Here is a 41,308-nt window from a genome sequence, read left to right as displayed (position 1 = left end):
TTCTCCCGCCGGGCTTTTTCTTCCGGCGTGCGATTCTTTCTGGCCATATGTATAACCTCCTGTGTGATGCTTCTATTTTACACCACTCAGGAGGTTTACACATAATTTGAAGAAGTCTCCTGATTGGAATCTCGAGCCTGTTTCACTGTACCATTTGTTCCATAAAAATGCCGTTGAGGATATTATAAAATCCTGCAACGGCATTTTTGTTTCTACCTTTTGAGGCCCATACTGAAGTAAGTTGCCATACCTGATTCGTCTTGGGTCTCCTTAAGGAAGTCGGTGCAGCCTCCACCAGCTTGCCAAGAAAAATAAAAAAATACACATTTGGAAATGAGCTTGATAGAAAGTCAGTAATGATATGTAACCGGATCTTCTCCCTCGTATCGTTGAGGTATACGGTTGAGCTTGCAATAATACCGATAAAACAGATCTGCACACTCTTTGAGTTCGTCACACAGCGGTAATTCTTTTATATCAAACAGAATCTCTTCGCCCAGTTTGTTGGACATATATTTCAATGCAACTCTGCCCCAGATGCGTCTTTCTGAAGTCGGAGCTACATAGGGCCAAAAGAGATTTTGGTGTTCAGGAGGAAGCTGTAAACGGTGCTCTGGATGTGCTCTTATGATTCCGTTATGGCAATAGTCGCCCAGAAAATCTTCTTCAACCATGAACGCCCCAATAATGTGCCGTTCCATTTCTGGCTGTCCGGCAGGGCGTGTGGTCAGCAGACACATAGAGTGAGGCTTCATGCGTTCTGGAATACGCACTTCTCCTTGGGAGGAGCCGCTTAGATAGCTGCCGGTTGATACAGACCAGGTGGAGAAGACTTCTTCCACTTGATCGGGCTTGATGTCAAAAACCGCCTGCCCCTGTGTTGAGATTTTGAAATTATTTAAGAGCGCTTTCCGCTCCTGCATCTTTTTTAGCGCTTGAAATTTTGCCTCTTTAAGTGCTCTGTGTTCATCGAGCAATTTATTGATTTGCTTTTGGGCAGTCTTGTCCTTTAAGGTGAGAAAGTTTGTAAACGCGTCCGGATAAATAAAGTGCTTTTCCCCTTCCGGGAAGCAGATAGTAATTTTGGTTTCGTTCCATCCCGTCACAATCCCACGTCCCAATACGTTATGCTGGATTGCTTTGCCGATCAGCTGCATATGCTCCTCCTTTCGAACACGGAAAGAGCCTCTATGCCGTCGTGCTGACAAGCAATGGAGGCTCTTCCGACTATGGAACGGTAATCTTCTGGATTATCCGGCGTATGGTGCGAGCAGCCGCTTCTTTTCGCGAATGCGCAGGACCATGGTATTCTTTGGAATTTGTAGAGTAATCCCTTCGTGTTGGAATTCAGGAATGTCTTGGAGGGTCAAATTTGTCCCGGCAGGCATTCCTTCCAGATCAATGGTCACAGTATCGATCATATTTTCCGGCAAGGACGAGAAGGGAACTTCAAAGAGGAGCTGCTCCAGATTACCGGGAACAACATCTGCATTTCGCAAGAAAATATGTGCAACGCTATTGACTTTTTGTCCATCTGTAAGGGCCTGGAAGCTGAAATGCTCCACTTCATTGTTCAGCATATTCCTCTTTTTCTCTTTGATTTGGGTCTGAATTAACAGCCCGTTGAAGTCAAGCGTCACCTTGCTTCCCTGACGCTTTGTACGGAACAGCAGATTGGCGTCTTGACGGTCCATCTGGATGGAAACCGATTGCGTCAGAGTTCCTCCGTAGACACAGCAGGGAACGAGATTTTTTTGGCGCAGCTGTCTGGGCTTTAACGCCTCATTCCGTTTCTCAACTTTAATGATTGCCATTGTGATCCTCCTTTTATATTGGATTATGTTCTATACCGCGCGTTGCGTTGATATAGCGTAAAAGTGTAAAAAAAGAAAGACTTTTGGATCATGCCCAACGGCAAAAAACAAAAGCCTTTCTTTACAGACGGTTCTTTTTGGATTTGATTCTTAAAAATATAAAAAAAGAAGAGCTTCTCATATACGCCTTTCAGCGCAATGTCAAAAGCCCTTCTTATAATAGACGGTTCTTTTTATATTTCTGTAAGTATACCACAAGTAACACTTAAAAGCAACCCTTTTATCTTGTTCACGACAGTCTTTTGGGCATCATTCATAGAGTACCTATAAGAAATCCAACGTACGCCCATAGTTCATGTTTTTATTAGATAGGCAATGTATCCGGGCAACCGTGCCATTCTACATACGCTGCCGCAGGCGTCTGGGTTCCAAGCTCTTGCAGATTTGCTATTGCGCTTAGGATGAATTGACAGTTTTCATTACATGACGATACCAAAGTGAGGCAGTATGATTATGGAGGTGCTCGCTCATATATGATTTTCCACTATCAGGCTAATGGCGAAAGAGAAGATATCCTTACCCTGTTTGCTTGGGATATACAGATTCCAGAAGACAGAGTACTCTAATTTGTATAAAAAAGTCGGAGCAAGCCGTTCAGCTTGCTCCGACGATGGTGCGCGAGGCGGGACTTGAACCCGCACGTGCGTAATGCACACTAGAACCTGAATCTAGCGAGTCTGCCAATTCCACCACTCGCGCATGTGGTCCGGGTGACAGGACTTGAACCTGCGGTCTCGTGGTCCCAAACCACGCGCGATACCAAACTTCGCTACACCCGGATCGGTCCTGCTCATCATGCACCGCTTCAAGAACCGATGCAACGAAAGATATTATAAACCATTTCGCTAAGGATTGCAAGAGAAAATTTCGTGTGTTATGATATGGGCTGAGAGGTGACAAGATCAAATGAGAATGCGGAAAAAACCGAACCTTGCAAATCGGATGGAGCGGTGCGCCGGACTGCTGATCCAGAATCCGATGGAGCTGAGAGGAAATTGGAGAAGCCTTTTCCCCCAGGCCAGAGAACTGCGCCTGGAGGTGGGTTGCGGGAAGGGACGCTTTACGGTGGAGACGGCGGCCCAGAACCCGGAGTGCCTGTTTGTGGCCATCGAGCGGGTGGCTGACGCCATGATCATCGCCATGGAGCGGGCCGAGAAGATGGATCTGCACAATGTGTATTTCATCGATGCCGATGCCGCCCGGCTGCGGGAGTATTTTGCACCCGGGGAAGTGGACCTGATTTATTTGAACTTTAGCGATCCCTGGCCCTCCAACCGGCACAGCAAACGCCGCCTGACCCACACGGATTTCCTGATGCGGTATCGCCAGGTACTGAAGGAGGGCGGCCAGATCCACTTCAAGACCGATAACCGGGATCTGTATGAGTGGTCCCTCTTCCAGTTCCCGAAGGCGGGGTTTGCCCTGTCTGAGGTGACGCGGGATCTGCACGGCAATGGGATCTGCGGCGTGATGACGGACTATGAGGAGAAATTCCACGCCATGGGCACGCCCATCAACCGCTGCGTGGGCACCATGGGGGAGCTGCCCGCCGAGATGGCCGGGTGGATCGACCCGCTGGACAAGCCCCGCGGACAGGAGGAAGGGGAAGAAGAGGAGTCCCCGGAAGAATTGCAGGTTCCTTCTGAGCGTGAGGAGCCTTAATTAATCCAGAAAAAGAAAGGCTGCCTGAGAAGCTGGCGCTGGTCGGTTCCGAGAAAGACCATCTTCGGAACGGATCTGCGCGGCGTCTCAGGCAGCTCTTTTTTATCATCTGGAAAGAAAAGGGGCCGGAACGGACATAATGGATTTATACAGATATAGAAAATACTGGATGATATGAGGGCATACTTGCCGATAAAACGCGGAAAAAAAGGCTGTATTGTAAATAACGTGTAAAAAATATGTAATAGATCGAGTATGCTCTTGAAGGATTCTGAATTTTTTGTCATAATATTGTCTGCAATGTAAAAAATCTATGAACAGCACGGCGCAGGCCGTGGACAAAGGAGAAAATGAAATGCAACTGGAAGACATTTTTATGCTCTTCGGCGGACTTGCCCTGTTTTTGTACGGCATGCACATTATGTGCGCGGGTCTGGAAATCGCGGCAGGTGACCGCCTGAAGTCCATTCTGGAAATGCTCACTTCCAAGCGGATCCTGGGCGTCCTGGTGGGCGCCGGTATTACGGCAATCATTCAGAGCTCCTCGGCAACCACTGTCATGGTGGTGGGATTCGTCAACTCCGGCCTGATGACCCTTCAGCAGGCGGTTGGCGTGATCATGGGTGCCAACGTGGGTACCACCATGACCAGCCTTCTCATTGCGCTGGACGTGGGCCTCATCGCGCCGTTGCTGGCCTTCTTCGGCGTGGTGCTCATCACCATGTTCAAGAAGCAGAAGATCAACTGCATCGGCCAGATCGTTGCCGGTCTGGGCATCCTCTTCCTGGGCATGGAGCTGATGAGCTCCTCCATGGCTCCTCTGCGGGACTATGAGCCCTTTGTCAATCTCCTCACTTCCTTCTCCAATCCCATCCTGGGCATTCTGGCCGGCACGCTCTTCACCGCGGTGGTCCAGAGCTCCTCGGCCAGCATCGGTATCCTTCAGGCGCTGGCCCTGAGCGGTGTGGTGGGACTGGATAACGCGGTCTTTGTGCTCTTTGGCCAGAACATCGGTACCTGTATCACCGCTCTTCTGGCCAGCCTGGGCGGAAACCGCAACGCCAAGCGCACCACCCTCATCCACCTGATGTTCAATGTGATCGGTACCGTGATCTTTACCATCATCTGCCTGACCACGGACTTTACGGGCCTGATCCAGAGCTATCTGCCCGGCAATGTGCCTGGCCAGATTGCCGCCACCCACATCATCTTCAACGTGGTGACCACCATTGTGCTCTTCCCCTTCGGCAATGTGCTGGCCAAGGTGGCCTGCCGGATCCTGCCCGACCACACCAGCGAGGAGGGCTATCACCCCGTCAACGAGCACGGCATCGGCTCCACCGCCATTGCCCTGTCTGAGCTGCAGAAGCAGGAGGCGGAGATGTTTGCCCTGGCCCGGGAGAATGTGGAACTGGCCTTCGACACCCTGCTGCTGCGGGATGAGAGCAAGCTCAGCCGCGTGGCCGAGCAGGAGGACCGGATCGACGTCTACAACGCGGAGATCACCCGCACCATCGGCCGCACCTCCACCCACGAGATGTCGGAGGCCGACTCCGACCGCTTCAACCGCATGCTGATCGTCTGCGGCAACATTGAGCGTATCGGCGACCACGCCATGAACATGGCCGAGTATCTGGAGCCTCTGAAGAAGCGCCATATCCACATGGACGATGAGACCATGAAGGAGCTGACTAACCTGCGCACCCTGGCCACCCATGCATTGCTGGCCATTGACTTCGAGGACGACAGCAACCGGAAGCGCGCGCTGGATACCGTGGCCATTCTGGAGGCGGACAGCGATGAAAAGAATCGCCAGTACCGCGCCGCGCAGATCCGCCGTATGCGGGAGGGTCACGTGGACCCCGAGCTGAGCATCCTGTACAGCGAGATCCTCACCGACATCGAGCGTATGCTGGACCACATGCTCAACATTGCCGAGGCTCTCTGCCCCAAGCAGGCTGCCTAAGCGGAATGTTATGAAAGAAAAAAGCCCCGGAATCCATGTTTGGATTCCGGGGCTTTGCTGCTGTCTGGACGATTACAAGCAAACGTCTGTCATTTGGAAGGTGCGGCAGTCCACCAGCCCGCGGTTGGTGAGACGCAGCTCCGGGATGCAGGCCAGGGAGAGAAGGGCCATGGTCATGAAGGGGGCGGGCAAGATACAGCCGATCTCCTTCCAAGCCAGACCCAGCTGATGGGCCAGATCGGCCATCTCGGCGGGGGAGCGTTCACCCATCACGCCGGCCAGGGGCAGGGGGATGTGGCCCAGGACCTTCCCGTCCCGCACCACGCACATGCCGCCCTGGGACTCGATGAGGGTATTGGCGGCGAAGGCCATATCCGCGTCGTTGGTGCCCAGCACCAGCAGGTTGTGGGCATCGTGGGCCACGGTGGAGGCCATGGCGCCGCTGGTGATGCCAAAGCCGTGTACAAAGCCCCGGCCGCAGGTCCCGGTGCGGTTGTGCCGCTCAAAGACCACGGCCTTGAGGACATCCTGGACCGGATCGGATTCCAGATAACCGTTGCGGGGGGTCAGGGCGGCGATATACTCCCGGGTCAGGGCCTTGCCGGGAACAACACCGATGGCGCGGACCTTCTGGATGGTCTGGGAGGGGGCGGGGTAGAGGAAATCTTCCGCCTGGATGGGGTCCAGATGGATGGTGGAGTGGACAAAGTCCGGATAGGACGCCTCCGGGATGTCGATGGTCAGATGGCCGTCCTCGGCCACCAGATTCCCGTCGATAAAGACCTTCTGGACGACAAAATCCTTCAGATCGGTGAACAGGACCAGATCGGCGCATTTTCCGGGGGTGACCGAGCCCAGGTCATGGTCCATCTGGAAGCACTGGGCGCAGTTGATGGTGACCATCTGAACGGCGGACACCGGGTCGATCCCCTCGGCCACGGCCCGGCGGAGCAGCCGGTCCACATGGCCCTCCGCCCGGAGGGTCTGGGGATGGGCGTCGTCGGTGACCAGCAGGGCAAAGCGGCTGTCTACCTGGTGCTCGGTGACCGCTCGGGCCACCTCGTGGAGATCCCGCCAGCCGGAGCCCTCCCGGAGCATGGCGTACATGCCCAGGCGCATTTTGGCCAGGGCCTCCTCCGGACGGGTAGACTCATGGCAGGAGCGCACACCGGAGGCGATGTAGCCATTGAGACCCCGGTCCAGATCGGCCATGGCATAGTGGCCGGTGATGGTCCGTCCGGCTTTACCGGTCTCGGCCAGGATGGCGTGGGCGCCGTCCGCGCCCGAGAGGACGCCGGGGTCGTTCATCATCTCGCCCAGGGCCACGGTGCGCCCGTCCTCCATGAACTGGCGCACATCCTCCGGCCCCACAAAGCCGCAGGTGTCCTCAAAGCCGGGGACGGCGGGCACGCAGGAGGGCATGGTGAGCATGGCCTTGAGGGGGGTGGCGGCGGCGTCCTCCATCATGAAGGAGACGCCTTTGGGCCCCAGTATATTGCAGATCTCGTGGGGGTCGTAGTACACGCCCACGGTGCCCCGGGGGAGCACGGCACGGGCAAAGTTCCGGGGCGGCATCATGGAGGACTCGATGTGAATGTGGCCGTCCAGAAGGCCGGGGGAGAGGTAGGCTTCCCCGGCGTCCACCACCTGGGTCTCAGGACCGATGCAGTGGGAGGCGTCCGGGCCCACATAGGCGATGCGTCCGGCGGCGCAGGCCACATCGGTATGGGGCTGGAGTTCGCCGGTGCAGACGTTGATGAGGGTGGCATTCTTCACCACCAGCTCCGCGGGCGTGAGTCCCTGGGCCACGGCCGCCAAAGTCTTGGAGGCTTCCCACAGGGGGGTGCGGCAAAAGACATTTTTCATACAGACGCTCCTTTCTGAGTCCAAATGGTTGAATACGGGGGACCGGAAGGTCCCCCGTATTTCGAATCAATTGAGTTTTTGCTGGCGGGCCAGATTTTCAGCCACGATGCGCTCCATGGCGTTGAGGATGTTCTCATAGCCGGTGCAGCGGCACAGGTGGCCGGAGATCAGCTTGCGCAGCTCATCCCGGTTGTACTGCTTGTTGGTGCCCACGATCTCCACGGCGGTCATGATGAGGCCGGGGGTGCAGAAGCCGCACTGGACAGCGGCCTCCTCGATAAAGGCGGTCTGGATGGGGGAGAGCTCTCCGTTGGGGCCCTTGATGCCCTCCACGGTGAGGACGCTGTGGCCGTCGGCCCACACGCTGAGGTAGCAGCAGGAGTTGACGGCCTTTCCGTCAATGAGGACGGTACAGGCACCGCACTCGCCCACTTCACAGCCCTTCTTGACGCTGGTCAGGCCCAGACGGTCCCGCAGGGTATCGGTCAGACACTCCCGCACGTCTACGGCAAGCTCTTCCTCCTTGCCGTTCACTTTCACATGGATGATTTTAAGCATGGATTTCACCTCCGGCAAAGGCCACAGCCTGCCGGAAGGCCCGGCGGCAGATTTCCTTGGCGATCTGGAGCCGGAAGGCCTTGGAGGCCCGCCAGCTGTCTCTGGGATTGATTTCGGTGAGGACGCTCTGGCCCAGCTCCTTGACCAGGGCCTCGTCCACGGTGCGGCCCACGGCCATGGCCTCGGTCTTGGGGCAGCGCACGGGGGTGGGAGCGGCCACGCCGAAGGCGATGCGCAGATCCTCTACGGTGCGCTTGTCGGCCGAGAGCTTGACCTGCACGGCACAGCCCAGGGTGGAGATCTCCATGGCCTCGCGCTTGCCGTACTTGATGTAATGTCCGCCGAAGCCCTCGTAGTTTTCCCGGGCGATGCGCACGGCGGTGAGGACCTCGTCATGCTGCCGGACGGTCTTGCCGGGGCCGGCGTACCACTCCCCGATGGGGATGAGACGCTTGCCGTTGGGGCCCTGGACCTCCAGCACGGCGTTGAGGGCCATGAGGGAGGGGGCGCTGTCGGCGCTGGTCACACCGTTGCAGACGTTGCCGCCGATGGTGCCCATGTTGCGGATCTGGGGGCTGCCCACCTGATCCACCGCCTGGCAGAGCATATTGATGTGGGGGCGCAGCAGGGGGGAGTTGGTGATCTCAGAGAAGGTACACCCGGAGCCGATGACCAGGGTGCCGTCCTCCTCCTCCCGGATGGCGCTCAGCTCGCTGAGGCCGTGGAGGCTGACCAGATGGCAGCCGGCGTGGCGGCCCTCCCGGGTCTGGATGAGCACGTCGGTGCCCCCGGCGATGGGCATGGCCGCCGGGTCCGCCCCCAGGGCGGCGATGGCGTCGGCCACACTGGTGGCCTGGTAGTATTGTTCCATATCATACATGGCGCGAAACCCTCCTTAGTCGTCGATGAGTCCGGCCTCGGTAAAGGCGGTGATGAGCTTCTGGGGATCCAGAGGCAGGGAGTCGATGGCCACGCCGGTGGCGTGGAGCACCGCGTTGCGGATGGCGGGCGCGCCGGGGATGGCGGGAGGCTCGCCCAGGGCCTTGTTGCCATAGGGGCCGGTGGGATCGGGGACCTCCACAAAAGCGGCCTGCAGGTCGGGGGTATCCATGGCGGTGGGCAGCTTGTAGTCCAGGAGGTTGCCGTTGAGAGGACGGGCCTTGGCGTCGAAGAGGAGCTGCTCGCTCAGGGCGTAGCCCAGACCCATGCTCATGCCGCCGTGGACCTGCGCCGCGGCCAGCTGAGGATTGATGAGGGTGCCCGAGTCATGGACGTTGACGATGTTGAGGACCTTCACCTTGCCCAGGGGGATGTCCACCTCGACCTCGGCAAAGCAGCAGCCGCTGGCAAAGGTGTTGACCTTGCAGTGAGAGGTGGCCTCCGCCGTGATGTGCTGGGAGCGGTCCAGGCTGTAGAAAGCCTCCACCGCAATGTCGGCCACGGAGCGGAGAGTCTCACCGGTGACGGTGTCCACGATCTGGTCATCCCGGATGTCCAGATTTTCCACCGGGTAGCGCAGGGCGTAGCCGGCGTACTCCAGGATCTTCTGCTTGAAGAGGGCGCCGGTCTTCTTCACGGCCATGCCGCTGACATAGGTCTGGCGGGAGGCGTAGGCGCCGGTATCGAAGGGCGTGGTATCGGTATCCTGGAAGGAGGAGATATGGACCTTCTTCACCGAGATACCGGTGACCTCCGAGGCCATCTGAGTAAAGACGGTGTCAGCGCCCTGGCCGATCTCGGTGGCGCCCATCTGGACCTGGACCGAGCCGTCCTGGTGGAGGACCATGCGGCAGGAGGCGGTCTCCAGCGAGATGGGATGTACGCCGGTCTTGTAGCAGAAGATGGCCATGCCCACGCCGCGGCGGATGGGGCCGGTCTGGTTCTGATACTTGGCACGCAGCTCATCCCAGTGGATCAGCTCCCGGCCCTTCTGGATGGCGTCCTGGAGGCCGTAGCTGCGGAACTGAACGTGGGTGTGGGGGTCCTCATAGCCGGCCTGCATGCAGTTTTTCAGGCGGAACTCCAGGGGGTCCATGCCGATGGCGTGGGCCATATCCTCGGCCAGACACTCGGTGGCGAAGCAGGACTGGGGGATGCCGTAGCCGCGCATGGCGCCGCCCACGGCGATGTTGGTGTAGACCGTATTGGCCTCGCACTCCAGGGCCTTCTCGTCCCGGTAGAGCTGCTTGAAGCCGTTGATGGCGTTGGCCACGATGGAGTGTCCGTGGGAGGCGTAGCCGCCCTGGTTGGAGTTGGCCAGACACTTGCGGGCCACGATAGTGCCGTCCCGCCGCACGGCGCCGGCAACGTGGAAGTCGATGGCATGGCGGACGCGGGTGGAGGCAAAGGTTTCCTCCCGGGTGATGTCCAGCTTGACGGCCCGGCCGCCGACCTGCGTGCACAGCCAGGCGTTGAGGGGCTCATAGAGCACGTCCTGCTTGTTGCCGAAGCCGCCGCCGATGTAGGGCTTGATGACCCGGATGTTGCCCCAGGGAATACCGGTGGCCTGGCCGATGACCCGGCGAACGATGTGGGGGATCTGGGTGGAGGAGATCACGGTGATCTTATCTCCCTCCTGATAGGCAAAGGAGGTGGGGGGCTCAATGTGGCAGTGCTGGACGGTCTGGGTCCGATAAGTACGCTGGACGGTGACCAGATCATCCTCTCCGGCGACGGCCTCGTCATAGGTCATCTCGCCCACCTGGAAACCGGAGTGGACCAGGACATTGTTGGGCTTTTCGTCGTGGACGGGACGCGCACCGGGGGCCATGGCCTGATCCACGGTGACATAGGGCTCGAACTCCTCATATTCCACGCGGATGAGGCGGGCTGCCCGGTCGGCGGCTACATTGTCCTCGGCGATGATGGCGGCGATGTCGTCGCCATAGAACCGCACCCGGCGGTTGAGCAGCTTCCGGTCGGCCACGTCCTGATGGGCCTTTTCCACCGACCAGGGATGGCCGGGGGTGGGGAAGGGGACGTCGGGGACATCGAAGCAGGTGAGGATCTTGACCACACCGGGGACGGCAAGGGCCTCCTCCAGATGGAAGGCCTTGACCTCGCCGAAGGCGATGGTGCTGTGGACGACTTTTGCCACCAGATAATCGCGGGGCTCCAGGTCTGAGGTATACTTGGCGGTGCCGGTTACTTTGTCATGGGCATCCACACGAAGCATGGACTGACCAATTGCCATATCGTATCGCTCCTTTCAGGCTCGTTGGGGGCTTGGAATGGGGGCTTGCGCTTTCTCCGGCGGTCGGGGCCCCGGCCGCCGGAGAAAGCGGGCCGGAAGGGGAAGCCGGCCCGCCCGAGGGGGGAAACGGGAAAAATCAGATGATGAAGTACTTCACCGCGAAGAGAATGGCCAGAACATACATCAGGGGGCTGATGGTCTTGCGCTTCTCGCCGCCGGCGAAGAGGTTGATGACCACGTAGGTGATGACGCCCATGGAGATACCCTCGGAGATGGAGTACATAAAGGGCATGCAGATCATGCAGATAAAGGCGGGGATGGACTGGGTGGGATCGTTGAAGTCCACCTTCAGGATGGAGCTGACCATCAGGAAGCCCACCACGATCAGAGCGGGGGCGGTAGCAAAGGAGGGGATGGCCAGGAAGATGGGAGAGAGGAAGAGGGCGATGCCGAAGAGAGCAGCGGAGACCAGACCGGTCAGACCGGTACGGCCGCCCTCGGCCACGCCGGAGGCGCTCTCCACGAAGGTGGTGATGGTGGAGGTACCCAGAAGGGCACCGGCGGTGGTACCCACGGCATCCGCCATCAGAGCGCCGCAGATGCGGGGAAGCTTGCCGTCCTTATCCAGCATATTGGCCTTGGAGGCCACGCCGATAAGGGTGCCCAGGGTATCGAACACATCCACGAAGAGGAAGGCGAAAATGACCACCAGGAAGTCCAGCGAAAAGACGTTGGAGAAGTCGATCTGGAACAGGGTGGGGGCCACGCTGGGAATGGCGATGCCGTTGGAAAAATCGGGCAACAGGCTGAAGAAGGTGGTGTTGTCCGGCACATAGAGCCCCGTCAGCTGGCAGAGGATGCCGAGGATCCAGGTGGCCAGGATACCGATGAGGATGTTGCCCTTGACCTTCTTGACGATGAGCAGAGCGGTGATGAGCACACCGATGATGGTGAGCAGGACCGTGATGCCCTGGGTGTGGAAGGTGTTCTGGGCCAGGGCGTCCTTCATGGAGAAGACCGAGAGCAGTGTGGACGGATCGTCCACCACCAGCTTGGCGTTCTGCATGCCGATAAAGGCGATGAAGAGACCGATACCGGCGGACACCGCGTGCTTGAGGGGGGTGGGAATGGCGTTGAAAATGGCCTCACGCACGTTGGTCAGGGAGAGCAGGATGAAAATGATACCCTCCAGGAAGACGGCGGTCAGGGCCGTCTGCCAGGAATACCCCATCTGTCCGACCACGGTGTAGGCGAAATAGGCGTTGAGGCCCATGCCGGCCGAGAGTACAAAGGGGTAGTTGGACATGGTGGCCATCAGCACTGTGGCCAGCAGAGAGGCCAAGCATGTGGCGGTAAAGACGGCGCCCGAGTCCATACCGGCGGCGGATAGAATGCTGGGGTTGACAGCCAGGATGTAAGCCATGGTCATGAAGGTGGTGATACCGGCCATGACCTCGGTTTTGACATCGGTGCCGTGCTCTGTCAGGTGAAACAATCGATCCAGTGTTTGATTCATGAAGATCCCTCTCTTTCTTTCCATTTAACATAGGCGGAAGGAACAAACCGGGAACCATTCCCGGAAGGGCACAAGAATGAAACAAAACAAGATACGTGAATGAACTTAGAAGAGCTGGCTGCCCCGGACAAATTTGTGGACGATGTCCCGGTCCTCGGAGAGATAGATGGTGCGCTCCAGACGCTGCTGCACGCTGTGGGCTTCCGGCGGGTTGTACCGGCGGTCGTCCAGAACCAGGATGTCGCACTCATAGCCGGGGAGGAAGGAGCCTACCTGGCCGAAGAAGGAGCCGCCGCCCATGGTGCCCAGCCAGAAGGCCTCGGTGGCCGACAGGGGGGCGAGGGTGGAATCCACCAGACGCCAGCGAAGCTTGGAGACCTGCACGGCGTCGGCCATGGCCCGGAAAATGGAACAGTGGGTGCCGCCGGCCACATCGCTGCCCAGACCCATGGGGATGCCCTCCTCCAGATAGCGGCGGGCGGGGGCGATGCCGGAGGCCAGGTTGGTATTGGAGGCGGGACAGTGGGCCACGTAGACCTGCCGTTCCCGCATCAGAGCGATTTCATCGTCGTCAGAGAGGACGCAGTGGGCCATGATGGTGGGGCAATTTTCTCCGCCGAACAGCCCGAAGGAGTCATAGGCGTCGCCATATCCGTGGGAGGAGGGGCACAGCTCCTTCACCCACTCCACCTCGCTGCGGTTCTCCGAGAGGTGGGACTGCACCGGGAGATTGCGCTCCCGCTGGAGTTTGCCCAGGGCCTCCATCAGAGGATCGGAGCAGGAGGGGATGAACCGGGGGGTGAGAATGGGGGAGACCCGCTGGTAGCGGCCGGCGCTCTCCTCCAGCCAGGACACCGTGGCTGCCAGGGAAGCCTCCGCGCTCTCCTCCTGCAGGTCGGGAGAGGCGTTGCGGTCCATGTTGACCTTGCCCACCATGGCCACCAGGCCGGATTCCTCCAAAAGGTCCATCAGCAGCCGGGTCGCGTCCGGATGCACGGTAGCGAAGGCGCACAGGCGGGTGTTGGGGCCCCGGCGGACATCCTCCACAAAGCGGGGATAGGCCTGCTTTGCATAGGAGAGGTCCCGGAACCGGGCCTCCTCAGGGAAGGTATAGGTGTTGAGCCAATCCAGCAGCTCCAGATCCATGCCGAGGCCCCGGTAGGTGTACTGGGGGGCGTGGACATGGAGATCGGTGAGGCCGGGCAGAATCAAATGGCCGGTATAATCCAACAGGGGAAGGGACGCATAGGACTCTGGTATGGTATCAAAGACACCGGCGCAGCGTCCGTCCACGCAGAGCAGATAGCCGTTGGGGACGGAGCGGAGGGTGTTGGGGTCGACACTATAACAGAGATCGCCCTTCAAGAGAAAAGAGGTAGCGTTCATGGTCGTACTCCTTTGTCGTTGAAGTGTGATTTCCACCTCTTCACAGCAGCGGGAAGAGGTCCCGGATCAGGGAAACTTATAGCGCGGCTGTTTGCGGCAGCCGGTAGAGACACCCAACCGATTTTGGGCCTATATAAGTCTCTGGAAACGAAATAGATTGGAAGTGGGCCGGATACAAAAAAACCACCGTTCCTGCCGCACAATAAATTCCCGATCATCTCCTCTCGGGAACTTATAGCGCGGCTATTTACGGTAGCCAGTAGAGACGCCCAACCATATTATGGGCTTATATAAGTTCATTCACTTGGATAGAAAACCTTATGGTTTTCCTTGTGCTTTTAGTATACTTCCTGAAAATTTTTTTGTCAACCTATCAAGCTATTATGGAATTGTACAAAAAGATGGAAAGCCCTCTGTGAAAGAGGGAGAAAATATAGCGTAATGTCAATAAAAATGAGAAAAACAGGGCAAAAAAGGACTGAATGGGAGAAAATGGTGATGGGAAAAAGAAGCGCTCCGAAAACGTCTGAAAAAAAGAAAAATATGACTTGACAAACGAGGGATAGGTCAGTATAATATGACCTGCACTTGTGAGTGCGCAAGAGATAGCGGGTTTGTGTAAGGGTAGCACAGCAGACTCTGACTCTGTATGTGAGGGTTCGAATCCTTCACCCGCTGCCAAAAAGAGATGCAACGTTGGTTGCATCTCTTTTTTTGTCCTGGAGGAGGATTCCGGGCGCTTGAAACGAAAATTGAGCTGGTTCGGCAAAAGGAGGCGGAGACTCACAAGAGTCTCCGCCTCGGTGATTTTCGCTATGATGAAGTTGCCCGTCCGGTCATCAGTTGCCGGGATAGAGGGGGTACTTCTCGGTGATGGAAGCCACGGCGTCCCGGATGGACTGGGCCTTGGCCTCGAAGTCGGTGGCCGCCTGCCAGATCAGCTGGCCGATGAGGGTCATATCCTCTTCCTTCAGGCCGCGGGTGGTGGCGGCGGGAGTGCCGATGCGCACGCCGCTGGTGACGAAGGGCTTCTCGGGGTCGTTGGGGATGGCATTCTTGTTGACGGTGATATGTACCTCGTCCAGACGGTGCTCCATCTCCTTGCCGGTGACGCCGGCCTTGCGCAGGTCCACCAGCATCATGTGGTTGTCCGTACCGCCGGAGACCAGATCAAAGCCCTCCTTCATCAGAGAGGCCGCCAGCGCCTTGGCGTTTTTGATCACCTGCTCCTGATAGGCCTTGAACTCGGGCTTGAGGGCCTCGCCCAGGGCCACGGCCTTGGCCGCGATGATGTGCTCCAGGGGGCCGCCCTGGCTGCCGGGGAAGATGCCGGAGTCGATCTTCTTGGCCAGCTCCTCCTTGCACAGGATCATGCCGCCGCGGGGACCGCGCAGGGTCTTGTGGGTGGTGGTGGTGACCACGTCAGCATAGGGCACGGGGTTGGGATGCAGACCGGTGGCCACCAGGCCGGCCACGTGGGCCATGTCCACGAAGAGATAGGCGCCCACCTCATGGGCGATGTCGGCAAAGGCCGCGTAGTCGATGAAGCGGGGATAGGCGGAGGCGCCGGCAATGATCATCTTGGGATGATGCTTGCGGGCCATGTCCCGGACGTTGTCGTAGTCGATGAATCCCTCTTCATTCAGGCCGTAAGAGACCATGTTATAGTTCTTGCCGGAGAAATTGACCGGGCTGCCATGGGTCAGATGTCCGCCGTTGGCTAGATCCATACCCAGCACGGTGTCGCCCACGTTGCACAGCGCCTGATACACGGCATAGTTGGCGTTGGCGCCGCTGTGAGGCTGGACATTGGCATGGTCCGCGCCGAAGAGCTTACAGGCACGATCCCGGGCCAGATTCTCCACCACGTCCACGCACTGGCACCCGCCATAGTAACGCTTGCTGGGATAACCCTCCGCGTACTTGTTGGTCAGCACGGAACCGGCCGCGGCGAGCACCGTCTCGCTGACAAAGTTTTCAGATGCGATCAGCTCGATATTCCGGCGCTGACGGTCAAACTCGTGTTTGATCGCCTCACCCACCTCAGGATCCTGCGCGAGGATAAAGTCCATCATGTCCTTGACCATTTTGATTCCTCCCATGGCATTATACTAAACAGTATAGTTTTGGGTACTCTACGTTGATTATAGCTGAGCTTGTCCCAAATTACAACCATGATTTGTAAATAATGTCTCGTTTTTTTTCATCCCCCATGTTATAATGGCACAATCAAAGAACCGGTGCTCCATCTGCCGCAAGCACCTTGACCGGTATATGAGGTGATCCCCTTGAAATCCCAAGACGATATTCTGGCCATTGTGGCCGCGCTGAAAAGCGCCTATCCGGAGGCCATCTGCTCTCTGGACTATCAGAAAGATTATGAGCTGCTCTTCTCCACCCGCCTGGCCGCACAGTGTACGGACGAGCGGGTCAATCAGGTCACGCCCACGCTGTTTTCCCGGTTTCCCACGCTGGAGGCCCTGGCCCAGGCCGATGTGAGCGAGGTGGAGGAGATCATCCACTCCACCGGCTTTTTCCGGGCAAAGGCCCGGGACATCGTGGCCGCCTCCCAGATGCTGCTGGAGGTCTATGGCGGAAAGGTGCCCTCCACCATGGAGGAGCTGCTGAAGCTCCCCGGGGTGGGGCGGAAGACCGCCAATCTGATCCTGGGCGACATCTTCCACGCCCCCGGCGCCGTGGTGGCCGACACGCACTGCATCCGCATTTCGGGCCGCCTGGGGCTGACCGACGGCACCAAGGAGCCCCCCAAGGTGGAGCAGCAGCTGCGCGCCCAGCTCCCGCCCGAGGAATCCAATGACTTCTGCCACCGCCTGGTGCTCCACGGGCGGGCCGTGTGTATGGCCCGCAAGCCGGACTGCGCCAACTGCACCCTGCGGCCCTGGTGTGATTTTTATCAGCCCCAGGACTGAACCATCCAGAAAAGGAGGAACATACCATGCTTCCGATCGGTACTCTAGCCCCTGATTTCACCCTTCCCGATCAGGACGGGAACCTTGTGACCCTCTCCCAGTTCCGGGGAAAGAAAGTGGCCCTCTACTTCTACCCGCGGGACAATACCCCCGGCTGCACCCGGCAGGCCTGCGCCTTCGGTGAGGCCTGGAGCGCTTTCCAGGACCACAATACCGTCGTCCTGGGGATCAGCAAGGACAGCACAGCCTCCCACGCGAAATTTGCCCAGAAATACGCCCTGCCTTTTCCCATTCTCTCCGACCCGGAGCTGATTGCCATTCAGGCCTATGATGTCTGGAAGGAGAAAAAGCTCTACGGAAAAATCAGCATGGGCGTGGTGCGCTCCAGCTATCTCATCGACGAGAACGGCGTGATCCTGGACGCCCGGGAAAAAGTGAAGCCCGACACCAATGCCGCCGATCTGCTGGCCCGGCTGGAGGAGGGTTAAGGGCACCTTTGCGCCCGCCTTTGAAACATTCCGAGCAGGTCCTGTCCCGAGAAGGGGACAGGGCCTGTTTTTTGTGCCTCCGGTGTGACATAAGGGCACGCACCTGCATAGGATGTCAGGGGGAATTCCCCAGAAGGAGGCCGCAACCCATGGGTGTTACCAATTCCAACAAAGTCATCAATCAGGACCGGATCGACTGTGACGGTTCTCTCCGCGTCACGCTGGCCATCACCGCCGCGCCGGATATCATCTCAAATCCCACTGATATCGTCCTGGTGCTGGACCGCTCCGGCAGCATGGCCGGAGAACCCCTCTCCACCATGAAAATAGGCGCAAAGACCTTTATTGATATTATTGACGAGGCCACCGACAGCAGCAAGGACGGACAGATCGGCTCCGGCAGCCGGATGGGCGTGGTGAGCTTTTCCAGCACGGCAGTGGCCGACACACAGCTCATCACCTCGGTGGATGCGCTCAAAAATGCCGTAGACGGACTGAGCGCCGGCGGAAGCACCAACCACGCAGACGCCTTCACCAAGGCCATGGAGCTCTTTGAGCCCGCCTCCAGCAATGCCAAGGTGATCGTCCTCTTCACCGACGGCAACACCACCGCCGGCGCGCCGCCCGCCCCGGTGGCCGCCGCCGCCCGGGCCCAGGGAATCACCATTTACTGCATCGGCCTCATCGGGTCGGACGGACTGGATATCGATGCGCTGAACAACTGGGCCACCGATCCGGACACCTCCCACGTGGCGGTGACCCCGGATCTGGCCGACCTGGAGGAACTGTTTGCAGAGCTGGCCGCCAACATTTCCAAGGCGGGGGCCACCAACATCCAGATCAAGGAGATGGTCACCTCCGATTTTGTCATCACCAGCATTTTGCCCCCCGCCAAAGGGACAGCCGAGCAGCTGGATGACCACACCCTGCGCTGGAAGATCCAGGAACTGGGCGTGACGCTCAGCGAGAGCGCCGTGCTGGAATTTTTCGTCCGCCATGTGGGGCAGGAGCCGGGGATCAAGCTGGTCAACGAGTCCATCACCTATTCCGACAATGAGGGGAACGTGGTCACCTTCCCCGAGCCCAAGGTAGAGGTGGACTGTGATGTGGTGGTCCACCCGGAGGAGTGCCCCGTGCCCATCCAGTTCACGGTGGAGGGCTGTGAGGATTCCCTGCTGGTGGATCTGGGCGACACGTATCTGGAATCCCAGGGTCGGATCATCCAAGTGGACGCAACGGTCAAGCAGGTCTGCCCCCATACCCGGGTGGCCCTGGCCGTGATCCTCACTGAAGTGGACACGGACGGCATGGAGTACCAGCGCGGCATGAAGGCCGTGACCCTCCCGGCCCACGATTTCCCGGGCTGCCGGGACATTCAGGTCAAGTGCATCAAGTTTGTGGTGCCGGAGGATCTGAGTGTATCGGGCGGCTCCCTGTGCAGCCCCCGCAATTTCAAAGCGCGCCTGATCGCCCACAGCATCGACACCGATTATCGCTGCTGTGAGGCGGTTATTTCCCCCTGATTCATTTCACTGAAGTCAGATGGAAAATGGGCGGCCGGGACACCATGGTGTCCCGGCCGCCCGTAGTGTTTATTTTTCCCGGATGAGCTTGTCCAGCTCGTCCATAAAGGAACTGATGTCTTTGAATTCCCGGTAGACCGAGGCAAAGCGGACATAGGCCACCTCGTCCACCCCGCGCAGCCGCTCCATCACCATCTCGCCGATGTGGGTGGAGGAGACCTCCCGGTCCAGCGCGTTCTGGAGGGTCTGCTCGATCTCGTTGGCAATGGCCTCCAGAGTATCAAAGGAGACCGGGCGCTTCTCACAGGCCCGGAGCATCCCGTTGAGGAGCTTGCTCTTATCAAAAGTCTGTCGGCTTCCATCCTTTTTGATCACGACCAGTGGAAGGCTCTCCATGGTCTCATAGGTGGTAAACCGTTTATGGCACACCAAGCACTCGCGGCGGCGGCGGATACTCGCACCCTCATCCGAGGGGCGCGAATCCACGACCTTGCTCTCCGGGTTGGCACAATACGGACATCTCATGGCGGAATCCCTCCCTGACGATACGCGGCGTTTTTGCTGAAATGTGGGGCTCTTCCCGAGAGCACCGTTTCACGTTACGTTATTATATCATGTCCTGCGTCAATTTTGTATCCTTTCTTTTTGCGGGAATGAAATCTTGCCGGAGCGGTTAAACTATGCTCGCCGAAAGGAAGGTGAATGTTATGCAGAACAACTATAACGACGAGATCCGCAAGGCCAACCGCAGCAGCCACAGCAAGTCCTCTTCCTCCAGCGCCCAGAGCAAAAAGCAGGGCCCCACCGCGGAGAACAAGAAGAGTTCTTCCAAGAGCGGCCCTGAGACCAGCTCCTCCTACTGAGATCCGTTGATCTGACCGGAGCTCCGGCGCAATCCCAGCACGGTTGAGTGCGTGAGAACAGCCCGGAAGGGCGTGCCGTTTCCGCGGCAGTCCCTGCCCTTCCGGGCTGTTCTCGGGGTACTTACGGCCTCCCGCAGCAGCTTTTTTGCCGGGAGGAAAAATTTTGTCAAAAAAGGCTTGACTTTTCTGAAATATCGGCTATAATATTTTTTGTTGTTCCGACACGGAACGGATATAGCGGGTTTGTGTAAGGGTAGCACAGCAGACTCTGACTCTGTATGTGAGGGTTCGAATCCTTCACCCGCTGCCAAAAAGAGATGCAACGAATGTTGCATCTCTTTTTTTGTTTCCGGACCAACTTGCCTCCGCGGGGCATCCGGTCTCCTGCCGGAAAATGTAGTTGAAAAGTGTTGGAAACATGGTATGATGAGAGTACAAAATCGGCCCGCGCCCAGACAGGCCGGGCAGGAAAGCGAGGTTTTCGGATATGGGATTCGGTATGGGATTTGACTTGATGTTTGGGCTCTTTCCCATTCTGTTTATGATCGTCTTTGGCATTATCATCGTCATGTTTGTAGTGACCGCGGTACGGGGCGTCTCCCAGTGGAACAAAAACAATCACAGCCCCCGCCTGACGGTGAACGCCGCGGTGGTGGCCAAGCGCGGCCACGTTACCCACCATCACCACGCCGATAACAACGGCATCGGGCACACCCACACCAGCACGACCTATTATGTCACGTTTGAGGTGGAGAGCGGCGACCGCATGGAGCTGCAGGTCCCCAGTCATGAGTACGGCATGCTGGTGGAAGGGGACCGGGGGACACTGACCTTCCAGGGCACCCGCTACCTGGGCTTTGTCCGGCAGTAAGGGGGAGCGCGTATGAGTTACCGTCCCCTGGCCGACGAGATCCGCCCCACCACACTGGATGAAGTGGTGGGGCAGAGCCATATTTTGGGGCAGAACGGCCTGCTCCGCCGGATCATTGAGAGTGGCAGCATTCCCAATCTGATCTTCTACGGGCCCTCCGGCACCGGCAAGACCACGGTGGCCAATCTGATCGCCAAGCGGACCAACCGGCCCCTTCACCGGCTCAACGCCACCACGGCCTCCATTTCCGACATCAAGGACATCATCGCCGACATCGGCACCATGCTGGCCCCCGACGGGGTGCTGCTCTATCTGGACGAGATCCAGTATTTCAACAAGAAGCAGCAGCAGAGCCTGCTGGAGTTCATGGAGAACGGCAAGATCACCCTCATTGCCTCCACCACGGAAAATCCCTATTTCTACGTGTACAACGCGGTGCTCTCCCGCTCCACGGTCTTTGAGTTCAAGCCGCTGGAGGGAGCCGACGTGGTGCCCGCCATCCTGCGGGGCCTGGAGTACATGGCCCGGCGGAGCGAGACCCCCCTCACCTGGGAGGACGGAGTGGTGGAACACATCGCTCAGGCCTGCGGCGGGGATGTGCGCAAGGCCATGAACGCGGTGGAGCTGCTCTCCGGTGCGGCCCGTGTCACAGAGGAGGGGCGGCGCATCACCCTGGAGGACGCCCGCATGGCGGCCCAGCGCTCCGCCATGCGGTATGACCGGGCGGGAGACGACCACTATGACATTCTCTCCGCCCTTCAGAAGTCCATCCGGGGCTCGGACCCGGACGCGGCCTGTCACTACCTGGCCCGCCTGCTGGTGGCGGGAGATCTGGTGTCGGCCTGCCGGAGGCTCATGGTCATTGCCTGCGAGGATGTGGGGCTGGCCTATCCCCAGATCATCCCCATCGTTAAGGCCTGCGTGGATGCGGCCAATATGCTGGGGCTGCCCGAGGCCCGCATCCCCCTGGGGGACGCGGCGGTCCTCATGGCCACCGCGCCCAAGTCCAACACCGGGCACATCGCCCTGGACCTGGCCATGGCCGACGTGCGGGCGGGGAAGACCGGGGACTATCCCCGCCACCTCCAGAACCGGCATGCCGACTCGGCCGGCCTGGAGCGGGAGCAGGGGTATCTCTATCCCCACGACTTCCCTCACCACTGGGTGGAGCAGCAGTACCTCCCCGATGCCCTGGTGGGAACGCGGTATTACACCTACGGCGAGAACAAGACCGAGCAGGCCGCCCGGCGGTACTGGGAGGAGATCAAGGGCAAGGGCGGCTCCCGCTGAGGGGCCTTACAGCACCAGGGTGCCGTTTTCGTCCTCCAGCAGGAGGAGGATGCGCTCCTGCTCCCCGGTCTGGGCATTGACATAGAGGATATAGTGCTGTCCCTTCTCATTGCGGCATTTGAACTCGTGGCAGAGGACCTCGTTCTCCCCCTGGGTGGGGATGAGGGCCAGCTGCTGACGGAGCACTTCCAGCCCCTGGGTGACCTGACTGCGGGCCTCTTCGGCCGATACAGCCGGGGCGGAGAAGGTCCGGCTCTGGTGGCTCATGAGATAGTTGCGGCTCTCCAGACCCACGATGCCGCCGTTATCCAGCGCCACCGATACCTTGACCAGATCGGGGTAACAGAGCACATCCCCCTCCTTGCCCGCAAAATTGATGGTGAGGATGCTGCCCTGGTCGATGAAATAGGTCTCGGCCATGTCCGGATAGCCCAGCTTCTTCAGGAAGGCCTGGGCCCGCTCCACCGCCTGCTCCCGGGTGAGCTGAGCGGGTCCCACCGGGCGAAAATGGAGGATCTCCAGAAGCTGTCCGCCCTGTTTGGTGACCTCCACATAGAGCTCGCCCCCGTCCACCTGGGCGGAGAAGCCCCAGCTGGGGAGAACGCCCGCTCCGTCGGAGACGGGGGTGAAGAGCTGCGGCTCCTGCCCCAGCCACCCGGCCGCGGCGGAGCGGGCATCCTCCCGGCTCACCTGGGGCTGTCCCTCCAGCATACGGGGAGTCCGGTCGGCCAGATGGTCGGAGAAGGGACCGTCGTAGATCAGGGTGGGAAGCTCGGAGCACTCCTGCTCGATCTCCTGGAAGGAGGAGCCGGCGGTGGTCTGATCTCCGGTCTGTGTGGCCTGGGAGAACCGCTCCTGGACCTGGGCCAGGTCCTCCAGACGCATGGTACCGGAAAAGAGGTCGCTCTCCAGAGACTGGAGGGTCTGACACAGAGCCGAGGAGCGCTGGGCCAGGGCGGCGAGGGTGGAGCGCTGCTCCTCACTCAGCCCCTGGGAGGAGGCGCGGGAGAGGGACATGGTGTAGTCTCCCGTCTTGGCCAGGAAGGTGGCGGTCTCCTCCAGCTCCACATTTCCATAGGGCAGGGAGCCCAGCGCGGTCTGGGCGGCCAGGGCGCTGCGGAAGGCCTCGGTGCACAGGGAGGAGAAGAGCTGGGGAGAGGTGGCATAGATGCCCTTTTGCAGCGCGGTATCCAGCTGGGAGACCGAGGTGCTCAGCTCTGCAAAGGCATATTCATAGGTCTTGTTGAGCAGGTACTGGTACTGTGCGGCGCGGACCTGACCCTGAATGGCAAAGCCGCCCAGTACGGCCAGCCCCGCAGTGAGAAAGGTTGCGGCCCGGACTTTTCCCCGGGTGGAAATGGGAATGAGCTTCATCATAAACGCCCCTTTTCGGATGCTCTCAGGCATTGGATTGTGCTTAGTGTGCGTCCGAAAAGCGGAATTATTGCATGGTAAATATCAGAGAATGACGGGAAGCAAAGCGAATATTGGACGTGGGATCCGGACAAAAGGGATCTGCGCAGAGAAGATGGGAGGGTGTGTATATGGTTCACATTTTGGGATTGTGCGCCAGCCCGCGGCGGGAGGGCGCCACGGACTATGCCCTGCGCATGGCGCTGGAGGGGGCACAGGGCGTATCGGAAGAGATCGAGACTTCCATGGTGACCCTGGCGGGGAAGCGCATCGCGCCCTGCACCGACTGCAAGGCCTGTATCCGCAGCCATTCCTGGTGCGTGATCCCGGATGACATGCGGACTCTGGTGGAGCAGCTGGACCGAGCGGACGGCATCCTGGTGGCCTCGCCGGTCTACTGCATGGGTCCAACGCCCCAGCTGAGCGCCTTTTGTTCCCGCCTGCGGGCCATCCGGGACTGCTTCCCGGGGCTGCTGCGGGGCAAATTCCTGGCAGCCCTGGCGGTGGGCGGCACCCGCAACGGCGGGCAGGAGACCACGGTGGCCGCCATCCACAATCTTTTCGGCATCCGGGGCATGAACCTGGTCACCAACGAGCCCCGGGAGTATATGGGCGGCCGGGTCTGGTCCGACGACGCCGGGGCGGAAGGGGCCCAGCGGGATACCCTGGGCATGGCCGGGGCGGTTTCCCTGGGACGCCGTCTGGCCGAGACCACCCTCATCTACTCCTATGGCAAGCAGGTCTGGGCCCAGCGGCAGGAAACGACCAATCCATAAAGAAAAAATGTCCTCTCCCGCAGCGTACATGGGAGAGGACGTTTTTTATGCTTCGGGCGCGAGGAGCAGGGCGGCCAGGGCCTGGGGGGTATCGGCGATGCAGGAGGCGCCGTGGGCGCGCAGGAAGGCGCTGTCCCGGAAACCCCAGGAGACCGAGATACAGGCCGTGCCGGCGTTGTGGGCGGTCTCAATGTCCACATCGGAGTCCCCCACGTAGACCGCGCGGTCGGCCGGGACATCCAGCGCGCGCAGCGCGGCAAAGACGGTGTCGGGGGCGGGCTTTTTCCGCACGGAGGGGGACTCGCCCAGTGCCACCGGCACGCGGGGACCGAAATAGTCCCGGCAGAGCTCTTTGACCGCGGCGTCAAATTTGTTGGATACCACCGCCACGGCGATCCCCGCCTGCTGGAGCGCGTCCAACAGGGGCAGAATGCCGGAATAGGGGGCGGTCTGGTCCCGCATATGGACCAGATAGTGGGCCCGGAAGCGCTCCAGACAGCGCGCCTCCTCCTCCGGGGCGGTCCCGGCGGGGACCGCCCGGTGGATCAGCTTGGCCACGCCGTTTCCCACGAAAGCCCGGACCTCGTCCAGGGTGCGGGTCGGGTAACCGCAGGCGGTGAGGGCGGCATTCACCGCGGCGGCCAGATCGTCCAGGGTGTTGAGCAGGGTGCCGTCCAGATCAAAGATCACGGCGTCATAGCGCATGAAAATCACTCGTTTCTTCCTTGGTGATAGGGTCCGTCCCACGGGAGACTGACCTCTCTTATCATACCCCAGCGGCGGTTGGGATGCAAGCTCAGGCGAGCAGCTGCCGGGCCAGAAAGAAGCCGAGGGCTCCGCAGCCGGGGAAGGTGAGCAGCCAGGTCAGGGCAATGGAGAGGGCGGTCCCCGGGCGGGCCCGTCCTCCGTGGGCCGTTCCGGCTCCCAGAATGGCCGAGGTCTTGGTGTGGGTGGTGGAGACCGGCAGACCCAGCAGGGTACACACCAGCAGGGCGCATCCGCCGCCCAGATCGGCGGAGAGCCCGGCGGCGGGGGAGAGGACCACCAGCTCCCGGCCGATCTTGTCGATGATGCGCCGTCCGCCCAGCAGAGTGCCCAGGGCCATAAACAGGGCGCACACCGCCATCAGCCACAGGGGGACGGAGAGGGCGCCCGAGGTCCACCGGCCCTGGGAGAGGGCGGCTCCCAGCAGAAAGACCCCCAGGAATTTCTGCCCGTCCTGGGCCCCGTGGAGAAAGGCCATGGCCGCCGCACCTGCCGTCTGAAGGGAGCGGCACCGGCGGGGGGAGAGGGGGAGGCGCTGGAGAAGCCCACTCGCCCGCCGGCCCAGCAGAAACCCCAGGAGGACCGAGAGAAGAAGGCCCAGGCCCACCTTGCCCCAGGCCTCCGGCCGCAGGTTCTTCCACCCGCCCGGCAGGGAGAGGGCCGCACCGGCCAGACCGGAGAGCAGGGCGTGGCTTTCGCTGGTGGGAATGCCGAAGCGCCAGGCCAGCGTGGCCCAGAGGACCACCGCCAGCAGCGCGGCGCACAGGGCGGTGCAGGCGATGGTGGGATCGCCGCCGAAATCGGCGGCCTCGCAGACGGTCTGCGCCACGGCGGGCATGCACAGGGAGGTGGCCGCCACACCGGCCAGGTTGCACCCGGCGGCCAGCAGGACGGCCCGGCGGAAGGAGAGGGCGCCCGAGGCCACGGCGGTGGCGATGGCGTTGGGCGCGTCGGTCCAGCCGTTGACCAGCAGGACGGCCAGGAGCAGGAGACTGACCAGGGCCAGCGTGGGATTTCCACGGGCCTGGGCGAGGAAGTCGGAACAGGATATGGACAAAAGATCACCCCCACCGTATTGTACGGCAGGGGTGGGGCGAATAGCACGGAAAGAAAGCGGCACGTCTCAGAAAAGCCCGATGCTCTCCAGAATGCGCTCCACCTCCCGGGCCCGGTTGGACCAGGAGCCGATCTGTCCGTAGGAGCGCCGCCGGTCCCGGGCCCAGGAGCCGCGCTCGGCCAGGGCGCTGGTGCACAATTGGGAGAACTCCGCGCTGGTGTGGGCGCCGTAGATGACGTCCGGGAACTGCTCCACCTGTCCGGGCTGGAGCATGGAGACCACCGGCTTTCCGGTGGCGAAGTATTCAAAGATGCGGGGCGGCAGGATGTCCCCGTCCATGGAGCCGGTGCGCAGGAGATTGAGACACACGTCAAACCGGTTCAGGTATTCGGGCAGCTCCACCAATGGCTTGCGGCCCAGAAAGCGCACATTGGGCAGCCGCTCCAGCGCGCGCAGGTGGGGATTGCGCTCCACCCGGCCCACCAGCACAAAGGTGGCGGCGGGGTGCTCCCGGGCGGCGCGGAGGAGGGGCTCCAGGTCCAGATCCCGCCAGATGGTGCCCTCATAGCCCAGGACCGGGCCGGAGATGTCCCGCAGAGCGGGCGGAGTCTCCAGGTCCTCCCGGGCAAACATGGTGTAGTTGGCCCCGTTTGGGAGAAGGGCCACGTTGTCGTTGCAGGGGCCGATGTGGTCGCACAGCTCCGGAGAGGCGGCAAAGACCACGTCGGCCGCCAGGGCCAGCTCGCTCTCCCACTGGTCGGGGAGGGAGGACCAGTCCCGGCCGCAGTCGTAGACCAGTCCCTGACGGGGCAGGCCGTCCAGCAGGTGGACGGCGGTAGGAATGGCACACCAGAGCACCGGGTCCTGGACCCGGTGGCGGAGCATGGCTTTTTCCACATAGCGGGCCAGCTTGCGCTGCCCCAGGCGGAAGAGCAGGGGATGCTCCCCCTCCCCGTCCAGAACGGGCGGGAGGGAGTAGACCAGAAGGCCGGGCCGGACCCGGCGGGCGGGCTTCTTCCAGGGACATCCCTTCCGGCGGGCGGGCGGCTCAAAGTAGAGGATATGGACATCCTTCAGCCGGGTCATGAGCTGCTGGGTCCGGGCGGGCACGCTGCTCCAGGGGGTGTCGGAGAGACAGACCAGGTGCTTCACGGGCGCTCGCCCTCCTCCTCGGGGGCGGGGAGGCCCAGCAGGCGGCGGGCGGTGGCCGAATTGCGGTGCTCCACCTGGCGCAGACGGTCCACGCCCTCGGTGAGGAAGTCGTGGTCGTCGATGCGTCCGCAGGCGGTGTCGATGTGGGCGGTGAGCCGCTCCAGGGTCAGCTCGCCCAGGTCGGTGTAGAGGTCCTGTCCAATATAGGAGAGGAAGGAGCTGATCTTCTGGTCATAGACCACGCCCACCAGGGGGACCCCCTGGCTGGCGGAAAAGACCAGAGCGTGCAGGCGCATGGAGACCACGACCTTCATCCGGGCAAAGAGGCCGATGGTGTGGGCGGAGCTGCCGGTATTCTCAATGATATGGAAGGGGGCGGTCATGGAGGCGGTGGCCTGCCGGATGGCGCCCAGGTCCAGCCGGCGCTCAATGGGGAGGAAGACCGGCGTCAGGCCGTATTTCCGGTAGGCATAGTCGGCGGCGGCGGCAAAGATCTCCGCCTTTTCCTTAAAGCCGGGCCAGGGACGCAGGGTGAAGCCGATATAGGAGCCGTTGGGGTCCAGGCCCTCCCGCTCCAGAATGCCGTCCACCACCTGGGGCGCGGCGGCGGGGAGAATCACGGTGGGGTCGGCGGAGAGGATGATCTCCGGATGGTCCACGCCCATGCGCTTGAGCTCCTCCCGGGAGTGGGTGTCCCGCAGGGTGATGGCGTCCACCCGCTTCTGGAGCACCTTGGCCGCCAGGCGGCGGTTGGACTCGGAGCGGATGGGGCCGATGCCGCAGCCGTACATGAGCACCCGGTTGCCCAAAATCTTGCCCGCCGAGATGGTAAAGAGGTAGAACCACAGGGAGCGGTGGCTGGTCACATCCTGCATCAGGGAGCCGCCGCCGTTGATGTAGAGGCGGGTCTTGGTCATCCGCCGCAGGAAGCGGGGGAAATTAAAGGTATAGATGGAGTTGACCCGGTAGGTGAGCCGGGTGCTGTCCGGATTGCGGGACAGGACCCAGATGGGAAGGTCGGGGTCCAGCTCCCGCAGCTCGGCCACGATGGCCTCCAGGATGGCGTCGTCTCCCGCGTTGCCCCGGCCGTAGGCCCCGCAGACCAGCGCGCCGTCCCGCTGGCCGCCTTTCCGGCTGTGGCGGCGGAGAATGGTCTCGTAGATGTGGAGCTGGCGCTGGAGAGTGGACTCCAGAGAAAAATCCTCCTTGGCCTTCTGGTAGAGCCGGCGGCCCAGGTGGGCGCGCAGGGTGGCGTCCTGGGCGAGGGCGGTGAGCTGGCGGGCCAGACCGTCCGGGTCCCCGGCCTCGAAGAGCAGACCGGTCACGCCGTCTTCGATGAGGTAGGGCACGCCGCCCACCCGGCTGGCCACGGTGGGCAGTCCCGCCCGGGCCCCCTCGGTAAGGGCGTAGGGGAAGGTCTCCGACAGGGAGGTGAGGGTATTGATGTCAATGGCGTTATAGAAGCTGTCGGTGTCCGAGATCCAGCCGGCAAAGCAGACCTGCCGCTCCACGCCCAGCTCCCGGGCCAGACCCTCCAGCATGGCGCGCTCCTCTCCGTCGCCGGCGATGAGCAGGCGCAGGTTGGGGCAGTGCTCATAGGCCTTGGCAAAGCCGCGGATCAGGGTGGCCACATCCTTCACCGGATTGAGCCGGGCGGCGATGCCGGCGATGACACAGGAGTCGTCCGCCTCCAGACCCACCGAGCGCAGATAGGCCTGCCGGTCCATGGCGGGGTGGCGGGGGGAGAAGTCCAGGCCGTTGTAGATGGTAAAGAGCCGGTCCGGGTCAAAGCCCCGGGAGATGAGCAGGTCCGTCATGGCGTCGGAGACGCCGATCCGGTAATCCAGCAGGCGCAGGGCCACGGTGTTGGTGGTCCCGTAGACCAGCCGGGCGGCGGGGCGGCCCAGATAGTCCAGCCGGTAGTCGGAGTGGACAGTGCTCACCACCGGAAGTCCCGTGGAGCGGCGCAGGAGGGCGCCCATCATGTTGCCCCGGGCGCCGTGGCAGTGGATGATTTGGTAGCCGCCGTCCAGGATAAACTGCCGGAGCTTCCGGTAGGTGGAGAGCAGGTTCCGCCCGGAAAAGATGACGGTATGGATGCCCAGCTCCCGGGCCTCCTGGGCAAAGGGACCGTCCATAAAACAGACCATGGTCACGTCGATGGTCTGGGAGAGATTCTGAAGCAGGGAGTGCACATGGGTCTTGGCGCCGCCGCTGTCGCCGCCGCTGATGAGGTGGATGACTTTCATGGGATGAGACCCTCCAGGTGAAAAAAGACTTGTTCCCATACTGGGAATATGCTACAATATAAAAAGCTCCACTGTGAGTCCGGAGGCTTCCGGACACAGGGACAGTCCTATTTTACACCATAAACCGGTCAATTTACAACCTCGGAGGCTGCAAAAGATGTTAGACGAAAAAGGCAGACTGTTTGGAAAGATCAACATTGTGGACCTGCTGGTCCTGATCCTGGTGGTATTGCTTGCCGCGGTGGTGGGTCTGAAGCTGCTGGGCAAGGGCGGCGTGCTCCCCGGCGCGGAGGGCGGCGCGGCTACCCTGACCTATACGGTCCAGGTCAACAACGTATACCCGGAGGTATATGACTCCATCGTGGAGTATGTGGAGCAGGAGGGCGGCGATCAGCTCATGGCCTCCGGCACCAAGCTCAACGGCTATGTGACCGATGTGGTGGCCAAGCCCCACGACAACAGCACCACCATCAACTCCGCCACTGGCGCGCTGACGCTGCCTCTGGCGGATAACCTGCTGGACCTGACCTTTACGGTGACCGTGCATGTGGCCAACAGCGCCACCAACGAAGTGGGCACCCAGGAGGTCCGCATCGGCAAGGCCCATACGCTCAAGACCACGCACTTTGAATTTGCCAACGGCATCATCACTAACTGCCAGTGGGACGAGGCGGCCTGATCGCAAGAGACAGAACGAGAGCAGGACGGGAGCGTTCCCGTCCTGCTTTTTTATCATTCGGAATCAGAAAAGGAGATAGCTATGCTTACGTGGCTCCTAGCGCTGGACGGCGCGATCCTCCTCTGGATCCAGGATTGGGTCCGCAATCCGATCCTGAACGCGTTTTTCTCCGTTTTCACCCATCTGGGGGACGCGGGCATGCTGTGGATCGCGCTGGCACTGGTCTTTGCGTGTATCCCCAGGACCCGGAGAGCGGGACTCTGTGCGCTGACGGCCCTTCTGCTGGGCCTGCTGTGCACCAATGTGGTGCTCAAGCACCTGGTGGAACGCACCCGGCCCTGGCTGGCGGTGGAGGGGCTGGTCCCTCTGATCGCAGAGGGAGACCCCAATTCCTTCCCGTCGGGGCACACCACAGCGGCCTTTGCCGCGGGCGTGGTGTGGTGGAAGAGCCTGCCCTGGCCCTGGGCAAGGGCAGGTGCGCTGGTGCTGGCGGTGCTGATGGGCTGCTCCCGCCTGTATGTGGGGGTCCATTTCCCCAGTGACGTGCTGGCCGGCGCCGTGGTGGGCACCCTGTGCGCCCTGTGTGCCATGGCCCTGTGGCGGCGCGTGGCAGACCGGAGAAGAAACCGCATCTGAAAAAAGCGGGTACGATTTTAAGATCGTACCCGCTTTTCTGTCCCTTCGCATATAAAAAAACCCACAGGCAGAGCCTGTGGGGGGTCCCGCAGAAGCCGTGTGGACTCCTTTAAAACCTGCACGTAATTGGCAGGTGGGTTGTCTCCACAGCGCTTCCTTGCTTCCAACTTCCAGTGACCCACAAAGGGGGCCGGGAGGCCTGCAATCCACGCCGTGAGGGCGACATCCCGTTTCAGAGATGTGGGTTTAAATAAAGCCCATCACGCACCCCGCAGGAAAAATTCAGAAAAAATTCAGAATTGGTAAGGCGGAGGTTACTCCTCTTCGTCCTCGAAGAGCTCCTGCATCACCAATTCATAGACGGCGTCCAGCTCTTCCTGGCTGTCCAGCGTGGCCAGCTGATCCTCGCCGTCCACGTTGATGACCTTGAGGATGACCAGACCGTCGTCCTCGCTCTCTTCCGGCTCTTCCGTGTCCTCATCGGCCTCGGTAACCGTCAAAAAGGCCATATAGACCGTGCCTTCGTGCTCGATCGTCGTGCAGTATTCCAGTTCGAATTCATTGCCCTCCTCATCGGTCAGGGTAATGAACTCACCGCCAAATTCCTCGCTCATGGCTTCACCGCTTTCTATGGTTTGTGGTCCCCGGAGGGGGAGGCCGTACAAAACGCCAGAGCGATTTGCTGCCGTACCTATTGTAACCCGAAGCAGGATAAATTGCAAGATAGGAGTCCGCAAATTTTTTTGAGATTCTAAAAATAGGAAATAAAGGGATAATATAGGGTGGACAACTGGCGCACCTATGCTATAATATTCGGGTACCTGTGACGAAGTCACCCATACCATGGCAGCCGGCCGCAGGATGCGGTGGGGCTGGCCGACCGATACCGGAGGTGTCACTTTGGCAAGAACAACGAATCCCAACGACGACCGGTGCGTGCGGGGGAGCGGAGGACATACGGCGCGAACCGTCCTCAAGGGGATCGGGACGTTGTTCCTGATCGGGCTCGTGACCTGTGCGTTCCTGGCCTGCTTTGCGGCGGTTTATATCACGACGGAGATCCTGCCCAACGCCCATGTGGATGCACAGGCCTATTCCACGGCGCTGGCCAGTACGATCTATTACACCGACAAGGAGACCGGACAGCCGGTGGAGCTCCAGTCCCTCTACGGGACGGAAAACCGGGTGTGGATCCCCTATGAGGAGATCCCGGAGGATCTGATCAACGCCACCATCGCCATTGAGGACCGGCGCTTTTACAAGCACAACGGCGTGGACTGGGTGCGTACCGCCCGGGCGGTGCTGAGCATGATGACCGGCGAGGACATTCAGGGCGGCTCCACCCTGACCCAGCAGCTGCTCAAAAATATGACCGACTATGACGATGTCACCGTCAAGCGCAAGATCCTGGAGATCTTCCGGGCGCTGGATTTTGAAAAATACCACACCAAGGAAGAGATCCTGGAGCTCTATCTGAACTATATCTACCTGGGGCAGAAGTGCTACGGTGTGTCCACGGCCGCGGAGAACTATTTCGGCAAGGATGTGCGGGAGCTCTCCCTGGCCGAGTGTGCCAGCCTCATCAGCATTACCAACAACCCCTCCATGTATAACCCCTATCTGCATCCGGAAAACAATGCCAACCGGGCGCTGAACGTGCTCAACGCCATGCTGGAGCAGGAGAAGATCAGCCAGGCCGAGTACGACGAGGCGGCCGCCCAGGTCAAGGCCGGACTGAACTTCACCAAGGGGGAGGATGAGGAGAACGAAAATACCACCAATGTGCTCAGCTGGTATGCCGAGCAGGTGGTGCGGGATGTGATCGACGACCTGGTGGAAGAGGGCGGCTACTCGAGAGAAGTGGCCAGCAACATGGTTTACAGCGGCGGACTCAAGATCTACTCCTGCATCGATCCGGACGTCCAGGAGGTGGTGGATGAGGTCTACCTCAACCGGGACAACCTTCCCCAGACCTCTTCCCGGGGCGAGCAGCTGGAGTCGGCCATCGTGGTGCTGGATCACGACGGAGACGTGGTGGCCATGGCCGGCGCCATGGGCGAAAAAACGGCCAATCAGGTGCTGAATATGGCCACTATGAGCAAGCGGCAGCCGGGCTCCTCCATCAAACCCCTCTCCGCCTACGCCCCGGCCATCGATCTGGGACTCATTACTCCCAACTCGGTCTTTGATGACACGCCGGTGATGGAGCTGAGCGGCTCTGCCTGGCCCTCCAACTCCTACGGCTACTACTGGGGCCGCGAGACGGTGAGCAAGGCGGTGGAGCAGTCGGCCAACACGGTCCCGGCCCGGGTGATCCAGGAAATGGGCATCGGACAGTCCATGGAGTACCTGGAGGACCACTTCCACATCAGCACGCTGGTCCACAGCGCGGAGAACAAGAAGAGCAACGACGAGGGCCTGGCCCAGCTCTCTCTGGGCGGTCTGACCGACGGCGCCCGGGTGATCGATATGGCCGCGGCCTACTCGGTCTTCCCCCGCAGCGGCGTGTATGTGGAGCCCCGCACCTACACCAAGGTGACCCGGGAGCAGGATGGCCAGGAAGTGGTCATTCTGGATAACACCCAGGAGGAGGAGAGTGCGGTCAAGTCCACCACGGCGTGGTATATCAACAGCATGCTCAAGAACGTCATCAAGAGCCCCAACGGGGTGGGGACCGGCCGGGAGGCCTACTTCAGCGGCATGACCATCGCCGGTAAGACGGGTTCCACCAACGACTACAAGGACCGCTGGTTCGTGGGCTACTCCCCCTATTATACGGCGGCCGTGTGGACCGGATACGCCCAGTATCCCGAGCGCATCAACAACGGCTCCACCAACCCGGCGGCCCAGATGTGGCGCAAGGTGATGGAGCCCATCCACCAGGGCCTGGAGAATAAGGACTTTGAGACGCCCGAGGGACTGGTGACCGTCAACATCTGTATCGACAGCGGCAAGCTGGCCGGTCCGAACTGTACGCTGGATCCCCGTGGGAACCGGGTGCAGGGCGCCTATTTCTTCAACGGCGACCAGCCCACCGAGCACTGTGACGTCCACACGCAGACCATTGAGGTCTGTAAGGACAGCCCCATCCTCAATTCCTCCGGAGAGAGCACCGGACTCTACCATGTGGCCGGAGAGTTCTGTCCCCGGGAGGGGAATGAGGCCGGGGTGGAACCCACGGTCGTCACCATCTCTCTGCCCAGCTTCGAGCGGGAGTCCTTCGGAAGAGGGGCCCGGGACGACGCCTACCGCCTGCAGAACGTACAGGCCCAGGGGACGTGCACCGTCCACACCCAGGAGCAGGAGAAGCCGACGGAATACGATCCGTCGACCTTCGATCCCATGGACCCCAGCACCTACCCGCCCGCGGACCTCTACCCGGATTTTGACCCCTATAACCCGGAGACGTGGCCGGTGGTGACACCGTCGCCCGAGCCCAGTACAGAGCCCACCGAGCCGGGCGGGGAGACGGAGGAGCCGGAAACCACACCCTCTCCGCCGCCCAGTGAAGAGGTGGCCCCTCCGGCAGACGCCCAGTAATCGAATAGTGCAACAAAAGCCCTCCGCGGCCCGGCTGCTTCAGCCGGAAGGCGGAGGGCTTTGTTATTTCCAGAGGTGGACCAGACCTCGGTCGTGGAGCTCCTTGAGCATGACGGCGGCCATGGGCAGGAAGATCATGCCCGCCGCCCCCCACAGGATAAAGCCGGTATACATGGCGAGCAGGGCGGCCAGAGGGGGGAGACCCGAGCCCTTTCCCACCAGCTTGGGCTCCAGGATGCTGCGGGTGAGAAAGAGCACGCCGTAGAGGAGGAGCAGTCCCAGCGCCAGGGAGGTTTGCCCCCGCAGCAGGGAGAGCAGCGCCCAGGGCAGCAGGACAATCCCCACGCCGAAGACCGGCAGGGCGTCCAGCAGTGCCGTGAAGCCGGCGGCCAGAATGGCCAGATCCACCCCCAGGAGCAGAAAGCCCACCGTGAGCAGACACAGCGTGACCAGCATGAGACACCCCTGTGCCCGCAGCCAGCCGGTCATGGCATCCCGCACCGCACCCACCATATGCCGCAGGCGGGTGCGGAAGCGAGCCGGGACCTGACGCCAGAAGAACGCGTGCAGGCGGGACCGGTCGGCGCTGATGAGGCAGGTGGCCAGTGCGGTGGTAAAGAGAAAGAGGCCCCACTGGGGCAGGGCGGAGGCCCCGTGGGCCAGCCAGGTCCCCAATAGGCCCGAGGCGTCCCCCAGCAGACGCATTCCCTGGTCCTCCAGCGCTTCCATCCCGCCCCGCAGGGTCTCCTGAAGGGGGATGGGGGCTGCGATGAGGAAGCGCTCCGCCCAGCGCCGGACCCCGCCCAGCCAGCCGGTAAAGGCCGAGAGGAGCTGGGGCGTCTTTTGGAGGAGCACGGCGCACTCCGTTCCCAGCCGCCACACCAGCAGGCCCAGGCCCCCGGCCAGCAGAAGGAAGAAGACCAGGGTACACAGCGCCGCGGCCAGGAAGCGGGGGAGCCTTCCGCGCCGGGTGAGAAAGGCCACGGGCCCTTCCAGCAGGGCGGCGCAGAGGAGGGCCAGCAAAAAGGGCAGCAGGCAGGGAAGTACGATGGGAAGCAGAAACCAGAGTCCTCCCAGCACAAGGATGGCCTGTAAGACGCGGACAGGAATCAGGGGCGAAGGCGGCGGGTGCATGGGGGTCCTCCTTTCCAGCGGTGTGGTTATTTTGACGAAAAAGTGGGGATGATAGACTGTAAAACTGTTGGCTTTCACGCGAAATCGGCGGTTGATTGTCGCAGTTTACTGTGCTAAAATGATAACAATTCGATGAACAATTGCTTTTCGGAGAAGGACATTGAGGAGGGATTGACGTTGAGCAAGACACCGAATTATTTTATCGTGGAGGCCGGAGCGCTGCCTGAGATTTTCCTCAAGGTGGCGGAAGCCAAGCGCCTTCTGGAGACTGGCGAGGTGGATACTGTCAACGCCGCGACCCGCCGTGTGGGGATCAGCCGCAGCGCGTTTTATAAATATAAGGATGCGGTACGGCCCTTCAACGATATGCTCCACGGGCGTATCGTCACCTTCCAGATCCTGCTGAAGGATGAGCCGGGCGTACTCTCGGCAGTCCTCAATATCTTTGCCCAGAGCGGCGGGAATATTCTGACCATCAATCAGGGGATCCCGGTCAACGGCTGCGCGGCCGTGACCATCGGCGCGGAGACGTCGGGCCTGCAGCTCTCTCTGGAGGAGCTGCTGGCGCAGGCGCTCAACGTGGAGGGTGTGGTGCGCTGCGAGATTCTGGCCGGCTGAGCAGAGAGGAAGAGAACGAAATGATACATGTGGCAATTCTGGGTTACGGCGTGGTGGGGTCCGGCGTGGCGGAGGTCCTGCACGAAAACGCCGGGGCCATTGGCCGCCGGGCGGAAGAGGAGATCGGCGTCAAATATATCCTGGTGCGCCGGGATTATCCGGACAGCCCCTTCCGGGACCGGATGGTCCGGGACTTTTCCCGGATTGAGCAGGATCCCCAGGTGGAAGTGGTGGTCGAGGTCATGGGCGGCACCGGCGCGGCCAAAGAGTACACGGAGCGGGCACTGCGGGCCGGGAAGAGCGTGGTGACCGCCAACAAGGAGCTGGTGGCCGAGCACGGGTATGAGCTGCTCCAGCTGGCCCGGGAGCACGGCGCGCGCTATCTCTTTGAGGCCAGCGTGGGCGGGGGCATCCCCATTATCCGACCGCTGAGCCAGTGCCTGGCGGCCAATGAGATCGAGGAGATCACGGGCATCCTCAACGGGACCACCAACTATATCCTGACCCGGATGATCCGGGGCGGGCTCTCCTTTGAAGCGGCCCTGAAAGAGGCCCAGGACAACGGCTATGCCGAGGCAGATCCCACCGCCGACATCCAGGGCCATGACGCCTGCCGGAAGATCTGCATTCTCGCCTCCCTGGCCTTTGGACGGCATATCTATCCCCGGCAGGTCCCCACACAGGGGATCACAGAGCTGACCGGGGCCGACGTGGCCTATGCCGGGAGCGCCGGATACCGCTGGAAGCTGCTGGGCCGGGCCATCCGGCAGGCGGACGGGCGTCTGTGCATCTATGTGGCGCCCCACCTGGTGGAGGAGGAAAACCCGCTCTCCGGTGTGGAGGATGTGTTCAACGCCATCACCGTGAAGGGAAACGCGGTGGGCGATGTGATGTTCTACGGCCGTGGGGCCGGAAAGCGACCCACCGCCTCCGCGGTGGTGGCCGACGTGATGGACGTGGCCAAACACCGGAAGGGCCCGGGGGAGCTGTCCTGGGCGCCCGGGGGTGAGGATACGGTGGCCCCGGCCGATGCGCTGGAGAGCCGCTGGTATGTCCGTCTGGCGGAGGCCGCCGCCCTCCCCGAAGGGGTGCAGGAGCTCACGCGTCCGGACGCCCCGGCAGGCGAGCGGGCCTTCCTCACCGGCGCCATGAGCGGCGCGCAGCTGCGGGAGAGCCTGTCCGGATTCGGACGGGTCGTTCTGGCTCAGCGGGTGCTGGACTGACGGCTCGGGGGAGCAGAACATAAGATAGTGAGAGGAAGGGGGCCGCTCCGGCCGCCGTTCCTTCCGAGCGGACAACGCTCCACTCTGAAGTTTTAGGGGGTACATAGATACCATGGGATTGATTGTACAGAAATTCGGCGGCTCCTCAGTCGCCGATGCGGATAAGATCCGCAATGTGGCGCGTATCATCACGGAGACCTACCGCCGGGGCCACAATGTGGTGGCCGTCCTCTCGGCCCAGGGGGACACCACCGACGATCTGATCGCCAAGGCGGCGGAGATCAACCCGAAGGCCTCCAAGCGGGAGATGGATATGCTCCTCTCCACCGGAGAGCAGATCTCCTGTTCCCTGTGCGCCATGGCCATTGAGGCCATGGGCTATCCGGTCGTCTCTCTGACCGGGTGGCAGGCCGGGATGAAGACCAACTCCGCTTACAGCAACGCCCGCATCAAGCGCATCGGGCCCGAGCGCATCCTGGCCGAGCTGGACCGCAGAAGCATCGTGATCGTCACCGGCTTCCAGGGCGTGAACAAGTACGACGACATCACCACACTGGGCCGGGGCGGGTCGGATACCTCTGCCGTGGCTCTGGCCGCCGCCCTCCATGCGGATCTGTGTCAGATCTACACCGACGTGGACGGTGTCTATACCGCCGATCCCCGCCGGGTCAAGGGCGCGCGCAAACTGGATGAGATCACCTATGACGAGATGCTGGAGCTGGCCAGCCTGGGCGCCCAGGTCCTCCACAACCGATCGGTGGAAATGGCCAAGCGCTACAATGTCAATCTGGAGGTGCTCTCCAGCTTTTCCGGACAGCCTGGCACCAAAGTCAAGGAGGTTACTAAAAACATGGAAAAAGTATATGTCAGCGGCGTTGCCAAGGATACCGATATTGCCCGTGTGGCCATCATTGGCCTGGCCGATGAGCCGGGTATTGCCTTTAAGATCTTCTCCATGCTGGGGAAGGAAAATATCAACGTCGATATCATTCTCCAGTCCATCGGCCGCGACCAGACCAAGGATATCAGCTTCACCGTCGGCCATGGGGACATGGAGCGGGTCCGGGAGCTGCTGGAGGAGCGCAAGTCCGCCCTCCACTACGATCACGTGGACATCGTGGACACCGTGGCCAAGATCTCCATTGTGGGCGCCGGCATGGTAAACAACGCCGGTGTGGCCTCCCAGATGTTTGAGGCCCTGTACAGCGCGGGCGTCAACATCAACATGATCTCCACGTCCGAGATCAAGATCTCGGTGCTGGTGAACAAGAACGAGGCCGACCGGGCGGTCCAGGCGATCCACGACCGCTTCTTCTCCCAGTTCGGAAGCCACAACTAAATCGATACAGCAGAAAAAGAGCCCGGACGGCATAGCCGTCCGGGCTCTCAGCGTGTCGGAGCAATGTTTGGATATCTGTGAAGATCACAGACAGCGGCGGTAGGTGCGGGTGATCTTCCGGAGGCGGGTGGACACGTCCGGGTTGAAGGCGGCCTCCCGCACCCGCCAGCTCCAGTTCTGGGGCCCCATGGTGCCGGGGGCGTTCATCCGGGCGTCGGAGCCCAGGCCCAGCAGGTCCTGCATGGGGACCATGGCCAGGCGGGAGGGAGAGGCCCAGGCCCCGCACACGGCCCCCCAGCCGAAGCCCTCGTCCCCCCGGAGACGGAGGTAGTTGGAGGCATACTCCCGCTCGGCGGCGCTGGACTCCTCAAAGAGCCACTGGACAAAGGTGGGGGTGTCGTGGGTGCCGGTGTAGATGATGGAATTGGGCGGACAGTTGTGGGGCAGATAGGAGCTCTCCCCCACCGGATCAAAGGCGTAGATCAGGATCTTCATGCCGGGCAGGCCGCTCTGGGCGATAAAGGCCCGGACCTCGTCGTCCAGGTCGCCCAGGTCCTCGGCGATGAGATGGAGCCCGGGGATGGCCGAGAGGAGCTCCACCAGCTCCAGACCGGGGCCGGGCTCCCAGTGGCCGGCCTTGGCGGTGGGTGCATCCAGGGGAATGGACCAATAGGTGTGGAAGGCGCGGAAGTGGTCGATGCGCACCACGTCGTAGAGCCGGGCCATCTGCTCTCCCCGGCGGCGCCACCAGGCATAGCCGGTGGAGCGGTGATAGTCCCAGTCGTAGAGGGGGTTGCCCCAGTGCTGGCCCTCGTCGCTGAAGGCGTCCGGGGGCACGCCCGCCACGGCAGTTGGGTGGAAGTCCTCGTCCAGCTGGAAGAGGGAGGGGTTGGCCCAGACCTCCGCCGAGTCGGGAGAGACGTAGATGGGCAGGTCGCCAATGATGGAGATTCCCCGCTCGTTGGCGTAGCGCTTGAGGGCGTCCCACTGGCGGAAAAAGAGGAATTGCAGGAACGCATGGTAGGAGATCTCTTCGGCCAGGGCCTCCCGCAGGGGGGCGAGGGCCTCGGGCTGGCGGGTACGCACTTCCCGGGGCCAGTCCTTCAGCTCGGCGCCGCCGAAATGGCCCCGCAGAGCCAGGAAGAAGGCAAAGTCGGGCAGCCAGTCGGCCTCCTCCTCCAGGAAGCGGTCCAGCTCCTGGGCATAGCGGGTCCGGCCCCGTTCCCACGCCTTGCGGAGCAGGGCAGGGCGCTTCATGTGGAGCCAGGGGTAATCCACCCGGTCGGGATTGGGATACTGGGATTCACTCAGCTCCTGGGCGGTGAGCAGGCCGTCCTGGGCCAGGGTCTCCAGATCCAGGAAAAAGGGGTTGCCCGCAAAGGAGGAGGGGGACATATAGGGGGAGTCCCCTCCGCCCGGAGGGACCAGAGGGAGGATCTGCCAGTAATGCTGTCCGGCGTCACAGAGAAAATCCACAAAGCGGCGGGCCTTGGCCCCCAGGGTCCCGATACCGTAATCGCCGGGAAGGGACGAGATAGGGAGCAGGATGCCGCTGGAGCGGTAAGTGAGCATCGTATGACCTCCAATCGTGCGGCCGGAGGGCCGCAGGTTCTGCTCCATTATAGAGCGGCGGCGCGGAGGCTGTCAAGAAAGCCCGGCGGGGATGCCGCCCTCCTCCAACGTGCTGCGGATGGCGTCCAGGACCCCGTCGGCGTCCTCGCATAGGACCAGCAGGCAGGTGCCGTCGGTCAGGGTCTCCACCCGGGCATCCTCGGCGATGGCGTACTGGTCGGCCAGATAGAACTCAAAATTGTTTTTCTGGGTCTCCACAAAGGAATCCAGCCCATCGCGGACCACATCCTCCCGCCCGTCGGCGGGGAGGATCAGGGCGATGCCATAGGCCTTGATGTTCATGGGGGAGACCGCCACGGCAAAGGACTCCAGGTCCTCCGGGGTGACCCCCAGAAGGGAGAGGAGCAGATCGGCCCGCTCGTCCTCTGGGTCGCTGAGGACCGGGAGGGCCTCGTTCGTCTCCTGGTCCCGGGCGCGCTCGATGGCGGAGCGGTAGAGCTGGGTGCGCTCCTCCGGGGAGAGGGAAGGGGCAGGGGAGGCCGAGCAGGAGCAGAGCAGGGCAGTGAGCAGCAGGATCGCAGGGATCAGGCGTGTATGGCGCAGTATCATGGTTCCAGACTCCTTTCGTTTGTAGCGGGGGATTGGGGTTCCAGGGCGAGGGCGCCCTCCCGCAGGACCAGCCGGACGGCCCCTCCGGCCTGGAGCGCGCCGGAGAGCAGAGCCTCGGCGGCGGGGTCCTCCACCCGGGCGCGGATGGCCCGGCGGAGGGGGCGCGCACCGTAGTCGGGGGCGAAGCCCTCCCGGGCCAGCTGTTCCAGGGCGTCCTCCTCCACGTGCAGGGAGACCCCCAGGCGGCCCAGCCGCTCACCCACGCCGTCCAGCATCCGGCGGGCGATGGTGCGGATCTGGTCCCGCTCCAGCTGGCGGAACACGATGGTGTCATCCAGCCGGTTGAGGAATTCCGGCCGGAAGACCCGCTTCAGGTCGCCCATCACGGCCTCTTTGAGCTCGGTCAGGGGGCGGGTCTCCCCGGAGGAGAGGGCCGACTGGAAGCCCAGCTTGCCGCCCTTGGCGGTGATGCGGGCGGCCCCCACGTTGGAGGTCATGACGATGACCGTGTTGCGGAAATCCGCCTTCCGGCCCTGGGTGTCGGTGACCACTCCGTCCTC

35 protein-coding genes, 4 tRNA genes, 1 other RNA gene and 2 riboswitches (1 of these 42 only partly in view) are annotated in these 41,308 nt (G+C 61.4%); of the genes, 17 read left to right on the top strand and 23 right to left on the bottom strand.

Features of this window, described 5'->3' with window-relative positions; translation table 11 throughout:
* Positions 1-350: 350 nt before the first annotated feature.
* The 4 genes from H8S34_RS09000 to H8S34_RS08985 form a co-directional block, all read right to left on the bottom strand.
* Positions 351-1,157: a hypothetical protein gene (locus H8S34_RS09000; RefSeq protein ID WP_186963759.1), complete on the bottom strand. Its 807-nt coding sequence runs from the start codon at positions 1,155-1,157 to the stop codon at positions 351-353.
* A gap of 93 nt (positions 1,158-1,250) precedes the next feature.
* Positions 1,251-1,814 (bottom strand): 50S ribosomal protein L25/general stress protein Ctc, encoded by a 564-nt coding sequence (locus tag H8S34_RS08995; RefSeq protein WP_186963758.1) that lies wholly within the window; start codon positions 1,812-1,814, stop codon positions 1,251-1,253.
* Positions 1,815-2,485: 671 nt separating this feature from the next.
* Positions 2,486-2,573 (bottom strand) — tRNA-Leu (locus H8S34_RS08990).
* A gap of 3 nt (positions 2,574-2,576) precedes the next feature.
* Positions 2,577-2,653 (bottom strand) — tRNA-Pro (locus H8S34_RS08985).
* 133 nt (positions 2,654-2,786) lie between these two features.
* On the opposite strand from H8S34_RS08985, the gene trmB reads away from it, so the two are divergent.
* Together trmB and H8S34_RS08975 are read left to right on the top strand one after the other, a co-directional pair.
* Positions 2,787-3,536: a tRNA (guanosine(46)-N7)-methyltransferase TrmB gene (gene trmB, locus H8S34_RS08980; protein ID WP_243207965.1), complete on the top strand. Its 750-nt coding sequence runs from the start codon at positions 2,787-2,789 to the stop codon at positions 3,534-3,536.
* A 355-nt stretch (positions 3,537-3,891) separates the two neighbouring features.
* Positions 3,892-5,502: a Na/Pi cotransporter family protein gene (locus tag H8S34_RS08975; RefSeq protein WP_101691287.1), complete on the top strand. Its 1,611-nt coding sequence runs from the start codon at positions 3,892-3,894 to the stop codon at positions 5,500-5,502.
* A 72-nt stretch (positions 5,503-5,574) separates the two neighbouring features.
* Here the strand turns inward: H8S34_RS08975 and ade are convergent, their stop codons facing one another.
* The 6 genes from ade to H8S34_RS08945 all read right to left on the bottom strand — a co-directional run bounded on the left by ade (position 5,575) and on the right by H8S34_RS08945 (position 14,021).
* Positions 5,575-7,368, bottom strand: coding sequence for an adenine deaminase (ade, locus tag H8S34_RS08970; RefSeq protein ID WP_186963756.1), 1,794 nt, complete (start codon positions 7,366-7,368; stop codon positions 5,575-5,577).
* A gap of 66 nt (positions 7,369-7,434) precedes the next feature.
* Positions 7,435-7,926 carry a xanthine dehydrogenase subunit XdhC gene (xdhC, locus tag H8S34_RS08965; RefSeq protein ID WP_101691289.1) on the bottom strand — a complete coding sequence of 164 codons (492 nt, stop codon included), beginning with the start codon at positions 7,924-7,926 and terminating at the stop codon, positions 7,435-7,437.
* A complete protein-coding gene (gene xdhB, locus H8S34_RS08960; protein WP_101691290.1) occupies positions 7,919-8,806 on the bottom strand; it encodes a xanthine dehydrogenase subunit XdhB in 888 nt (295 codons plus the stop codon). Before xdhB ends, xdhC begins: the two co-directional genes overlap by 8 nt.
* A gap of 15 nt (positions 8,807-8,821) precedes the next feature.
* Positions 8,822-11,119, bottom strand: coding sequence for a xanthine dehydrogenase subunit XdhA (gene xdhA, locus H8S34_RS08955; protein ID WP_186963755.1), 2,298 nt, complete (start codon positions 11,117-11,119; stop codon positions 8,822-8,824).
* Between the two features lie 136 nt (positions 11,120-11,255).
* A complete protein-coding gene (locus H8S34_RS08950) occupies positions 11,256-12,635 on the bottom strand; it encodes an NCS2 family permease (RefSeq protein ID WP_186963754.1) in 1,380 nt (459 codons plus the stop codon).
* Between the two features lie 105 nt (positions 12,636-12,740).
* Entirely contained in the window at positions 12,741-14,021 is a 1,281-nt protein-coding gene (locus tag H8S34_RS08945) for an amidohydrolase family protein (protein WP_186963753.1), read from the bottom strand.
* A gap of 59 nt (positions 14,022-14,080) precedes the next feature.
* Positions 14,081-14,178, bottom strand: a riboswitch (purine riboswitch).
* Positions 14,179-14,236: 58 nt separating this feature from the next.
* Positions 14,237-14,335: riboswitch (purine riboswitch) on the bottom strand.
* A 293-nt stretch (positions 14,336-14,628) separates the two neighbouring features.
* Between H8S34_RS08945 and H8S34_RS08940 the strand changes: the two genes are divergently transcribed.
* Positions 14,629-14,702: transfer RNA gene (locus tag H8S34_RS08940), tRNA-Gln, on the top strand.
* Positions 14,703-14,860: 158 nt separating this feature from the next.
* Here the strand turns inward: H8S34_RS08940 and glyA are convergent.
* Complete coding sequence (glyA, locus tag H8S34_RS08935) at positions 14,861-16,108, bottom strand: serine hydroxymethyltransferase (RefSeq protein WP_101692682.1); 1,248 nt, start codon at positions 16,106-16,108, stop codon at positions 14,861-14,863.
* A 201-nt stretch (positions 16,109-16,309) separates the two neighbouring features.
* On the opposite strand from glyA, the gene nth reads away from it, so the two are divergent.
* From nth to H8S34_RS08920, 3 genes are all read left to right on the top strand, one after another.
* A complete protein-coding gene (gene nth, locus H8S34_RS08930; protein ID WP_101692683.1) occupies positions 16,310-16,951 on the top strand; it encodes an endonuclease III in 642 nt (213 codons plus the stop codon).
* A 26-nt stretch (positions 16,952-16,977) separates the two neighbouring features.
* Positions 16,978-17,439 carry a peroxiredoxin gene (locus tag H8S34_RS08925; protein ID WP_101692684.1) on the top strand — a complete coding sequence of 154 codons (462 nt, stop codon included), beginning with the start codon at positions 16,978-16,980 and terminating at the stop codon, positions 17,437-17,439.
* 149 nt (positions 17,440-17,588) lie between these two features.
* Positions 17,589-18,962, top strand: coding sequence for a vWA domain-containing protein (locus H8S34_RS08920; protein WP_186963752.1), 1,374 nt, complete (start codon positions 17,589-17,591; stop codon positions 18,960-18,962).
* Positions 18,963-19,031: 69 nt separating this feature from the next.
* Here the strand turns inward: H8S34_RS08920 and nrdR are convergent, their stop codons facing one another.
* A complete protein-coding gene (gene nrdR / locus H8S34_RS08915; protein WP_101692686.1) occupies positions 19,032-19,487 on the bottom strand; it encodes a transcriptional regulator NrdR in 456 nt (151 codons plus the stop codon).
* Positions 19,488-19,669: 182 nt separating this feature from the next.
* Here nrdR and H8S34_RS08910 point away from each other — a divergent pair, with 182 nt between their 5' ends.
* The 4 genes from H8S34_RS08910 (at position 19,670) to H8S34_RS08895 (ending at position 21,986) form a co-directional block, all read left to right on the top strand.
* The gene (locus tag H8S34_RS08910; protein WP_180956830.1) at positions 19,670-19,825 is read left to right on the top strand and encodes a hypothetical protein; all 156 of its coding nucleotides are present in this window, start codon (positions 19,670-19,672) and stop codon (positions 19,823-19,825) included.
* A 236-nt stretch (positions 19,826-20,061) separates the two neighbouring features.
* Positions 20,062-20,135, top strand: a tRNA-Gln gene (locus tag H8S34_RS08905).
* 189 nt (positions 20,136-20,324) lie between these two features.
* Positions 20,325-20,696 carry a DUF2500 domain-containing protein gene (locus tag H8S34_RS08900; protein WP_186963751.1) on the top strand — a complete coding sequence of 124 codons (372 nt, stop codon included), beginning with the start codon at positions 20,325-20,327 and terminating at the stop codon, positions 20,694-20,696.
* 12 nt (positions 20,697-20,708) lie between these two features.
* Entirely contained in the window at positions 20,709-21,986 is a 1,278-nt protein-coding gene (locus H8S34_RS08895; RefSeq protein WP_101692687.1) for a replication-associated recombination protein A, read from the top strand.
* Positions 21,987-21,992: 6 nt separating this feature from the next.
* Here the strand turns inward: H8S34_RS08895 and ypeB are convergent, their stop codons facing one another.
* Positions 21,993-23,363: a germination protein YpeB gene (gene ypeB, locus H8S34_RS08890; RefSeq protein ID WP_243207964.1), complete on the bottom strand. Its 1,371-nt coding sequence runs from the start codon at positions 23,361-23,363 to the stop codon at positions 21,993-21,995.
* Positions 23,364-23,530: 167 nt separating this feature from the next.
* Here ypeB and H8S34_RS08885 point away from each other — a divergent pair, with 167 nt between their 5' ends.
* Positions 23,531-24,175: a flavodoxin family protein gene (locus tag H8S34_RS08885; protein ID WP_101692688.1), complete on the top strand. Its 645-nt coding sequence runs from the start codon at positions 23,531-23,533 to the stop codon at positions 24,173-24,175.
* Between the two features lie 45 nt (positions 24,176-24,220).
* Here H8S34_RS08885 and H8S34_RS08880 read toward each other — a convergent pair whose 3' ends face one another.
* The 4 genes from H8S34_RS08880 to csaB form a co-directional block, all read right to left on the bottom strand.
* Complete coding sequence (locus H8S34_RS08880) at positions 24,221-24,880, bottom strand: HAD family hydrolase (protein WP_101693947.1); 660 nt, start codon at positions 24,878-24,880, stop codon at positions 24,221-24,223.
* Between the two features lie 91 nt (positions 24,881-24,971).
* Positions 24,972-25,997: an inorganic phosphate transporter gene (locus H8S34_RS08875; RefSeq protein WP_101692689.1), complete on the bottom strand. Its 1,026-nt coding sequence runs from the start codon at positions 25,995-25,997 to the stop codon at positions 24,972-24,974.
* A 66-nt stretch (positions 25,998-26,063) separates the two neighbouring features.
* Positions 26,064-27,149 carry a glycosyltransferase family protein gene (locus tag H8S34_RS08870; RefSeq protein WP_328821070.1) on the bottom strand — a complete coding sequence of 362 codons (1,086 nt, stop codon included), beginning with the start codon at positions 27,147-27,149 and terminating at the stop codon, positions 26,064-26,066.
* Positions 27,146-29,398 carry a polysaccharide pyruvyl transferase CsaB gene (csaB, locus tag H8S34_RS08865; protein ID WP_186963750.1) on the bottom strand — a complete coding sequence of 751 codons (2,253 nt, stop codon included), beginning with the start codon at positions 29,396-29,398 and terminating at the stop codon, positions 27,146-27,148. The genes H8S34_RS08870 and csaB overlap by 4 nt, the downstream gene beginning before the upstream one ends.
* Positions 29,399-29,555: 157 nt before the next feature.
* Between csaB and H8S34_RS08860 the strand changes: the two genes are divergently transcribed.
* The gene (locus tag H8S34_RS08860; RefSeq protein WP_101692691.1) at positions 29,556-30,077 is read left to right on the top strand and encodes a DUF4330 family protein; all 522 of its coding nucleotides are present in this window, start codon (positions 29,556-29,558) and stop codon (positions 30,075-30,077) included.
* Positions 30,078-30,158: 81 nt separating this feature from the next.
* On the top strand, positions 30,159-30,713 hold the full coding sequence (locus tag H8S34_RS08855; protein WP_186963749.1) for a phosphatase PAP2 family protein: 555 nt from the start codon (positions 30,159-30,161) through the stop codon (positions 30,711-30,713).
* 79 nt (positions 30,714-30,792) lie between these two features.
* On the opposite strand, the gene ssrS is transcribed toward H8S34_RS08855, so the two are convergent.
* Together ssrS and H8S34_RS08845 are read right to left on the bottom strand one after the other, a co-directional pair.
* Positions 30,793-30,994, bottom strand: a non-coding RNA gene (gene ssrS, locus H8S34_RS08850) — 6S RNA.
* 33 nt (positions 30,995-31,027) lie between these two features.
* Complete coding sequence (locus H8S34_RS08845; RefSeq protein ID WP_101692693.1) at positions 31,028-31,327, bottom strand: DUF1292 domain-containing protein; 300 nt, start codon at positions 31,325-31,327, stop codon at positions 31,028-31,030.
* A 286-nt stretch (positions 31,328-31,613) separates the two neighbouring features.
* Between H8S34_RS08845 and H8S34_RS08840 the strand changes: the two genes are divergently transcribed.
* Positions 31,614-34,253 (top strand): transglycosylase domain-containing protein, encoded by a 2,640-nt coding sequence (locus H8S34_RS08840; RefSeq protein WP_186963748.1) that lies wholly within the window; start codon positions 31,614-31,616, stop codon positions 34,251-34,253.
* A gap of 63 nt (positions 34,254-34,316) precedes the next feature.
* Here the strand turns inward: H8S34_RS08840 and ytvI are convergent, their stop codons facing one another.
* Positions 34,317-35,387 carry a sporulation integral membrane protein YtvI gene (ytvI, locus tag H8S34_RS08835; protein ID WP_101692695.1) on the bottom strand — a complete coding sequence of 357 codons (1,071 nt, stop codon included), beginning with the start codon at positions 35,385-35,387 and terminating at the stop codon, positions 34,317-34,319.
* Positions 35,388-35,564: 177 nt separating this feature from the next.
* Here ytvI and H8S34_RS08830 point away from each other — a divergent pair, with 177 nt between their 5' ends.
* The 3 genes from H8S34_RS08830 to H8S34_RS08820 all read left to right on the top strand — a co-directional run bounded on the left by H8S34_RS08830 (position 35,565) and on the right by H8S34_RS08820 (position 38,567).
* A complete protein-coding gene (locus tag H8S34_RS08830; RefSeq protein WP_101692696.1) occupies positions 35,565-36,005 on the top strand; it encodes an ACT domain-containing protein in 441 nt (146 codons plus the stop codon).
* A gap of 20 nt (positions 36,006-36,025) precedes the next feature.
* Positions 36,026-37,228 carry a homoserine dehydrogenase gene (locus H8S34_RS08825; RefSeq protein WP_101692697.1) on the top strand — a complete coding sequence of 401 codons (1,203 nt, stop codon included), beginning with the start codon at positions 36,026-36,028 and terminating at the stop codon, positions 37,226-37,228.
* 112 nt (positions 37,229-37,340) lie between these two features.
* Positions 37,341-38,567: an aspartate kinase gene (locus H8S34_RS08820; protein WP_101692698.1), complete on the top strand. Its 1,227-nt coding sequence runs from the start codon at positions 37,341-37,343 to the stop codon at positions 38,565-38,567.
* A gap of 84 nt (positions 38,568-38,651) precedes the next feature.
* Here the strand turns inward: H8S34_RS08820 and malQ are convergent, their stop codons facing one another.
* From malQ to H8S34_RS08805, 3 genes are all read right to left on the bottom strand, one after another.
* Positions 38,652-40,139 carry a 4-alpha-glucanotransferase gene (malQ, locus tag H8S34_RS08815; RefSeq protein ID WP_186963747.1) on the bottom strand — a complete coding sequence of 496 codons (1,488 nt, stop codon included), beginning with the start codon at positions 40,137-40,139 and terminating at the stop codon, positions 38,652-38,654.
* A gap of 72 nt (positions 40,140-40,211) precedes the next feature.
* Positions 40,212-40,748, bottom strand: coding sequence for a DUF4358 domain-containing protein (locus H8S34_RS08810; RefSeq protein ID WP_243207963.1), 537 nt, complete (start codon positions 40,746-40,748; stop codon positions 40,212-40,214).
* Positions 40,745-41,308, bottom strand: partial view of an ATP-dependent Clp protease ATP-binding subunit gene (locus tag H8S34_RS08805; RefSeq protein ID WP_186963746.1) — the final stretch only. The gene runs 1,923 nt beyond the window's last position; the window shows 564 of its 2,487 coding nt (coding positions 1,924-2,487); its start codon lies off the right edge, out of view; its stop codon occupies positions 40,745-40,747. Before H8S34_RS08805 ends, H8S34_RS08810 begins: the two co-directional genes overlap by 4 nt.

This window comes from Pseudoflavonifractor hominis (assembly GCF_014288125.1).
In the GTDB taxonomy this organism is placed as follows: Bacteria; Bacillota; Clostridia; order Oscillospirales; family Oscillospiraceae; genus Pseudoflavonifractor_A; species Pseudoflavonifractor_A gallinarum.
Note: the sequence above shows the minus strand (reverse complement) of the source record. Positions and strands in the feature narration are given on the sequence as shown.

What these genes read in the sequence shown, in the direction of transcription:
- H8S34_RS09000 (WP_186963759.1), bottom strand. Translation starts at nt 1,157, where the DNA reads ATGCAGCTGATCGGCAAAGCAATCCAGCATAACGTATTGGGACGTGGG.
- H8S34_RS08995 (WP_186963758.1), bottom strand. Translation starts at nt 1,814, where the DNA reads ATGGCAATCATTAAAGTTGAGAAACGGAATGAGGCGTTAAAGCCCAGA.
- trmB (WP_243207965.1), top strand. Translation starts at nt 2,787, where the DNA reads ATGCGGAAAAAACCGAACCTTGCAAATCGGATGGAGCGGTGCGCCGGA.
- H8S34_RS08975 (WP_101691287.1), top strand. Translation starts at nt 3,892, where the DNA reads ATGCAACTGGAAGACATTTTTATGCTCTTCGGCGGACTTGCCCTGTTT.
- ade (WP_186963756.1), bottom strand. Translation starts at nt 7,368, where the DNA reads ATGAAAAATGTCTTTTGCCGCACCCCCCTGTGGGAAGCCTCCAAGACT.
- xdhC (WP_101691289.1), bottom strand. Translation starts at nt 7,926, where the DNA reads ATGCTTAAAATCATCCATGTGAAAGTGAACGGCAAGGAGGAAGAGCTT.
- xdhB (WP_101691290.1), bottom strand. Translation starts at nt 8,806, where the DNA reads ATGTATGATATGGAACAATACTACCAGGCCACCAGTGTGGCCGACGCC.
- xdhA (WP_186963755.1), bottom strand. Translation starts at nt 11,119, where the DNA reads ATGGCAATTGGTCAGTCCATGCTTCGTGTGGATGCCCATGACAAAGTA.
- H8S34_RS08950 (WP_186963754.1), bottom strand. Translation starts at nt 12,635, where the DNA reads ATGAATCAAACACTGGATCGATTGTTTCACCTGACAGAGCACGGCACC.
- H8S34_RS08945 (WP_186963753.1), bottom strand. Translation starts at nt 14,021, where the DNA reads ATGAACGCTACCTCTTTTCTCTTGAAGGGCGATCTCTGTTATAGTGTC.
- glyA (WP_101692682.1), bottom strand. Translation starts at nt 16,108, where the DNA reads ATGGTCAAGGACATGATGGACTTTATCCTCGCGCAGGATCCTGAGGTG.
- H8S34_RS08925 (WP_101692684.1), top strand. Translation starts at nt 16,978, where the DNA reads ATGCTTCCGATCGGTACTCTAGCCCCTGATTTCACCCTTCCCGATCAG.
- H8S34_RS08920 (WP_186963752.1), top strand. Translation starts at nt 17,589, where the DNA reads ATGGGTGTTACCAATTCCAACAAAGTCATCAATCAGGACCGGATCGAC.
- nrdR (WP_101692686.1), bottom strand. Translation starts at nt 19,487, where the DNA reads ATGAGATGTCCGTATTGTGCCAACCCGGAGAGCAAGGTCGTGGATTCG.
- H8S34_RS08910 (WP_180956830.1), top strand. Translation starts at nt 19,670, where the DNA reads ATGCAGAACAACTATAACGACGAGATCCGCAAGGCCAACCGCAGCAGC.
- H8S34_RS08900 (WP_186963751.1), top strand. Translation starts at nt 20,325, where the DNA reads ATGGGATTTGACTTGATGTTTGGGCTCTTTCCCATTCTGTTTATGATC.
- H8S34_RS08895 (WP_101692687.1), top strand. Translation starts at nt 20,709, where the DNA reads ATGAGTTACCGTCCCCTGGCCGACGAGATCCGCCCCACCACACTGGAT.
- ypeB (WP_243207964.1), bottom strand. Translation starts at nt 23,363, where the DNA reads ATGATGAAGCTCATTCCCATTTCCACCCGGGGAAAAGTCCGGGCCGCA.
- H8S34_RS08885 (WP_101692688.1), top strand. Translation starts at nt 23,531, where the DNA reads ATGGTTCACATTTTGGGATTGTGCGCCAGCCCGCGGCGGGAGGGCGCC.
- H8S34_RS08880 (WP_101693947.1), bottom strand. Translation starts at nt 24,880, where the DNA reads ATGCGCTATGACGCCGTGATCTTTGATCTGGACGGCACCCTGCTCAAC.
- csaB (WP_186963750.1), bottom strand. Translation starts at nt 29,398, where the DNA reads ATGAAAGTCATCCACCTCATCAGCGGCGGCGACAGCGGCGGCGCCAAG.
- H8S34_RS08860 (WP_101692691.1), top strand. Translation starts at nt 29,556, where the DNA reads ATGTTAGACGAAAAAGGCAGACTGTTTGGAAAGATCAACATTGTGGAC.
- H8S34_RS08855 (WP_186963749.1), top strand. Translation starts at nt 30,159, where the DNA reads ATGCTTACGTGGCTCCTAGCGCTGGACGGCGCGATCCTCCTCTGGATC.
- H8S34_RS08845 (WP_101692693.1), bottom strand. Translation starts at nt 31,327, where the DNA reads ATGAGCGAGGAATTTGGCGGTGAGTTCATTACCCTGACCGATGAGGAG.
- ytvI (WP_101692695.1), bottom strand. Translation starts at nt 35,387, where the DNA reads ATGCACCCGCCGCCTTCGCCCCTGATTCCTGTCCGCGTCTTACAGGCC.
- H8S34_RS08825 (WP_101692697.1), top strand. Translation starts at nt 36,026, where the DNA reads ATGATACATGTGGCAATTCTGGGTTACGGCGTGGTGGGGTCCGGCGTG.
- H8S34_RS08820 (WP_101692698.1), top strand. Translation starts at nt 37,341, where the DNA reads ATGGGATTGATTGTACAGAAATTCGGCGGCTCCTCAGTCGCCGATGCG.
- malQ (WP_186963747.1), bottom strand. Translation starts at nt 40,139, where the DNA reads ATGCTCACTTACCGCTCCAGCGGCATCCTGCTCCCTATCTCGTCCCTT.
- H8S34_RS08810 (WP_243207963.1), bottom strand. Translation starts at nt 40,748, where the DNA reads ATGATACTGCGCCATACACGCCTGATCCCTGCGATCCTGCTGCTCACT.